This window comes from Acidobacteriota bacterium (assembly GCA_019347945.1).
Classification (GTDB): domain Bacteria; phylum Acidobacteriota; class Thermoanaerobaculia; order Gp7-AA8; family JAHWKK01; genus JAHWKK01.
This window is the reverse complement of sequence record JAHWKK010000014.1, coordinates 1-57671: the sequence shown is the minus strand read 5'-3', so window position 1 is coordinate 57671 and position 57671 is coordinate 1. Positions and strand designations below refer to the sequence as shown.

48 protein-coding genes and 1 pseudogene (1 of these 49 running past the window's edge) are annotated in these 57671 nt (G+C 62.1%); 38 read left to right on the top strand and 11 right to left on the bottom strand.

Features of this window, described 5'->3' with window-relative positions; translation table 11 throughout:
* The 9 genes from KY459_10470 to KY459_10430 all read left to right on the top strand — a co-directional run.
* Nucleotides 1–1140 carry the 3' portion of an efflux RND transporter periplasmic adaptor subunit gene (locus KY459_10470; protein MBW3565137.1) on the top strand. 93 nt of this gene lie to the left of the window's left edge, so the window shows 1140 of its 1233 coding nt (coding positions 94–1233); its start codon lies beyond the left edge, outside the window; the stop codon is at nucleotides 1138–1140.
* Complete coding sequence (locus KY459_10465) at nucleotides 1140–2396, top strand: HlyD family efflux transporter periplasmic adaptor subunit (GenBank protein ID MBW3565136.1); 1257 nt, start codon at nucleotides 1140–1142, stop codon at nucleotides 2394–2396. The genes KY459_10470 and KY459_10465 overlap by 1 nt, the downstream gene beginning before the upstream one ends.
* The gene (locus KY459_10460; protein MBW3565135.1) at nucleotides 2393–3628 is read left to right on the top strand and encodes an ABC transporter permease; all 1236 of its coding nucleotides are present in this window, start codon (nucleotides 2393–2395) and stop codon (nucleotides 3626–3628) included. Before KY459_10465 ends, KY459_10460 begins: the two co-directional genes overlap by 4 nt.
* 103 nt (nucleotides 3629–3731) lie before the next feature.
* Entirely contained in the window at nucleotides 3732–5372 is a 1641-nt protein-coding gene (locus tag KY459_10455; protein MBW3565134.1) for a hypothetical protein, read from the top strand.
* Nucleotides 5373–5498: 126 nt separating this feature from the next.
* Nucleotides 5499–6086 carry a DUF421 domain-containing protein gene (locus KY459_10450; protein MBW3565133.1) on the top strand — a complete coding sequence of 196 codons (588 nt, stop codon included), beginning with the start codon at nucleotides 5499–5501 and terminating at the stop codon, nucleotides 6084–6086.
* 100 nt (nucleotides 6087–6186) lie between these two features.
* On the top strand, nucleotides 6187–6648 hold the full coding sequence (locus KY459_10445; GenBank protein ID MBW3565132.1) for a hypothetical protein: 462 nt from the start codon (nucleotides 6187–6189) through the stop codon (nucleotides 6646–6648).
* Nucleotides 6649–6679: 31 nt separating this feature from the next.
* On the top strand, nucleotides 6680–7669 hold the full coding sequence (locus tag KY459_10440) for an ornithine cyclodeaminase family protein (GenBank protein MBW3565131.1): 990 nt from the start codon (nucleotides 6680–6682) through the stop codon (nucleotides 7667–7669).
* 22 nt (nucleotides 7670–7691) lie between these two features.
* The gene (locus tag KY459_10435; GenBank protein ID MBW3565130.1) at nucleotides 7692–8564 is read left to right on the top strand and encodes an alpha/beta hydrolase; all 873 of its coding nucleotides are present in this window, start codon (nucleotides 7692–7694) and stop codon (nucleotides 8562–8564) included.
* 6 nt (nucleotides 8565–8570) lie between these two features.
* Nucleotides 8571–9008 carry a hypothetical protein gene (locus KY459_10430; protein ID MBW3565129.1) on the top strand — a complete coding sequence of 146 codons (438 nt, stop codon included), beginning with the start codon at nucleotides 8571–8573 and terminating at the stop codon, nucleotides 9006–9008.
* 88 nt (nucleotides 9009–9096) lie between these two features.
* On the opposite strand, the gene KY459_10425 is transcribed toward KY459_10430, so the two are convergent.
* Both KY459_10425 and KY459_10420 read right to left on the bottom strand, forming a co-directional pair.
* Complete coding sequence (locus tag KY459_10425; protein ID MBW3565128.1) at nucleotides 9097–9474, bottom strand: hypothetical protein; 378 nt, start codon at nucleotides 9472–9474, stop codon at nucleotides 9097–9099.
* Between the two features lie 154 nt (nucleotides 9475–9628).
* Nucleotides 9629–10690, bottom strand: a complete 1062-nt coding sequence (locus tag KY459_10420; protein ID MBW3565127.1) for a glycosyltransferase family 2 protein — start codon at nucleotides 10688–10690, stop codon at nucleotides 9629–9631.
* Between the two features lie 149 nt (nucleotides 10691–10839).
* On the opposite strand from KY459_10420, the gene KY459_10415 reads away from it, so the two are divergent.
* From KY459_10415 to KY459_10370, 10 genes are read left to right on the top strand one after another with little or no spacing between them, the layout of a single operon-like run.
* Nucleotides 10840–11565 (top strand): sugar transferase, encoded by a 726-nt coding sequence (locus tag KY459_10415; GenBank protein ID MBW3565126.1) that lies wholly within the window; start codon nucleotides 10840–10842, stop codon nucleotides 11563–11565.
* A 57-nt stretch (nucleotides 11566–11622) separates the two neighbouring features.
* A complete protein-coding gene (locus tag KY459_10410; protein ID MBW3565125.1) occupies nucleotides 11623–12228 on the top strand; it encodes a hypothetical protein in 606 nt (201 codons plus the stop codon).
* A gap of 1 nt (nucleotide 12229) precedes the next feature.
* Nucleotides 12230–13699: an O-antigen ligase family protein gene (locus KY459_10405; protein MBW3565124.1), complete on the top strand. Its 1470-nt coding sequence runs from the start codon at nucleotides 12230–12232 to the stop codon at nucleotides 13697–13699.
* Nucleotides 13700–13701: 2 nt separating this feature from the next.
* Complete coding sequence (locus KY459_10400; GenBank protein ID MBW3565123.1) at nucleotides 13702–15924, top strand: glycosyltransferase; 2223 nt, start codon at nucleotides 13702–13704, stop codon at nucleotides 15922–15924.
* Complete coding sequence (locus KY459_10395; GenBank protein ID MBW3565122.1) at nucleotides 15921–17396, top strand: lipopolysaccharide biosynthesis protein; 1476 nt, start codon at nucleotides 15921–15923, stop codon at nucleotides 17394–17396. Before KY459_10400 ends, KY459_10395 begins: the two co-directional genes overlap by 4 nt.
* The gene (locus tag KY459_10390) at nucleotides 17393–18490 is read left to right on the top strand and encodes a phosphotransferase (protein ID MBW3565121.1); all 1098 of its coding nucleotides are present in this window, start codon (nucleotides 17393–17395) and stop codon (nucleotides 18488–18490) included. The genes KY459_10395 and KY459_10390 overlap by 4 nt, the downstream gene beginning before the upstream one ends.
* On the top strand, nucleotides 18415–19617 hold the full coding sequence (locus KY459_10385) for a glycosyltransferase family 4 protein (protein ID MBW3565120.1): 1203 nt from the start codon (nucleotides 18415–18417) through the stop codon (nucleotides 19615–19617). Before KY459_10390 ends, KY459_10385 begins: the two co-directional genes overlap by 76 nt.
* The gene (locus KY459_10380) at nucleotides 19614–20843 is read left to right on the top strand and encodes a glycosyltransferase family 4 protein (GenBank protein MBW3565119.1); all 1230 of its coding nucleotides are present in this window, start codon (nucleotides 19614–19616) and stop codon (nucleotides 20841–20843) included. Before KY459_10385 ends, KY459_10380 begins: the two co-directional genes overlap by 4 nt.
* On the top strand, nucleotides 20840–21994 hold the full coding sequence (locus KY459_10375) for a glycosyltransferase family 2 protein (protein ID MBW3565118.1): 1155 nt from the start codon (nucleotides 20840–20842) through the stop codon (nucleotides 21992–21994). The genes KY459_10380 and KY459_10375 overlap by 4 nt, the downstream gene beginning before the upstream one ends.
* 24 nt (nucleotides 21995–22018) lie before the next feature.
* Nucleotides 22019–22960, top strand: a complete 942-nt coding sequence (locus KY459_10370) for a DUF560 domain-containing protein (GenBank protein ID MBW3565117.1) — start codon at nucleotides 22019–22021, stop codon at nucleotides 22958–22960.
* A gap of 87 nt (nucleotides 22961–23047) precedes the next feature.
* Here the strand turns inward: KY459_10370 and KY459_10365 are convergent, their stop codons facing one another.
* Nucleotides 23048–23842 (bottom strand): DUF1028 domain-containing protein, encoded by a 795-nt coding sequence (locus tag KY459_10365; GenBank protein ID MBW3565116.1) that lies wholly within the window; start codon nucleotides 23840–23842, stop codon nucleotides 23048–23050.
* Between the two features lie 93 nt (nucleotides 23843–23935).
* On the opposite strand from KY459_10365, the gene KY459_10360 reads away from it, so the two are divergent.
* Nucleotides 23936–24373, top strand: coding sequence for an SRPBCC family protein (locus KY459_10360; GenBank protein MBW3565115.1), 438 nt, complete (start codon nucleotides 23936–23938; stop codon nucleotides 24371–24373).
* Nucleotides 24357–24692, top strand: coding sequence for a metalloregulator ArsR/SmtB family transcription factor (locus tag KY459_10355; protein MBW3565114.1), 336 nt, complete (start codon nucleotides 24357–24359; stop codon nucleotides 24690–24692). Before KY459_10360 ends, KY459_10355 begins: the two co-directional genes overlap by 17 nt.
* 381 nt (nucleotides 24693–25073) lie before the next feature.
* On the opposite strand, the gene KY459_10350 is transcribed toward KY459_10355, so the two are convergent.
* Nucleotides 25074–26315 carry an FAD-dependent oxidoreductase gene (locus KY459_10350; protein MBW3565113.1) on the bottom strand — a complete coding sequence of 414 codons (1242 nt, stop codon included), beginning with the start codon at nucleotides 26313–26315 and terminating at the stop codon, nucleotides 25074–25076.
* Between the two features lie 461 nt (nucleotides 26316–26776).
* On the opposite strand from KY459_10350, the pseudogene KY459_10345 reads away from it, so the two are divergent.
* The 3 genes and pseudogenes from KY459_10345 to KY459_10335 all read left to right on the top strand — a co-directional run bounded on the left by KY459_10345 (nucleotide 26777) and on the right by KY459_10335 (nucleotide 29041).
* A pseudogene (locus KY459_10345) lies at nucleotides 26777–26947 on the top strand (tetratricopeptide repeat-containing protein).
* The gene (locus KY459_10340) at nucleotides 26924–27883 is read left to right on the top strand and encodes a tetratricopeptide repeat protein (protein MBW3565112.1); all 960 of its coding nucleotides are present in this window, start codon (nucleotides 26924–26926) and stop codon (nucleotides 27881–27883) included. The pseudogene KY459_10345 and the gene KY459_10340 overlap by 24 nt, the downstream one beginning before the upstream one ends.
* A 450-nt stretch (nucleotides 27884–28333) precedes the next feature.
* Nucleotides 28334–29041, top strand: coding sequence for a sterol desaturase family protein (locus tag KY459_10335; protein MBW3565111.1), 708 nt, complete (start codon nucleotides 28334–28336; stop codon nucleotides 29039–29041).
* 572 nt (nucleotides 29042–29613) lie between these two features.
* Here KY459_10335 and KY459_10330 read toward each other — a convergent pair.
* Complete coding sequence (locus KY459_10330) at nucleotides 29614–30426, bottom strand: AraC family transcriptional regulator (protein MBW3565110.1); 813 nt, start codon at nucleotides 30424–30426, stop codon at nucleotides 29614–29616.
* An 82-nt stretch (nucleotides 30427–30508) separates the two neighbouring features.
* Here KY459_10330 and KY459_10325 point away from each other — a divergent pair, with 82 nt between their 5' ends.
* Both KY459_10325 and KY459_10320 read left to right on the top strand, forming a co-directional pair.
* Nucleotides 30509–31519 carry an alpha/beta hydrolase gene (locus tag KY459_10325; GenBank protein MBW3565109.1) on the top strand — a complete coding sequence of 337 codons (1011 nt, stop codon included), beginning with the start codon at nucleotides 30509–30511 and terminating at the stop codon, nucleotides 31517–31519.
* A 454-nt stretch (nucleotides 31520–31973) separates the two neighbouring features.
* On the top strand, nucleotides 31974–32348 hold the full coding sequence (locus KY459_10320) for a PH domain-containing protein (GenBank protein MBW3565108.1): 375 nt from the start codon (nucleotides 31974–31976) through the stop codon (nucleotides 32346–32348).
* 153 nt (nucleotides 32349–32501) lie between these two features.
* On the opposite strand, the gene KY459_10315 is transcribed toward KY459_10320, so the two are convergent.
* Nucleotides 32502–33275, bottom strand: coding sequence for a DUF3800 domain-containing protein (locus KY459_10315; protein ID MBW3565107.1), 774 nt, complete (start codon nucleotides 33273–33275; stop codon nucleotides 32502–32504).
* 185 nt (nucleotides 33276–33460) lie between these two features.
* Nucleotides 33461–34366: an NAD(+)/NADH kinase gene (locus tag KY459_10310; protein ID MBW3565106.1), complete on the bottom strand. Its 906-nt coding sequence runs from the start codon at nucleotides 34364–34366 to the stop codon at nucleotides 33461–33463.
* A gap of 60 nt (nucleotides 34367–34426) precedes the next feature.
* Between KY459_10310 and KY459_10305 the strand changes: the two genes are divergently transcribed.
* The 9 genes from KY459_10305 to KY459_10265 all read left to right on the top strand — a co-directional run bounded on the left by KY459_10305 (nucleotide 34427) and on the right by KY459_10265 (nucleotide 49515).
* The gene (locus KY459_10305; GenBank protein ID MBW3565105.1) at nucleotides 34427–37297 is read left to right on the top strand and encodes a hypothetical protein; all 2871 of its coding nucleotides are present in this window, start codon (nucleotides 34427–34429) and stop codon (nucleotides 37295–37297) included.
* 123 nt (nucleotides 37298–37420) lie between these two features.
* Nucleotides 37421–38824, top strand: coding sequence for a dihydrolipoyl dehydrogenase (lpdA, locus tag KY459_10300; protein ID MBW3565104.1), 1404 nt, complete (start codon nucleotides 37421–37423; stop codon nucleotides 38822–38824).
* Nucleotides 38825–38867: 43 nt separating this feature from the next.
* Nucleotides 38868–40334 (top strand): 2-oxoglutarate dehydrogenase, E2 component, dihydrolipoamide succinyltransferase, encoded by a 1467-nt coding sequence (gene sucB / locus KY459_10295; protein MBW3565103.1) that lies wholly within the window; start codon nucleotides 38868–38870, stop codon nucleotides 40332–40334.
* A complete protein-coding gene (locus KY459_10290) occupies nucleotides 40331–41014 on the top strand; it encodes a CPBP family intramembrane metalloprotease (protein MBW3565102.1) in 684 nt (227 codons plus the stop codon). The genes sucB and KY459_10290 overlap by 4 nt, the downstream gene beginning before the upstream one ends.
* Nucleotides 41001–42071, top strand: a complete 1071-nt coding sequence (gene lipB, locus KY459_10285; GenBank protein MBW3565101.1) for a lipoyl(octanoyl) transferase LipB — start codon at nucleotides 41001–41003, stop codon at nucleotides 42069–42071. Before KY459_10290 ends, lipB begins: the two co-directional genes overlap by 14 nt.
* Nucleotides 42072–42310: 239 nt before the next feature.
* Nucleotides 42311–42697, top strand: a complete 387-nt coding sequence (locus tag KY459_10280; protein MBW3565100.1) for a BlaI/MecI/CopY family transcriptional regulator — start codon at nucleotides 42311–42313, stop codon at nucleotides 42695–42697.
* Between the two features lie 2 nt (nucleotides 42698–42699).
* Entirely contained in the window at nucleotides 42700–46029 is a 3330-nt protein-coding gene (locus tag KY459_10275) for a tetratricopeptide repeat protein (GenBank protein ID MBW3565099.1), read from the top strand.
* A 133-nt stretch (nucleotides 46030–46162) separates the two neighbouring features.
* Nucleotides 46163–48811 carry a carbohydrate binding family 9 domain-containing protein gene (locus KY459_10270; GenBank protein ID MBW3565098.1) on the top strand — a complete coding sequence of 883 codons (2649 nt, stop codon included), beginning with the start codon at nucleotides 46163–46165 and terminating at the stop codon, nucleotides 48809–48811.
* A 323-nt stretch (nucleotides 48812–49134) separates the two neighbouring features.
* Nucleotides 49135–49515: a Gp37 family protein gene (locus KY459_10265; protein ID MBW3565097.1), complete on the top strand. Its 381-nt coding sequence runs from the start codon at nucleotides 49135–49137 to the stop codon at nucleotides 49513–49515.
* Nucleotides 49516–49518: 3 nt separating this feature from the next.
* On the opposite strand, the gene KY459_10260 is transcribed toward KY459_10265, so the two are convergent.
* From KY459_10260 to KY459_10245, 4 genes are all read right to left on the bottom strand, one after another.
* Nucleotides 49519–52479: a PD-(D/E)XK nuclease family protein gene (locus KY459_10260; GenBank protein MBW3565096.1), complete on the bottom strand. Its 2961-nt coding sequence runs from the start codon at nucleotides 52477–52479 to the stop codon at nucleotides 49519–49521.
* A 221-nt stretch (nucleotides 52480–52700) separates the two neighbouring features.
* A complete protein-coding gene (locus tag KY459_10255) occupies nucleotides 52701–53132 on the bottom strand; it encodes a hypothetical protein (GenBank protein MBW3565095.1) in 432 nt (143 codons plus the stop codon).
* Nucleotides 53129–54037, bottom strand: a complete 909-nt coding sequence (locus tag KY459_10250; protein MBW3565094.1) for a hypothetical protein — start codon at nucleotides 54035–54037, stop codon at nucleotides 53129–53131. Before KY459_10250 ends, KY459_10255 begins: the two co-directional genes overlap by 4 nt.
* A gap of 315 nt (nucleotides 54038–54352) precedes the next feature.
* Nucleotides 54353–54820: an LEA type 2 family protein gene (locus KY459_10245; GenBank protein MBW3565093.1), complete on the bottom strand. Its 468-nt coding sequence runs from the start codon at nucleotides 54818–54820 to the stop codon at nucleotides 54353–54355.
* A 75-nt stretch (nucleotides 54821–54895) separates the two neighbouring features.
* Here KY459_10245 and KY459_10240 point away from each other — a divergent pair, with 75 nt between their 5' ends.
* Genes KY459_10240 through KY459_10230 form a run of 3 tightly spaced genes read left to right on the top strand, consistent with a single transcriptional unit; the run spans nucleotide 54896 to nucleotide 57352 of the window.
* A complete protein-coding gene (locus KY459_10240; GenBank protein MBW3565092.1) occupies nucleotides 54896–55597 on the top strand; it encodes a glycosyltransferase family 2 protein in 702 nt (233 codons plus the stop codon).
* 7 nt (nucleotides 55598–55604) lie between these two features.
* Nucleotides 55605–56609, top strand: a complete 1005-nt coding sequence (locus KY459_10235) for an alpha/beta fold hydrolase (protein MBW3565091.1) — start codon at nucleotides 55605–55607, stop codon at nucleotides 56607–56609.
* Entirely contained in the window at nucleotides 56606–57352 is a 747-nt protein-coding gene (locus KY459_10230) for a class I SAM-dependent methyltransferase (GenBank protein ID MBW3565090.1), read from the top strand. Before KY459_10235 ends, KY459_10230 begins: the two co-directional genes overlap by 4 nt.
* Nucleotides 57353–57671 lie beyond the last annotated feature (319 nt).

The following is a 57671-nucleotide window of genomic DNA, read 5'->3' as shown; positions in this document are numbered from 1 at the left end:
ATCGCCGCCCGCAACGCCGGCGAATGGGTCAGGGTGACGCGGGGCGATCTCGTGACCGGAGTCGAGATCACCGGCTCGCTGGTCTCGACGTCGTCGGTCACGATCGGGCCCCCGCCACTGACGAACTTCTGGGATTTCAAGATCGCAATGATGGCGCCCGAAGGGTCGGAGGTCACAAAGGGTCAGCCGATCCTCGCCTTCGATACGCAAAGGCTTCAGGACATGTTGCGCGACCGTCAGTCCCGGGCCGATTCGGCGCAGGCGGAGATCGACAAGACCACGGCGGATCTCAGACTTCGCAAGGAGGACAACGAGCTGAAGCTTGCCGAGGCGGAATCGCGAGCGAGAAAGGCGGAGCTGAAGCTCGAGGCACCCGACGAGCTCATCGGAGTCCGGGAGCGCGAACAATACCAGGTCGATTTCGCGATCGCGAAGAAGGAGATCGAGTACATCAGGACGAAAAACGCGGCGCTCGAAAGGGCCGCCATATCCCAGATCCGCTCTCTCGAGAGCAAGCGTGATCAGGATCTGGCCAGCGTCAGAGAGATTGAAGAGAACCTTCAGCGATTGACGATCCGCGCGCCGCGCGCGGGCACTGTCGTCTATCTCGCCGATCGCCGTAACGAGAAGAAGAAAGTCGGCGATCAGGTTTGGCGAATGGACAAGATCCTCGAGCTTCCCGACCTCGACTCGCTTCACGCCGAGGGAGAGATCGACGAGGCCGACAGCGGAAAGGTGGAGATCGGACAGCAGGTGCGGTTCCGCCTCGACGCCCATCCGGAAAACGAGATCATCGGCGTCGTCCGCAGTATCGGTAACGCGATCAGGGTCTCCGATGTCAGCCCGCTCAAGGTGCTCGACGTCGAGATCGAGCTCCCCGAGATCGACCGGGAGACGATGCGGCCCGGCATGCGGTTCCGCGGTCTGATCGAGCTGGGCCGCGCGGAGAACGTTCTGACCATCCCGGTGTCCGCGGTGACCATTCGCGAGGATGGTCCGGTCGTCACCCGGAGAACAATGTTATCGATCGAGGAGACCCCGGTCGAGATCGGCCGGTCGAACGACACCCGGGTCGAGATCATTTCGGGACTCTCGCTCAACGATGAAGTCCTCGTGGCCGGGGAATCGGAAGAGGATTGATGTCGAGAAGAAAGAACTGGATAGCGGCCGCTGCGGTTGCAATCGCGATCGCCGTCGTGATCCTCATCGGCGCCGCCGGAGCGCAACAGGACGAAGTCTCGACTCTCCGGGTCCAGAAGGGAAAGTTCATCAGGACGGTCACCGCGGAGGGGTATCTCAAGGCGAGTGCCTCCACACCGCTGGCTGCTCCGCGAGACGCTCCGGGGGGTCTGAAGATCGCGTGGCTCGAAAAGGATGGCTCCTACGTCCGGGAGGGCGACGTCATCGTGCGCTTCGATCCAACCGACTTCGAGAACGAGCTCGCAGCCGCCGGTGTCGACCGCCAGTCGATCGACAACCGCTTTTCAGCGGCACTCGAGAGCTCCGGCGCAACCAGCAGCAACCTTCGTCGTGACGCCTCCCAGGCACAGCGGGAGTACGACGCGGCTCAGAAGTTCGAAGTGACCGACGCAGACATCTTCTCCCGTCATGAGGTGATCGAATCGATGATCGACAGCGATCTCGCGCTCGAAAGGCGGGAGTACGCAGAAGACATGCTCGGCGTCCGCGGCTCGATCACGGAAGCGGAACGGGAGATGCTCCGAATCGAGCAGCGAACCGCGGACACGAAGCTCGATCGCGCAAGACGGGGCCTCGAAGCGCTCGAGATCATCGCGCCGCATCCCGGCATCGTCATCTTTCAGCGCGACTGGCGAGGTGAGCTCCCGACGGTCGGCTCCTCCGTCTTCCCGGGACGTCCGATCGCCGAGATCCCCGACATCGATTCGATGGAGGCCGAGATCTTCATCCTCGAAGCCGATGCCGGCGGCGTCTCCGTGGGGCAGACCGCGGAGGTGCGGATCGACTCGGTCCCGAACCGGACGTTCAGGGGCGAGGTCAAGCGCGTCGATTCAGTCGCTCGCCCCAGAGTGCGCGGCGTCCCCGTCCAGTACTTCGGAGTGATCGTGTCGTTCGCCGCGACCGAGCCCGAGGCGATGAAGCCCGGCGCCCGCGTCTCTGCGAAGATCACCATCGAAGAGCTCGACGACGTGGTCACCGTTCCCCGCCAGGCCGTCTGGGACCGGGATGGCCGGAGATTCGTCCACGTCGAACGCGGCGGGAAATTCGTCCCTGCCGAGATCCAGACCGGCGCCGCTTCTCTCGGCCGCGTGGTCGTCACCTCGGGACTCGACGAAGGCGATCTCGTCGTGCTCAGCGGAATCGAGGAGCGGGAGATCGAGGGAGATGAAGCAGCAGGTGACGGAGGAACGAGTTGAACTTTCTCGAATCGTTCCGCGAGTCGCTCGCCAACCTCAACCGCCACAAGCTCCGCACGATCCTCACGATGCTCGGAATGATCTTCGGCGTCGGCGCGGTCATCGCCATGCTTTCGATCGGCGCCGGTGGCGAGCGTGAAGCGCTCGAGATGATCAGCCGGCTCGGACTCGACAACGTGATCATCCGGGCGAAACAGATCGAACCCGAGATGAGGGACGAGATCCGGAAGAATTCGCTCGGCGTCTCGATGCGGGACGCCGAGGCCATCAGTCAGGCACTCGAAGAAGTCTCCGGCGTTCTGCCGAGAGTCGGTGTCGAGACCTGGCGAATCGGATCGGAAAACGGCCGGGCGCAGGGGAAGGTCTTCGGAGTCTCGTGGCGTCAGCCGGAGACTTCGACAGTCGACCTCGCCGCGGGACGCTTCATCGACCGGCGCGATGAAGAATCACACGCTCAGGTCGCCGTCGTCGGAGCGGAGATCGCACGCGACCTCTTCGGCGACGCCCCGCCCGTCGGAAAGCTCGTCAAGGTCAATGACATCTGGTTCCAGGTGATCGGCGTGCTCGCACCTCCCGCGGGAACGAGTGAAGAGATCGAAGGAGTCGCCATCGCCTCCCCCTCACGGGAGATTCTGATCCCGGCCTCGACCGCGCTTCGCAAATTCGCGCGCGATCCTCTCGAAGCGCCTGTCGACGAGATCATCGTCCGGCTCGAGCCGGGCTCGTCGGCGACTCGCGCCGCCGCCGCAATGCAGCCGCTCATTTCGCGGCTCCACGGAGGCGTCGACGATTTCGAGATCGTCGTCCCGGAGGCTCTGCTCGAGCAGAGCCGGAGCACCCAGCGGATCTTCAACATCGTCATGGGATCGATCGCAGGGATCTCGCTGCTGGTCGGCGGCATCGGGATCATGAACATCATGCTCGCGACCGTGCTCGAGCGGACGCGCGAGATCGGTGTGCGGCGCGCGATCGGCGCGACGCGGAAGGACATCCAGCGCCAGTTCGTCATCGAGTCCTTCTCGATCAGTCTGCTCGGCGGACTGACCGGAATCCTCGCCGGCATCATCATCGCGCAACTGGTCGCCGCCTCGGCCGGCTGGCCTACCGTGATCACTCCGGCCTCCATCCTTCTCTCGACCGGCGTCTCCATCTCGGTCGGTGTCATCTCCGGCATCTATCCGGCGAACCGGGCCGCGAAGCTCGACCCGATCGAAGCGCTCCGATACGAGTAACGGGAAACCGCCCCGCGGTACAGGCCCTCTCGACCCCGCCTCCGCGCCCCCCTTTGTAAACATCTTTCCGCCGTGCGCGTAATTGGTGGAAGGCACTCCACTCGTGCCAGCCGCGATGACCGACTATGCCGAAGGTGTTTCCGCCCTCTCCTCCTCCGAGCTCGCCGTATCGCCGCGTCCCTCGAGCGGCCTCGCGCGCATCCTGTCGCTCAAGCCGTTCGGCGACGAGCTGCTGACGCGAAGCGCGGATTTCTGGATCTTCTGTGCGCGACTGCTGATTCTCGCGATGGCAACGGCCGAGGGCCTCGCGTGGGGATACATGGGATGGCTGATCTCGGCAAGGCAACCATGGCTGACTGCCGCGGTGGCGGGAGCATTCATCTTCGTGCTGATCTGGATCGTCGACGTGAGTTTCATGACGCTCGACACCGCGAGAGGCCGCTACACGCGAGCTGACGAAGATCCGGCGATCGACCAGCGGCGCGAACGGCTGAAGCTCGCTGGAGGCGTGGCCGGAAGGATCGCCATCGTCACCGCATCTCTCCTCATTACGGCACCCTTTCTGGCGCAGGCCATCTTCGCGGGCGACGTCCGTGACGAGATGACGAGGCGCAACTCGGCGATGATTGCGTCGACGAGAGCCGGGCTCGACCAGACCCACGCCGCCCGCATCGCCGAGCTCCGCCGGAACGTGGCGACACTCGAACGAGAGCGCGTCGCCGAGGCAGCCGGCGTCGGTCCCTCGGGCCGCTACGGCCGCGGACCCGCTCTCGAAACCATCGAGCGCCAACTCGCAGAAACGCGCGAACAGCTCGCCGCCGCGGAGACTGCGCGAGCCGCCGCACTCGAACGGTTCGACGCTCTCTCCCCGGCCGAGCTCGGAAACCGTTACGGTATCCAACTCCTCTCCCCCGGGATCAACTCCAGCGGCATCGTACTCGAAGGGCTCCTCTCGAATCCGCAGTTCAACAGAGCCGAGATTGCGGTCCGCGCCTTTCTCGCCTTTCTCTTCCTGGGGCTCCTCATCCTCAAGCTCTTTCAGCCGAGAAGCGTCGCGGTCTACTACTCCGAAGAGCTGCACAGCCTCCACGACGAGTGGGAGCGCGGCCTTTTCGATGCTTACCTGCCCGCGGCCGAGCGCTCGGACAACGGCCGGCCGATCGATCCTCTCCGCTTCGAGGAATGGTGCCGCACCACGTGGCTCACGATCCGTCAGGAAGAAGATCGCCACCGGCGCATGACCTCCGAGGTGCGCGGTCACGAGGTGATGATCGACCAGTGGCGGCGGATCGAAACGATCACCCGAGACGAGATCGAACAGCTCGAAACGACGCGGTCGAGGACCGCGGCGACGATCGCGGAGCTCGAGCGAGAGCTGCGACATGCCACGCAATCAGCTCGCGATGCTTCCGGCGAGATGGAAGAGATCGAGCGACGGTCGAGGTCGCTGCAGGCAATCGTGACGGAGGGGAAAGCAGAGGGTCCGGCGTTCGAGCGTGCGATGGAAGCGCTCGCCGCACTCTCCGGCCGCAGGGACGCGGTGTCCGGAAATCTCCGCAATCAGGAGGACGTCGTCGCTTCCGCCAGCGGCAGACTCGGCGAGCTGCGGCTGGCGCTCTCACGGCTCGAAGAGCAGATCTCGGCGAGCGCACCGGTTCTGGAGGATGCTGGCCGCCGCATCCGGGACGCTCGGCTGGCCTGTGCCGAGACGGTCGGGAGGCAACGTCCGCCCGGGGACGCCTGAGCGACGTCGGAGGAGGTTTCGGCGCCCGGGTCTGACTGACTCCTCCAACCTCCAACCTCCAACCTCGAACCTCCAACCCAGAGTCCGGCACGACCCCGGCAAGCCCGGAATCTGAGGAGGAAGAGGATGTCCGAATTCAACTTCTGGAACTACCTGCTCGGAATCGACGATCCGGATCTCGACGCGACACAAATGATCCTGCGCGCCACGATCGTCTACGTCGCCACGATCGCCATGATCCGGATCGGAGAGCGCCGGGTGCTGGGCAAGAACACCGCGTTCGACGTAATTCTCGGCGTCGTGCTCGGATCGTCCCTGAGTCGCGCGATCAACGGCAACGCCAGCCTGATGCCGACAATCTTCGCCGGCTTCATGCTGATCGTGTTGCACTGGTCCTTCGCGTCACTGTCCTACCATCACCCATGGTTCGGACGGCTGGTCAAGGGGCGCCCGTTGAAACTCGTCTCGGACGGCGAGCGGATCGAAAAGAACTTCGCCAGGGCTCACATCACAGAACGCGACCTCGAGGAAGCGGCGCGACGGCGCGCGGGGTCCGATCCGGACGAGGCCGATGAAATTCGTCTCGAACGGAGCGGCGAGATCAGTTTCGTCTCGCACGAGCGTGATCAGACTCCGGATCAGAAGCCTCAGCCGAGGATCCTCGACATCGCGATCGCGGACGGTGTCCAGACGGTGCGCGTCGAACTGATGTAGCTCGTTACCTTTGGGGCCACTCGTTGGGAAGCGAGAACGGGCTTCCTCCATCCGCGTGGTCGCGTCGTTGCATCGGACCGAAGGTGCCACGGAGGCCGTCATGCGCATCTTTCTATCTTTTCTTTCCGGCTTTCTCGCGACGCTCCTGTTCCATCAGCCGGTTCTATGGCTCTTCAATCTCGCTGGGATCATCAGCCGCGCTCCGTACGCAATGGAGGGCACTCCCCCATTCGGTGTCCCGGCAGTCATCTCGCTCGCCTTCTGGGGTGGCATCTGGGGCATCCCGTTGTGGCTTCTGATCCGGCGATGGGCAGGAGGCAAATACTGGCTCGGGGCGCTTCTGTTCGGCGCGATCGCGCCGACTCTGGTGGCAGGACTCGTGGTCGCACCATTGAAAGGTTTGCCCGTTGCCGGCGGTGGAGATCCCTCGATCATTCTGATGGGCCTGGCCGTGAATGCCGCCTGGGGAGTCGGAACCGCCCTCTTTCTCTGGTTCCTGATCGGCAGGAATGCAGGCGCGGAGTCCAGCCGGACGAACCTAGATGCCTCGCATCGTCTCTGATCGTCCGACCCAGTGACTGTACAATCGAGACGTGACCCGCACGGTCATCCTCGGACACGACGACGTGATCGATCTCCTCCCGATGCGCGAATGCATCGGCGTCATGCGGGAGGCGTTCTCGGCCCTCGCCCGTGGGGAAGTCCACCAGCCGCTTCGCTCACTCGTCCGGTCATCGGATCCATCGGGCTTTCTCGGCCTGATGCCGGCGTTCCGCGGAGGCAATCGTTCATTCTGGGGCCTGAAGGAGGTCTGCGTCTTTCCCGGAAACCCCGCTCGGGGCCTCGACAGCCATCTCGGAGCCGTTCTGCTGCACGATGGATCGACCGGTGAGCTTCTCGCCATCGCGGAGGCTTCCGCGGTGACGTCGATTCGAACCGCGGCCGTGACCGCGCTGGCCACCGATCTGCTCGCGCGACGGGACGCTTCCGTCGTTGCGATCGCCGGCACCGGTGCTCAGGCTCGCGCGCACGCCCAGGCAATCCCGCTCATCCGGGAGGTGAGCGAGATTCGAGTGGCGGGGCGCACGCCTGAAGCGTCGGCGGCGTTCTGCCAGGAGATGCGCCGGCGGGTCGACTGCGCCCTCACGCCTGTCGGAACCGTCGAGGAGGCGGTGCGGGACGCCGACATCGTCGTGACGGCTACGAGCTCGAAAACACCCATCCTCAATCGTCCATGGGTTTCCGGAGGTGCTCATCTCAACCTGGTAGGGGCGAGCGTCCGAACCGCGAGAGAGGCCGACGGCGCGACGATCGCGGCCGGGCGGCTCTACGTCGACCGCCGCGAGTCGACCATCAACGAATCGGGAGACTACCTCTTCGCTCTCGAGGAAGCTGTGATCGACCAGAGCCACATTCAGGCGGAGATCGGCGAGGTCCTGCTCGATTCCAATCTCGGGCGTCGAACCCGAGACGAGATCACGATCTTCAAATCGCTCGGCCTCGCGATCGAGGATCTCGCCGCCACAGCCTGGCTGTATGAAAGGGCTAACGCTTCGGCCCGCGGCAACTGGGTCGACTTCTGAGCTGTACACTCTGCTCTTCCTGATGGCATCTGCAGAGTTCAACGGCACGCGACTCGAGTACCACGAGCTGGGGAGAGGTGAACCTGTCGTCCTCGTCCACGGCTCGGCCACCGATTATCGAACGTGGGATCTCCAGCGGGAGGCCTTCGCCGAACATCATCGCGTCATCGACTACAGCCGGCGTTTCCACTGGCCGAATCAGCCAATTGAAGAAGGGCGCGATTACTCGATGGCTGAACAGGTATCGGACCTCGAGGCGCTCCTCCGATCGCTCGATGCCGCTCCGGCCCACCTCGTCGGACATTCCTACGGAGCTTTTCTCTGCCTGCTTGTCGCCATGAATAAACCCTCGCTCATCCGTACCCTCGCGCTCGCCGAGCCGCCCGCGATCACGCTGTTCGTCAGCGCCGACCCGAAGCCGCTCGAAATTCTCCGGCTGCTGGTCACCCGGCCACGCACCGCGATCGCGATCATCAGATTCGGACTCACCGGGATCCTTCCTGCGAAGAACGCATTCAGGAAGGGTGACCTCGAAGGAGGAGTCCGCGCATTCGGCGATGCAACGTTCGGCCGCGGAGGGTACGATCGATTATCTGACGCCCAAAAAGCTCAGGTACGCGACAACCTCGGAAACGCAAAAGCAGAGCTCCTCGGTTCGGGTTTTCTGCCGCTCGATCCGGAAGCGCTGCGCACCGTGGCGAAACCGACGCTGCTCATCACGGGCGAGAACAGCGTCGCACTCTTTCATCGCGTCACGGACCGTCTGGAAGAGCTTCTGCCCCGGACCGAGCGGATCGAAGTCTCGGAGGCATCGCATGCGATGAACGAGGACAACGCCGCAGACTACAATGCCGCGGTGCTGTCGTTCATCGAAAAGCATGGCGGTAACGTCTGAGATCGCATGCAGGAACGGGCTGCAGAGATCGTATGGCGGCTTCGGCTGAACGCCGGGCCGCGAGCGGTATTCGATCTTCTCTCGACCGATGAGGGACGGGCATCGTTCTGGGCGGAGCGTACCGAGCAGCATGGCGACCGGCTGACCTTTCACTTTTCCAACGGAGAGGTTCTCGAGAGTCGGATCCTCGACTCGACGCGGCCCGACCGCTTCTCACTCACCTACTTCGATGAAAGCACTGTCGTTTTCGAGCTCCGCAGCACTGATTCGGGAGGAACGGACCTCATCTTTCGTGAGTCGAATCTCTCTCTCGACGGTCTTCACGAGAACCGGGCCGGCTGGGTATCGGTGCTGTTGAATCTGAAGGCGCAATCCGACCATTCGATCGATCTCCGAAATCACGATCCCCGCTGCACATGGTCGGACGGTTACGTCGACAACTGAGAGTGAAGAAGGATATGAGGATTTGAGGGTTCGAGCGTCAGTCGTCGTCACCCACCTCATATCCTTACATCTCACATCCTCACATCCTCTACTGACTGCCGGCCGCCACGAGGACGATCAGGCCGGTCACTGCCAGAACCAGCCACGCGAGGTGCAGCAGACGCGATATCGTGGCCGCAAGGGCGGCGGAAAGAAGAAACACTGCGGCCAGCACATAAAGCAGCGACGGCCGGGACGCTGCATCTTCCGCGACGAGCACGATGATCGCGGCGAGCCCCCACCATGCGATTGTCGTGATGTGCCAGGCGAACCGAAGCGTCCTGACCGTGAACTCCGGCCCGCCGAACAGATGGGGAAGATCGGCGCGACGAAAGAGCCGAACCAGAATGTACCGCTCACCGAGAATCGAGTGCGCCAGGCCGACGGCGAAGGTCAGAAGAGCAGCGATGTACAGCCAGATCCCCATTCGAATGGATTGAGAGTATCAGGATATGAGGATTTGAGGACTCGAGCGTCAGTCGGCGCTAGCCACTCATTTCATTAGATCCTCATCTCCTTCCCCTCCTCCTTTCATCTTCAAAATCCTCATATCCTCATCCTTAACATCCTCATATCCTCACTTATCCTGCTCCTGATCGCTGGAATGGCCGGTCCGAGCCCTGTTCGCCGCCGGAGCGGAAGTTGACCGAACGGGGGCTGATCCAGTTTCGGTCACTGATCACTCTTCGGTAATGGTTCTCGAGGTGCTTGTACATCGCGGCTCTCACCGCCACAGCATCCGGAGCGTCAGGCCAGATCCGCGCGAGCAGTGTGGCAAGCACGAGCGGAGGGAACCGCGAAAGAAAGAGGATGGCGTGATAGATCGCAGCGTGGAGGCCGTTCAGATGACGATGCGCGTAGAGGTGTTTCGAGATCACGACCTCGGATCGCGCCAGCGCCGAAATGTCGCGGTCCAGACGGCTCGATCCACCGTGCCGGTGCTCGAGCACGACCTCCCCGGAGTAGGCGACGACCAATCCGTGACTTCTGGCCCGGCGGCAGAGGTCGACATCCTCGGAGTACATCCAGTAATCCTCGCACCAGCCCCCGAGCTGCTCGAGATCGCTGCGCGAGATCATGAGAGCCGATCCCGAGACCCAGTCGACGATGAGCCGGCGTGCGCTCGTCCGCCGCGGATCGGGGAACGCTGCCGGCCGCAATAGCCGCAGAAGGAACCGGATGGGACTGAGAATTGTGAGAACCGTCGGAAACCGGCCGAAGACCCTTTGAGGTCGCCCACGCCGGTCGATCTGGCGCACGGTGAGAATCGAGAGCCCGGGCTCGGAGCGCTTGATGGCGACGATTCGGTGAACCGAATCCCCCGGGTCCAGAATGTCGGGATTGAGAAACAGAAGCTCGCTTCCACGCGCGACACGCGCGCCGACGTTGCACGCGTGAGCGTAACCATGGTTGCCGGAGTTCTCGATGAATCGGACCTCAGGGTACTTTGCGGCGAGTGCGGCCGTTCGCCCCGTACCGGAACCGTTGTCGACGACGATGATCTCCGCGAATGGCCGGTCCGAGTCGAGCACGTATCGGAGCGATGCGAGACAGTTCTCGAGATCGTCCGCGCTTCGATAGCTTACGATGATGACGCTGAGGTCAGCGTCGTTGTTCCGAGCTACTTCCTCGCGTGGCGCCATGTAGCTTTTCCGGCTGCAAGAAACCGACCTCGGGACGATCTGCGCAGAGAGACGGCGCGAGAGCCTTGCACGGCGATTGCTGGACTGACTCTGTTTGCCCGGGGCGCAGTGGCTGCGTCGCACCGGGATTGTCTACGACTCGAGTGTCCATGACCGACAAATCGAAAGAGGAGCGACCCCTCGGGATCCGTACAATCGGAAACGAGAGCGAACCTCTGGACGAGGGGGATGAAACCAGTTACGGCGTTTACTGGCACGATCTGAGAGCGCGGCGGCCATGGGGCGCGCACGCCAAGAGGCTGATCGACATCATCGCTTCCGTAATCCTGATCGTTTTTTCCGCGCCGCTTTTCATCATCCTGGCTCTTCTGATCCGGCTTACGTCTGAAGGCCCCGTCGTATTTCGACAGCGACGGATCGGTTTCCGCTGCATCGAGTTCGATATGTACAAGTTCCGGACAATGGTCGTCGGTGCCGAAGCGATGCAGGCCGAACTGGAATCCGAGCGCGATTCCCAGTTCTTCAAGATGGAATCAGACCCGCGCATCACTCCGATCGGCCGGCTGTTGCGGCGGACCAGCCTCGACGAGCTCCCCCAGCTTTTCAATGTCCTCGAGGGAACAATGAGCTTGGTGGGGCCGCGCCCCCTCCTCCTGTCGGACCTGAGCAGATTTCCCCTGAGGGGGCAGATGCGCCGGTTCTCGGTAAAGCCGGGGATCACGGGTCTGTGGCAGGTGAGCGGCCGAAGCCTCACTTCCGAGGAGGAGCGGATGAGACTCGACCGGGAGTACGTGAACCGCTGGAGCCTCTGGCTCGACGTCCGAATCCTCTTCCGCACGTTGTGGGTGGTACTGACAGGTCGAGGAGCGACCTAGACGGGCGCCGACAAAGCTTTCACGATGTACAGTGACGTGGAAACGAGGAGGCCGCTTTTGAAAAGAGAGATCGACTATCGCGGAGCCATCCGGCGCGGGTGGTGGCTCATCCTGCTCCTGATCGCGGTCACACTCGGGGCAACCGTCTGGTTCACCTCGCGGCAGCAGCCGGTTTACGAAACCTCGGCAATGCTCGTCGTTGCACCGAGCCCGGAGACGACCGAACCGGACGAAATCGTGCGGAGTCTCGATACGCTCGAAAGACGAACCGTCATCGCGACATTCGCCCGGATCTCGACGACACGAGAGGCGCGCGAGGCGCTCGCCGAAAGTCTCGGGCTGGAGTTGCGAGGAGTCAGGATCAATGGTTCAGTCGTTCCCAACACCAACATCATCCGAATCTCGGCCGAGGGACCGAGCGCCGAGGTCGCGGCGGCGGCGGCGAACGGAGCAGCCGAGCTGACCATGCGGGAAGCCGGCACTCTCTACCGTATCTACTCGCTTCATTCTCTCGAGACCGCCTCGGTGCCGCGAAGTCCCCGCTACCCGGATCCTCAGCGGAACCTGGTCGTCGGAGCAATCCTCGGGCTGGTTCTCGGGCTCGCTGCGGCACTGGCCCTCGATCGACTGAAGGGCTCCGGAAGGACTCCTGGAGAGTCCTGAAGTGCCTGCGCTCGATCATCAGGATCGAACAGAGCGACTGACGGGCGCGGCAGTCGCGATCATCGGATCGCTGGCGGCGCTCGCGATGACGGCTGCGATCCTCGGCAATCGGGAGCTGATGGCTTCGACGATCGGAAGGGCAGATCCGTTGCTCATCCTGATCGCCGTCGCGTTCGGCGGGCTTGCCGTTCGCTTTTCATCGCTCGGCCTCCCTCTTCTGGTTGCATTCGTCTATCTGAACCTTTCGCAGACTCTGGTTCGATTTCACGACTTTCCTTCTCTTCTCCAGATTCTGGTGGTGGGGCTGGTGTTCGCCGCATGGCTGAAGCGTGATACCGATGACGTATCGGAAGTGGCGAGGCAGCCGCTCACCACCTGTCTTCTCGCCTACCTTCTCCTGTTGCTGGTCACGACCAGCCTCGCTACCGATCAGGCGCTGGCGGACGAACGATTCGTCGAGATCGCTAAATCGTTCGTCATCTTCGCCCTCGCGACACTTCTGATGCGAAATCGTGATCGCATGATGCAGGGACTGATTGCATTCGCCGGCGCCGCCACTTTCCTGGGCATACTGACGATCATTCAGGTGCTGACCGGAGACTTCTCGAACGAGTTCGCTGGCCTCGCGCGGATCAAGCAGGCTCACATTTACGGCTCCGTTTTTCAGCCGCGGATCGCGGGACCCCTCGGTGATCCGAACTTCTTCGCGCAGATCCTCCTCCTCGTTCTTCCGATCGCCGTCCTGTTCGGCGCCAGAACCTCCAGCCGGGTTGCCCGCTTCATGTGGTTCTCGAGTGCAGTCGTGATTCTGATCGCGATCGGGCTCACCTATTCGCGGGGCGCGATGGTAGCTGTGGCCGCTATGGGCCTGATTATGCTGAAGGTGCTTCACATCCGCTGGCGCACCACTGTGATCGTCCTGAGTGCGCTCGGAGTAGCTCTCCTCTTCTTACCGGACAGCGTGACGAAACGCTTCCTGACGATCGAGCAGATTCTTCCGAGTCGCGACGCTCCGCTTCGCCTCGACAGCTCATTCGAGGAACGGAAGCTTTTCATGCGGGTGGCGTGGGTCATGTTCGGTGCGAATCCGATCATGGGAGTCGGTGCGGCCAACTACACCGCGCGGTACGACGACTATGTCGATCTGACCGCCTCTGCAGCGAGACAGTACGAGGATCAACCGGATCTCTACTACCCGCACAACATTTACCTCGAAGTTGCGGCAGAGACTGGACTCGTCGGACTCGTCATGCTCATCGCGATCCTGGTTGCGGCCTGGGGCGCTTCAGGCGATGCGATGCGCCCTGGACTCGATCCGCGGCTCAGGACCGCGGCCATGGCGTTCCGAATCGCGCTGATCGGCTATCTCGTCTCCGGGATATTTCTCCACTTCGCTTTTCCCCGCTATTTCTTTCTCTTGCTGGCGTTCGCTGCAACGCTGCAGCGCCTGAGTCGTCGAGCCGAGGCATGACGATGGAGTCCGCGGACGCTCCGCTGAAGAAATCGATGTGCGACACCGGGACGCCTCGCATCCGGCGACCGGTGGGCGTCCTCCTCTCGCGTTTTCCTCTGATCACCGAAACATTCATTCTCCGAGAGATCGATGAGCTCGAACGGCAGGGACAACCGGTCGTGCTCATTCCGATGATTCTCGAACATCCGGAAGTCGTCCACGAAGAAGCACGACGGTGGCTGGACCGCGTGGTCGGAGTCCCTTTCATTTCATCGAAGGTTCTCCGGTCGTTCCTCGCAGCGTGGATCCGCAAACCGGCTCCGATGTTCCGCCTCCTGTTCTGGATGACAGGGAAAGCGCTCTTTCGCCCGGGGGTCCTCTTCCGGTCGCTCGCCCTCTTTCCGAAGTCGGTTCACCTCGCTTCCCTCGTCACGGGGCGCGACATTCGCCACCTTCACGCTCATTTCGCAACACATCCGACGACCATGGCGTTCATCATCGCGACGTTGACGGACGTCTCGTTCAGCTTCACGGTTCATGCGCACGACATCTTCGTCGACAGAACACTTCTGCGGGAGAAGATCCGGAAAGCGAGCTTCATCCGGTCGATCTCCCGCTTCAACAAGACTTTCCTGGAGAACCTCTTCCCCAGGGCCAGCGCGGGAAAGATTCACGTGGTCCATGTGGGAATCGAGCCGGAGCGTTATCGCGGAGCCGAGTCAAAGGCCCAAAGCCTGGGAGCGGAACCACGGATCCTCTGCATTGCGGCCATGAAGCCGTACAAGGGAGTCGGTTTCCTGATCGAAGCTGCCGGCATCCTCCGGGCGGAGAATGTCGATTTCCGGCTGGAGATCATCGGAACCGGCCCGCTGATGAACGAGATGGCTCATGCGGTGAAGCAGCGCGAACTGGACGACCGGGTCATTCTTCTCGGCGCCCTTCCCCAACACGAGGTCACCGAGAAGATTCGTGAGGCCGACCTTTTCGTGCTACCCAGCGTCATTGCTGCTGACGGACAGATGGAGGGCATTCCGGTCGCGCTGATGGAAGCGATGGCCGCGGGTAAGCCCGTCGTCGCGACCTCCATATCGGGGATCCCCGAGCTCGTCGAACATGAAACGAGCGGCCTTCTCGTCGACCCCGCGAACTCCCGGCAGCTCGCGAACGCTTTACGCCGGCTGATCGCTGATCCCGAGCTACGTCGACGTCTTTCTGAAAAGGGGCGCGAGAAGGTCGTGGCCGAATTCGATCTCCGCGACGTCGTGAGCAGACTGATCCCGAAACTCGACAGCGTCAATCCACCCGTCGACGAGATCCGTTCCGTTCCGGACGTCGGAAGAAGCGTCTCATGGGGACTGCGGAGAGGGCTCGGCCGACACGATTCGCATGTCTTCGAGGCGATGGCAGGCGACGGCTCGGGCGTGGAGGAGATCATTCTGAAACGCCACGTCACTCGTCCCGGTGAATCGCGACCCGCCGAAGCGCGATTTCTTCACGAGCTGCGGGTCCTTCAGGATCTCGCTCGTCACTTCGAACCGATACAAGAGGATGACTTCCGTCCCGGGGTTCCGAAAGTCATCGGATCCCACGCTGCCTCGGTGACCCTCGCAATGGAGCGCGCCGGAGAACAGACGGTCGAGGACTCGATCAGAAGCGCCCGGCGTCGCGAGCCCGGCGCGGTCAATGCTCTCGGGAAGCAGATGGAAGCAGTCGGCCGGTGGCTCGCACATTTTCAGACTTTCGAGACGGCTGACGGAAACGCAGCGCTGGAACATCAGATACGAGAAGCGCGCGACCTGCTCGGTCGGGTCGGCAGAAGATCGCTTTCCAGGAGGCAGCAGTGGAGGCTCGAGGAGCGAATCGATTCGCTCGACACGCAGCTCACGAAAACCGGTCGAGTCGCAGTGTCGCATCATGGAGACTTCTGGCCAGGGAACGTCTTCTTTTCCGGGGATGCTGTCCGAGTCATCGATTTCGAGGGATACGGGTTTGCACTCCCGTCACGTGATGTCGTCTGGTTCCTGCTGCACACCGGACTCTATCTGGCGTTTCGGGCACCGCGGATGTACGAGATGTCCCGAAGCCGATTTCTCGAGGGATACCGGCATGCGATCGATCCGGGCGAGCTCGAGCTTTCACGCATCACCGCGGCCCTCCAGATGCTCGACAAGGATGACACCGCACTCTCATGGCTGCAGAGGCGAGCTCGCATGAGCTTTCTTCGAAGGGAGCTGATGCGTTGAGAACCGCCGTCACTCTCCGGGCGGCACTCTGGGCGTTTGCATCGACTGCCGGCACGAGGATCATCTCGCTGCTGAGTCTCGCGGTTCTCGCCAGACTCCTCGCTCCGACTGACTTCGGGCTGCTCGCATTCGCGCTGGTCTACATCACGTACGCCGAGACCATCGGCGATCTCGGGACCACGGTGGCGCTGATCTACTGGCCGGAGCGGCGCGATGACGCCGCGCAGGTCACCTTCGTGATCAACATCGTGATGGGAATGCTGTGGTGTGGCGGTACGATCGCCCTCGCCCCTCTCATTGCCGACTTTTTCAATAGTCCGGAGGCGGAAGCGATCATTCGCGTGCTCGCGCTGGCCTTTCTGGTGAAGTTCGCGGGCAATACGCACGACGCTCTCGCCCAGAAAGACCTTCGTTTCAAGGCTCGCATGATTCCCGAGCTCGGCCTCACGTCGACCAAAGCGGTGATCTCGATCGTCCTCGCGTTTGCAGGTCTGGGGGCCTGGAGTCTCGTCTGGGGACACCTCGCCGGGCTGACCGTGTGGACCATCGGAGCGTGGATGATCGTTCCATGGCGGCCGACGCTCGGCTTCCCTCGCGATCTTCTCCTCCCGATGCTGCGATACGGGAGGGGAATCATCGGGGTGAATGTCATCGCGGCAGTCGTTCATCACTCGGACCTCCTGATCGTGGGCCGGATGATCGGCGCCCGCGCCCTCGGTCTCTACCAGATCGCCTACAAAATCCCCGAGGCTTCGGTCAGCGTGATTCTGTGGGTCGCGAGCAAGGTGCTTTTCCCGGCGTTTTCGAAAATGCAGCACTCCGGTGAAGGACTGCGTCACGCCTATCTGAAAGCGTTGCGTTACGTGTCGTTCGTGACGGTTCCGATGGCGGCCGGACTATTCGTCTCCGCCGGGCCTCTCGTCACGGTCTTCTTTGGTGCGAAGTGGGCAGACGCTGTACCGCTCCTGCAGTGGCTCGCGATTTACGCCGGACTTCGATCGCTCGGAACTCATGCGGGCGACGTCCTGAAGGCTACGGGCCGGTCAGGCTTGCTCGCGGTTCTGGGTCTCGTCAAGGCCGCAATTCTGCTCCCTGCGCTGATTCTCGCGGGCTCTTCAGGAGTCGAAGAAGTCGCAATGACCATGGCACTGGTAACCGCAGGCACCGCGACGCTCAACCTCGTGGTGGTGAAGCGGCTGCTCGGGTTCCGATGGGAGGAGCTGCTCCGATCGCTGCGAACGTCTCTTGCCGGCGGTCTCGCGCTGGTCTCCACCGGCCTCCTGCTTCTTCGATTCATCGGGCAACCGAGCCCGGTCATCACCCTCCTCCTGCTCATCGTTCTGTGCGGCGCGGCATACGGGATCGTCACATGGCTCGTCGACAGATATCTCTTCACCGAGCTGATCGCGGCGCTTCCGCTGAAGCGAAACCGATCAACGGAGACCGATGTCCGCGAAGGGGAGCAGGGATGAGAGTCGTGGAGACCGGACGGATAGTCTTCCCCGCCGATGCGAAAGCTGCGAGGGAGTTCGCGAAGCGAAATCTGACGTCGATTCACTCTCGCGGACGTCGTCTTGCGGCGATCGGGGGCAACATCACGCTGAAGGGAGAGTCGAGGGAGATCGCTCATTCTTCGCCGCTCTCGCTGATCGCAGACGAGTCGGACATTCCGGATCTCGCCGATGCAACGCTTCCCCCTGAGGATACGGAATGGCTTCTTCTGCGCGACTACGAGGGAGGTGAACGTGCCCGGAGCACGATTTTCACATTCCGGGATGGTCGTCTGTCGAGCGTCGTGAAGCTCCGGAAGCGCTCCTCCGCTGGCGTTCCTCTCGCCAACGAAGCACGCGTGCTCGGGCGGCTGCAGAGCTCGGACGATGCTGTCGCGTCGAAGATTCCTCGAGTGGTCGAGTACGGCGAATCGGGCGAGCACGAGATCCTGGTACTCTCCCCGCTCGAAGGCCAGCCTCTCTGGATCTCCATGCAACGATCCCTGCGGCCGTTGCGGTCGCATCGGAAACATCTGGTCCGAGCTGGAGCGTGGCTCGGTCGGTTGCACCGCGAGACGGTCGGAACATCTCGAGGAACCCTTTCGGATGCGACGGAAGAGGCGATGGCGCTCGAGAAACCGCCCACCGAGCGGGGGGTCGTCGTTCACGGTGATCTCTGGGCCAGAAACCTTCTTTTTGGCAATGACGGCGAGCTCTCCGGGGTCGTCGACTGGGAGCGGGCCTCGCTCAGCGGTCCCCTCTGGCACGATCTCTTCACGCTGCCGCTGCTCTTCGCGATGAACGCCCCCTCATGGTTCCCGGAAAACCCGCTGGATCGATTCGAGAATGCGTTTGCTCGCGACTCGAGGGCTTCGTCGGTGGTCGGAACGTATCTGGAGGCGTACATCCGAGAGGCGGGTATCGACCGCGCACTGCTTCGGCCGATGTTCGAGGCATTTCTCGCGGGGGGAGAGAAAGATGCCGGAAAGGAGGAGCACGGATGGCGCAGCCAAATGCCATGGACGGCGATGCAGGCGCGGTTCCGCGCGGCGGTCCGTACCGTCTTCTCTGGCTGATCGATTCGCTGACGATGGGAGGAGCGGAGGCCCTCGTCCTTCCATTCGCGAGAGCTGCCCGGAAACGGGCAGTCGAGCTCACGATCTGTGCGCGTACGACGATCGGCGGGAATCCGCTCGAGCAGGAGCTGCGCTCGGCGTCGGTCAACGTCGTGAATCTCGACGCGCGGAACCTCCGCGACGCAGGGGCGATGCGACGTCTGTCGCGCCTCGTCCGCAATCTCCGGCCGGAGCTCATTCATGCGCATCTCGCCTATGCCGCGATCTGGGGATCGCTCATCGCTCGGCGCCATCGCGTCCCTTTCGTCGCCTCGCTGCACATCCCACCCTCCCACGCCGGCGGACTCCGCGAATCCATTCGGCAGCGTCTGATGGTCTTCCTCCTCAACCGGTTCTCCGCCAGAGTTGTCGTCGTTTCCCATGCCCTCGGCCACGAATGGGAGAGGAGCACGTCGCTCGACGGCTCGAAAATCGCCATCGTTCACAACGGCATCGATCTCGAGCCGGGCCCCATGGAAACTGACGGTTCGATCCGGCAGGAGCTCGGAATCGGGAGCCAGGCCTCGGTGATCGCGACCGTGGCGGTGCTGCGCCGCGACAAGGGGATCGACACTCTGCTTCGCGCGGCACGAGAGGTGCTCGATCGACGAGGCGATTGCATTCTGGTCGTCGTCGGAGACGGTCCGATGTCCGACGAGTGGAAGAGAATGGCAAACGATCTGGGGATTAGCCGATCGGTCCGCTGGACGGGGTTCCGCCGCGATGTCGCCGCAATTCTCGCCGAAGCGGATCTTTTCGTTCTGCCGACACTACGGGACGCGTTTCCGACGGTTCTCCTCGAAGCCTTCGCTGCCGGTGTGCCCGTCATCGCGAGTGAGGTCGGTGGGGTCCCGGAGATCGTCGAGGATGAACGGACCGGACTGCTCGTACCTCCGGGCGATGAGAAAGCTCTCGCTGACGCAATCGACCGAGCTCTCGGGGACTCATCATGGAGAGACCGGACCGCAGAGGCTGCCCGTACGAAAGTCGAACGGGATTTTTCAATCGATGCGTGGTTCAATCGACTCGAGAACCTCTACTCCGCCGTTCTTCGTGAATCGAGCGGAAGGCACGAGGGAGATCGATGAAAATCGTGGTGATCGAGCCTGCTGGGAAAGGGGGGATGATTCATTACTCCTGGCAGCTCTGCCGGGCGATGCACGAGCTGGGCGCATCGGTCACCCTCCTCACGGATCGCCACTACGAGCTCGAAGCCCTCGAGCACCCGTTCACCCTGAAGCGATCTCTCCATCTGTGGGATCCGAAACCCGCTCGGGAACGCCACTCACTGCTAGTCCGTCGTCTCCGGCGTGTCGTTCGTGCGGTGATCCATTATCGGGAGTGGCTGCGGATCTTTCTCATCATCCGCCGCCTTCGCCCCGACGTCGTTCAGCTCGGCGACATCCGGTTCGCAATGGATCTCCTGCCGGTCCGGATGCTCCGGAGGCAGGCGCCGTTGCTCGCGGACATCTGCCACAATATCAATCCCTTCTCCGGAGGCGCCGGCTCGACCGGAACGTTCGAGATCTCCCGTTTCGAGCGGTCGTTCTACTCCAGAACGTATCGGCAGTTCGACGCGATCTTCGTTCACTATGACGTCAACGCCGACGAGTTTTCCCGCACGTTTCCCGCGAGCGCCGAGAGCGTCGTACGAATCGTTCATGGCAATGAACGGATTTTTCACGACCTGGCCTCCCCCGAGTCGACCCCGGAACGCCTTCGGGAAGAGCTCGCACTCCACCCCACGCAGCGCGTCGTCCTCTTCTTCGGCACTCTTTCTCTATACAAAGGACTCGACCTTCTCCTCGAGGCATTCGCGAAGGTGAAGGCTCGAACGGAGGGTGCGATCCTCGTTCTCGCGGGTTATCCGACGGCGAGTTTCGATACCGATGCCTACCTCGAAGAGGCAAACCGGCGCGGATTGAAAGAGCATCTTCGAGTCGTCGCGCGGTACGTCGCGTCCGAGGATGTTCGAGCATGGATGGACCTGGCGGACGTTGCGGTCTTCCCCTATCGCTCCATCTATCAGAGCGGTGCGCTGCAACTCGCTCAGACGTTCGGCGTGCCGATCGTGGCGACACGCGTCGGTGCTATGCCCGAGGTCATCCGGGACGGGGAAACCGGCCTTCTGGTAGAACCGGACGAGCCGGATTCCTTGTCGGACGCGATCACGGCTCTGCTCAATGACGACGATCTGGCGCGAAGGCTCGGCTCGGCAGCGCGAAAGGAAGCGAAAGAACGGTTTTCCTGGTCGAACGTGGCACGAACGATCCTCCAGACTTACGAAGACCTGATGGAGCGGAGACGATCGTGATCGAGATCGTTCTGCTGACGCTCTTTTTCGGATCGGCCCTGGTCGTCGCCTACGTGTACGCCGGCTATCCCCTGTTGATCTTTCTGATGGCACGGCTGCGACCACATCCGGTGTCGCGTGTTGACGTCACTCCGTCGGTGACGATCATCATTCCGGTATTCAACGAAGAGAATGTGGTCGAGCGGAAGATTCGGAACTGCCACGATCTGGACTATCCACGGGATCGCCTCGAAGTGCTGTTCGTCTCGGACGGCTCGACGGATTCGACCGAGGAGATCATCCGTCGTCATGATCAGAATGGTGTCCGACTTCTTTCGCTTCCTCGAAGCGGGAAGGCGGGTGCCCTGAACAGCGGTGTCGCGGCAGCAGAGAGCGAAATTATCATCTTCACCGACGCCAATGTCGAGCTGCGTCCCGATGCGGTGAGGTTGCTCGTGCGAGCGTTTGCGGACGATGCGGTCGGAGGCGTTTCGGGAAAGAAGAAATACATCGTCCGGTCGGGGACAGACACGACCGAGCAGGGAGAAAATCTCTACTGGCGCTGGGATCAGTGGCAGAAGGAGCTGGAGAGCACGATCGGAAGCATGTTTGCGGCCGACGGCAGTCTTTATGCCGTCAGGAAAAGCCTCTACGTACCGATTGCCGATCCGGCCCAGGCGGACGACATCGCCATCTCCACGCGAGTCGTTCTGCAGGGCTTCCGGCTCATCTTCGATCCCGAGGCGGTGGCATTGGAGGAGGCACCCGCCGAGGGTAGTAATGAATTTCGCCGCAAAATCCGGGTGACCAATCACAGCGTCCTGGCTCTGCTGAAGCTCGGGAGCGCGCTCTGGACGTCGGGCTTCTACTCGGTGGAGCTGCTCTCACACAAGCTGATTCGTCACTTCGTACCATTCTTTCTGGTGCTTCTATTGCTTTCCACCGCGATGTTGTCGATCGCGGGTCCCTGGTTTCTGGTCCTGTTGCTGTTCCAGATCACCTTCTATGGGCTCGCAATTGCGGGTGCGCTTCTCAGGAAGACTCGAGGTGGAGAATGGAAGGTTTTCTCGATTCCTTATTACTTCTGTCTCGTGAATGCAGCGGCGTTTCTCGGCGTCCTTTCGATCGCAAGAGGGAGACGCGTGCGAGAATGGTCGCCACGAGGCACCTGAACGATGTCTGAATCCGGAGGGCTCATGACAAACGGAAGAACCCGCCTGGCGGGATTGCTGACGCTGTCGTTGTCGGTTCCGCTTGCAGCGCAGGAGAGAGTCGACGATCCGAAAGAAGTACAGCCACCGCCGCCTGCAGAGCAGCGTCTCCAGGCGTGGGTCAAGGGGCAAGGACTGTTTTTCCAGAATTTCTTCCAGGCCACGGAAGGACGAGCAGAGGAAGACGTCCACGCGTTCTACGGCGAGGCCGGCGCGTCCTATCGACTGAGTCGCAGCCTGCCGGTGCGGGCATATGCGAGCGCCAACACGGTCCAGTACAACGACGACCTGCTCGACTCGGCGGATGGTTTCCGGATTGGAGCTCGCGGCGATGGCCGGCCACACGCTTTCGACGTCTATTTCGATCAGCAGATGGACCGTCCCACTTTCGACGTCGGGGATGTATTCGACCGGGCGGACGTCCGAACGTTCAGCGGGCAATACGGCTACCGCGTGACGCGCGACTGGGAGCTGAAGGCGGGCGGAGAGCTCCAGAACCAGGAATTCGATCTGACTCCCGTCCGAGACAATGACTACAGCGAGATCATGGGTGCCGTACGGTACCGCGGCTGGCGGCAGTTCTCGCCCGAGATCGGTTTCGCTGCCGGTGAACGCGACGTGGATGATCCGACCCTCTCGTATGACCAGAGCGAGGTATACCTTCAGATCCGTTCAGCCGTCTCTCCCCGTCTCTACGCGAGCGTTCGCCTCCGATTGCGGGAACGGGACTATTCGACGAGCGCCACAGCGAGCTCGAACTTTGGCCGCTCGGACGATCGCCAGCAGCTTTCCGGCTACGCCGATTACGAATTGCTCGATTACCTGACGCTGAATCTCTACGGATCGTTCGAGGACGTCGACTCGAATCTGGAGGGACGCGACTTCGATACGTCGATGCTGCTGGTCGGGCTCACGCTGCACTTCTGAGTCTTCAGGACACGTACGGACCGCTCGCTCATTTTCGGTCAACGCTCGAGGATCCGACAATCCTCGTCAAAATCTCCAGGTCCTGTTTCACCAGTTTTCGGCGCGCCATTTCGCCACTCGCTCCCTTTGCCGGGCAGCCATCTCGACAAGCCGACGCAGCTCGGTGAGGGGTTCTTCGTGATCGTCCACCTGAAGCCGGAGAACGACATCGTGGTTGAGCCAGACACCGCCGCCTTCATCGACGATCAGCATCGCCGCCGACTGCATTCCGCGCGTGTCGCCGCCAGCTGCCTGCCCCGCTTCGAGCGCCGCCATCAGACGAAGCGACAGGTGTCCTTCGGTCGATTCGAATGCCTCGACCATCTTCGCGACGACCTCTTCTCCGGCGAGAATGTTTCCCTGCGCGGTACAGAATCGTCCTCCGCGGCTGCCTGCCCATGCCGATGCCTTTGGCCCGGTATGGACGGCGTAGATCCCTTCGGCATCCATGATCGCGACCTGCCGCCCCTCTCTGCTCCAGTTCTTCGGTTGCGGGTCGGGATCGCTGGCCACGAGCGCTTCGATCGCCGCCTCCGGAGTGAGCCCGCTCTTCAGCAGCTCGATTCCTCGCGGGCCGTAGCTGACGTCGACGATCGCCTGGGTCGCAACGACGCCCCCCCCAGCCTCACCCCACAGCACCCCGTTGCCGACCGAGAAGACGCGCGACTGCACGGCGCCGCCGACCTCACCGGTAGCCGGATCGAACCCGAGGATCGAGTAGGTGGCGACGACCGGAGGCGAATCGGACGCCGCGTTCGTTTCATCCGCTCGAACCTCCGACGGTGCTGCGAGAAAAATCAGTGAAATCAGGATCGATCCGGTGACGGTGATGATGCTTTTCATGGCTCCCTCCGAATGCCGACATCGTAACAGGGCGGATCAACAAGCCGGCGGGAACGAGAAGTTGCCTGATATCCTGCAACCAGGAGGTTGCATATGAAGGACCGAATCGAAAAGGAAGTCTTCATCCGGGCGCCGCGATCTCGCGTCTGGCGGGCGGTCGTCGACAGAACCGAGTTCGGTACATGGTTCCGTGTCGACTTTCCTCCGGGCAGATTCACCGCCGGGGAAAACGTGAAGGGGCAGATCACGTATCCCGGCTACGAGCACCTCGTGATGGAGGTGGATGTGGTCGAGGTCACGCCGGAGGAACGATTGTCATTCCGCTGGCTGCCTGGCATTGACGACTCGATCGATACGCAGACGCTCGTGACATTCACGCTCGAGGACGCGCCGGGGGGGACACGCCTCACCCTCGTGGAATCCGGCTTCGATCAGTTGCCGCCGGACATCCGCGAGAAAACATACCGTGAGAACGAGGGCGGATGGGCTGAGCAGATGCAGAACATCGAGCGCCATGTCACAGCGACGTAGCGCCGCGGTCGCGCGCGCGGCTCCGCTGTTCGCAGCCCTCGGTGATCCCACCCGGCTCCACGTCGTCGCGCGCCTTTCGGCCGGAGGACCGATGTCGATCACTCAGCTGACCGAGGGAGCCGACGTGACCCGACAGGCGGTGACCAAGCATCTCCGAGTGCTGCGCATTGCCGGGCTAGTTCGCGACTTCAGGCGCGGGCGGGAGCGATGCTGGAAACTGGAGACGAGGCGTCTCGACGAGGCGCACCGCGTTCTCGATCTCATCTCCGAGAGATGGGACGAGGCCCTCGACCGGCTGCGCGCACTCGTGGAGAAATGAAGAGCACGTGACTCACCGTTGCCGCTCACTCGTCAGCTTCTTTCACGAACCTGCCCCCAGATCCTTCGCCGTCCTTCAAATGGCTTCTAATGAAACGACCACGAAATTGCGTGAACTTCGACCTTTTACAGCGCTTCGCTTGGCCCGATGTCCCACCCTGCAAGGTCCCTCGCTTGCCCACCGACCGCCCGCTCGGGACGACGCCGGTTTGAGTATGGGGTGCGGAGTTTTGCGGGCTCCGGTTTTCATTCCCGCTTCACCGGCGCAAGGCGCCGGTCAATTGCTCAGGATGACGAGTAGGTGGGTTTCGAGAGAGCAAATATTCGTCCATGATCATCGCTTCGCGCAAATACAACGTTCGTCATCCTGACCGTCCGTCCGCTAGCGCGACTCGAATTGTGTGGATGTTTTCTTCGTGTCGCGGAGCCGTTCTAGGCGAAACAGCTCAGGGACCGCCGTCGCCGACACGATCCGCTCCGCGGTGATCTCACCGACCGCCGGAGCGAGCTTGAATCCGTGACCCGAGCCTCCGCCGACGAGCCAGACGTTGCTCGCATCCGGATGACGGTCGATGATGAGATGGCCATCGGGGCTGTTTTCGTATTGGCAGACGCGCGATTCGACGAGCGGAGCATCCGCGAGCTCCGGGAATCGCTCGGCCAGCAGCCGTCGTGCACGCGCAATGCTCTCGGAGCTCGGCATCCGATCGGCGGAGGTCGGGTCGATCGGCTCCCCTCGCGTGTCGTCCGCCACCTTAAATCCGCGACCATCCACGTCGGGGACTCCGTAAATGATCCGCTCCCCGAAGTCGATCCAGATCGGCAGCTGACCCGGACCATATCGCGGAGAACCGCCGGGCACACCGAAGTAGTGGACCTCCTGCCGGGTCGGCCGGATCAGATCTCCGAGAACCGCCGGAAAGATCTTCCCGAGCCAGGGACCGCAAGCGAAAACGAAGACGTCGGCTTCGAGAGTGGATCCGTCCGACAGACGCACCGAGGTCATCGAGCTCGACGATGTCGAGTCCGGCTCGACCTCCGCCGTGCGGTAGGTGCCGCCACTCTTCACGAACAGATCGCGAACAGCGATACACCCTTCGCGTGCGAAGAGAGCCCCGGCCCGTCGCTCGAGCCAGATCGACTCGATCCCTTCGAACCGGATCTGCGGATATCGCCGGGTAGCCTCAGCGAGCGTCATCTCGTCGACAGGGAATCCGAGCTCCTCGACGATCGGAAGCGACGACCGAACGTAACCGTCGTCGCCTCGATGCATCCAGAGCGCTCCGGTCTCCACGTAGAGCCGTTCATCGACGGACCGTTCGAGCTCTTCCCATAGTTCATACGCTCGCTTCACCATTTCGACATAGATGCGATCCCGTCCGTAGATTGCGCGGATCACGCGGCTCTCGCCGCCCGAGCTCGAGCGGGGGTTCCCGGGACCCCATGCATCGACCAGCGTCACATGCGCGCCCATCCGGTGGAGGTGGAGTGCCGTCCATGAACCGAAAGAGCCGGCACCGATGACCACGATCCGGGGAGGCGGCTCGGCGAACAACCTCGAGCCGTCGAGACGCGCTACCAGCGGAACAGCAGAGAGATATCCGAGAAAGGTTCGTCTGTTCATCGCATGTCGTTCGCTCGAATCTATCGTTGGGTCTCAGGCTCCCTCACCGCTCGGAACATTATGGTGGAAAGGCGGAGATGGAAGCCGACCCGGGAGTGCAGTCGGCGATTTTCACCTGTCGAATCGTTCCGCTCAGCGTTTTCCATCGGTATCACCGTGATCCTCACTTCCCTCGTTTGCCGGTGATAGCATCCCTTGATGCGCGACCTTCTGGCTTGTCTGATCGTTGCGGTAACCCTCTGTTTGCCGGTGCCGGCGATCGCCCAGGCGGCCACGGAAGGCGAGGCGCTCATCAAACTGGCCGAGGAGAGGCGGGCGCGCGGGGAGTATGCCCTCGCGCTCGAGGCCGGTAGCGAGGCCCTTCGCCTCGCTCGCGCCACGGGGAACCGACAGCTCGCGGCGGACGCACACAACATCCTCGGGCTGATCGAGAACAGCCGGGACCAAAGCCGGCCGCCGCGCTGCGTCACGGGCTCGAGGAGCTGCGGATCTACGAAGAGCTGGGCGACCGCCATGGCCTGTCACAGAGCCTCAACAATGTCGGTAACAGCTACCGCCGCCTCGGTGAGTACGAGCAGGCTCTCGAGTATCACCGCCGCTCGCTCGCGATGAAGCTCGAGCTCGGCGACCGGGACGGCGCCGGGTTCTCGCACCACAACATCGGCGAGGTTCTCGCGGATCAGGGGAAGCATGAGGAGGCGCTCGAGTCGTTCATCCGGGCCGAAGCGGCGTGGCGGGCGGTCGACAACCGCCGTGCGCTTGCCGCAGCGCTCAAGTCTCAGGGGCAGGCGCTCGCATCGCTCGGCCGCCCCGACCAGTCAATCCGGAAGTTGAACGCCTCCCTGACTCTTCGCGACGATCCTCCGAACCCGCACGGCAAGGCGGAGACATTACTGATTCTCTGTCGTGTCCAGCTCCTCCTGGGACGTTCGGGAGAGGCCGTGGAGAATTGCAGCAGCGCGCTCTCGATCGCCGAAAGTCTCGACCAGACGACGATCATCGGCGACGCCCTCGCGGGGTTGGCCGCGGCCGAGGCCGCGAGCGGAAACGTACCCGCCGCGGGCAGTCTGCTCGAAAAGCAGCTGGCGCTGCAGCGACGCATGCGCGAACAGGAACGAGCGCGGCTCCGCTCGGAGATGCGCGCAACACTCGAGGCGCATGAGGCCGAACGTCATGCGGAGCGGCTGGAGCACGAGGCCGCTCTGCGAGAGGAAGCGCTCGGGCGACGCGCCGCTGAACGCAACATGGCGCTGATCGCGGCGGTGCTGCTGCTCGTCATCGCGGGGATCGCCATCAACCGCTTCCGCCTCAAGCGAGAGTCCGAGCAACGCTTTCGTCGCCAGGCCGAGGAGCTCTCGCTCGCTCTCGGGCAGGTGAAAACCCTGCGCGGCCTGCTGCCCCTATGCGCCTGGTGTCACAGGAAAGTACGCGACGATGAGGGAAACTGGACCCGGCTCGAGACTTTCGTTCAGCGGCACACCGACGCCGAAGTCACCCACTCGATCTGCCCCGAGTGCAAAGAGACAACCTTTCCGAAGAAGACCGGCGGAAAGGATGGAGATCAGTAGGTCGATCCGAGAGGGACGAGGACCGGAGGGACCGCCGCCGTCCACGCGGCCGGTTGACGCGTCGCTCCTGCGGCGCGCCGATGACCCTCGCTTCGCGCAAACGCAACATTCGTCATTCTGAGCCCGGCGCAGCGCGGGCGAAGAATCCGGACGGGGGATCGTGAGTCATCCTTGCATCAACTCGCCACGTTGATTCGCGCCGCAGCGTGAACGTTCGCAGGCACATCCCTGCGGCCCCTCCTCGAGCTCGGTCTCGGCGTTGAGATGACGGGACGACCTCTATAATTTGCAACCGTGCCAAGCCTCCCTTCATGGCTGACTCCGGTGATCGTGATCACGGCCTTTGCGCTATTTGCTCTCGCCGAAACCATCCGGGCGCTCAGGCCTCGAAAAGAGTCGCGCCTGCGGAGGACGGTGCGCAACCTTGCGACCGGGGGCGTGGCGGCCGCGATGGTCGTTCCGCTGCAAGCACTGATTCTGATCCCCGTCTCCATCTGGGTAGGCGACAACGAAGTCGGTTTTCTAGGTCTCGTCTCCTGGCCGTCGTGGGTCGAATTCGCAGTTGCTTTTCTCTTTCTCGATTACACGCTCTGGTGGTGGCATCGACTGAATCACATCGTCCCATTCCTCTGGCGGTTCCACCTGATCCACCATGTCGACCTCGATCTCGATTCCTCCACCGCGCTTCGATTTCACTTCGGTGAGCTCGGCCTCTCTGTTTTCGTCCGCGCACTGCAGATCACACTGATAGGAGCCGGCCCGGTCGCCGTCGCCGTCTGGCAGGCGGTGCTCTTCGTCTGCATCCTCTTTCATCACTCGAACCTTCGCCTTCCGGTCCGGCTCGAACGATGGATCGTGCCGGTCATCGTCACGCCTCGAATGCATGGAATCCATCACTCCAATTACAGGAATGAGACGGACAGCAACTGGTCGAGCATCTTCACGATCTGGGACTTTCTCCATCGAACACTCCTGCTCAATGTCCCGCACGATCAGATCGAGATCGGTGTCCCGGCTTATCGCGACGAAGAGTCGGTGTCATTCATGAAGCTTCAGTTGAACCCGTTCCGGAAGCAGCGCGACGACTGGAGAGACGCGTCGGAACGTCCCGCCATTCGGGAGCACGACCCGCAGGATCGCTGGACTCTCGCACCGTGAGGGTTTGAGGTTTGAGGTTGGAGGTTTGAGGTTTATCGGCAAATGATCGCGCGCAATTTCAACCTACGTCATTCTGCGCCCGGCTCGTGTTTGGCCGCTGACCGTAGGGGGGCAGCCCTTGATGCCGAGTAAGATCGTTTTGGTCTCGCCACCTCCGAACACTCGTCATCCTGTTCGCGAGGTCTTTCCCGTGCCCGCGCCCGCGCCCGTGCCCGGAAATGACATCCGTGGGTGCAGAAACAACCGCACTCGCGTACTCAAACCGACGTCATCCTGAGCGGGCGGTCGGGCGGGCAGGCGAAGGACCTCGCAGGTTGGGACATCAGCCCAAGCGAAGCGCTGCAAGAGGTCGAAGTCCAACAATTTCGTGGTCGTTTCATTAGAAGCCGCCGCAAGGACGGCGTAGATCTGGGGGTAGGTCGTGAGGCGACAAGACCAGCACCCTGCAGCGTTTGATCACGAGCCTCCGCCCAGATTCTTCGCCCGCGCTTCGCCGGGCTCAGAATGACGTGGGTTTACAAACTGAAAACTGACAACCGGCAACCGGCAACCGGCAACTGGCAACTGGCACCTCAGACTCCGAGCAGCCTCTGGCGGTATGCGCCTGGGGTCATCCCGATGAAACGTCGGAAAGTTCTCGTCATGTGGCTCTGATCCGCAAACCCCGCTTCGTGAGCGATCTCGACGAGAGACGCATCGGAAGCGAGTCGCGAACAGACGTGCTCGACGCGACGCTCCCGGATTCTGTCACCGACGGTGCAGCCGATCTGCTGATGAAACGTACGCGAGAGATGCGCGGGATGCGTCGCCAGCGCACCGGCGATCGTCGCGAGACTGATCGATTCGCTGAAGCGTTCACGGATGATCGCGTCGGCACGGATTGCGACCGTTCCGTCGGTTCGTGAAGGTTGCCGGGATCGGACGAGCAGCGCTCCCAGCTCGTGAATGACTCCCTCGACGATCATCTCCGACACGTCGTCTCCCTGCTGCAGCTCACGGCGGAGAATCGCACCGATTCTCGCGATCGCCGGACCTTCGACGACTCCGGAGTCGGCGAACGCGCGATGAGACGAGAGGCGAGGCGGAAGCTCGAGGACGAGGAGGTTCGCATCCTCGTAGAAACGATCCTCGTGTCGCTCCCCTGCCGGATGCATCGCGGCAAAACCGGCCGCGAGCTCGACCTTTCCGCTCTTCAGCAGCTCGGTGTAGCGACCCCGAAGAACGAGACTCACATAGGAGTGCTCGTGCTCGTGAACCGGGATCGTTTCACTCCGAACGTGCTCCTTCAGCAGTATCCGCGCCCCGGCGAGACTCTTTTCCGCAACGGTGATCCCGAAATAGGCCATCTTTCCTCCATGTACGTTGCCAATTCCGCTCTGTTTCATCAAAACCATTCCATCGATGCATCGCTCGTTCAAGATACCCCGCCCGGCTCGTGAGAGGATCGCTGTGTGGAGGAACCCATATATGAAGATCTCGTCGCTGATCCTGTTGCCGGTCATCTCGATCGCCTGTGCGTCCCAACCCCTCACGCCCGTTCCGGTCGTTTCCGATCCCGACGCGTTTCAGGAAGAGGACGTTCGTTTCCGCTCGGAAGGACTCGAGCTCGCGGGACTGCTTCTCTCTCCCGGCTCGGCCGGGCCATACCCGGCAGCGATGTTCATCCAGGGATCGGGTGACAGCGACCGCAACAACCTCTGGGCTCGCGGGATCGCAGAGGCGCTGGTGCGTCGCGGAATCGTCGTTCTCCTTCCAGACAAACGGGGCACGGGTGCCTCGGAGGGCGACTGGAGGGAAGCCGGCTTCGAGGACTACGCGCGGGATACGATCGCGGGCGTCGAATTTCTGCAGCGGAGGCGCGAGGTCGATCCCGGGCGGGTCGGCGTCATCGGCCTGAGCCAGGGCGGGCACGTCGCACCTCTGGCGGCCCACCTCTCGGACGAGATCGCGTTCGTCATCGACGTCTCCGGCTCGGCGACGACGCCGGTCGACCAGGTGAACCACGAGATGAGGAACACGTTCCGGCAGGCAGGACTCCCGCCGGAGGGGATCGAGGCCGGAATGGCGCTGCAATCGCTGGCGGAGCAGTACGTTCGGACCGGTGAGTGGGAACCGTATGCAGCGATGCTTTCGGCGCTGCGCGACACTCCTCTCGCACCGCTCGCCGCCGAATTTCCGCAGACCGAAGACTCGTGGGTGTGGGACTGGTGGCGCGGAATCGGTGACTACGATCCGATCGAATACTGGCGGAGTATCGAGCAGCCGGCGCTGGTCGTCTACGGGGAGGACGACGAGAGCGACAACGTGCCGGTGATGGAGAGTGTCCGCCGACTGCGCGAAGCAAACAGCGTGAGATCCGAACCGATCCGGATCGTGGTCTACGAGGGAAGCGGACACGCGATCTACGCCCCCGGCACGACGAATCTCCGCGACGAATTTCTCGATCTCCTCGGAGACTGGATTCACGAGCAGCGATGATCAGCCGGTCGTGTTCGATTCTGTCGCCCGCTGAAGCGGGCTCGACAATTGAGCGTGCCGCGTTCCTGTCCCCCGGCTGAAGCCGGGGGACAGGATCTGGCGCCGCCTTTCGGCGGCTCGTCACCGGCGTCCGATTCGAGCGCACCTGAAGCGATCAGCCGGTCGTGTTCGATTCTGTCGCCCGGTCCGCGGTCGCGCGATGTTCGAGTCTTCGCCAGCCCGCGGTCCGCGGGCGACAGAACGTCGACAGCCCTCAACAGACGTTGAATCTCGCGAGATCTCGACTTCGGATCAGCCCGCACCGCGCGGGCGAAAGAACTTAGCCCCCGGCTTCAGCCGGGGGGCTGGAGAGCCTTCGCAGAGAATGTCGAGCCCGCTTCAGCGGGCGACAGATTGCGTTCGACTCCGGGCGGCCGGGGAATTGCTTCGCATCGAATCCGAAGGGAGCGCAGAGATGGGATTGCTCAGCGGATTGATGGGGAACGCCTCCGAGGTCGACCCGGCGGAGGCGCAGCAGGAGTTCGAGCGGATTCTGGTGAAGGGGGAGAAGGTCAGGCGTGCCTTTCAGTTGATCCGGGACGGGTTCGTATTCACCGACAAGCGCCTGATCCTCATCGACAAGCAGGGGATGACCGGAAACAAGGTCGAGTACCAGTCGATCCCGTGGCCCAGCATCGTTCGGTTCGCGGTCGAAAGCTCGGGGACGTTCGACCTCGACGCGGAGCTGAAAATCTGGGTTCGGGGAGCGAGCGAGCCGATCCGGAGACAGTTCGACAAGAAGATCGACATCTACGACGTCCAGCAATTCCTCGCGAGCCACGTTCTCTGAGGTTTGTTTCAATAGGTGGTGCGGCGACTATCGGTGCGTAGCGCCGCTCATCAAGTCGAAAAGGAGCGTCGTAACGCCGAGCGACCTTCGAAGGTTACCTGCGAGCAAGCCACCCCTTTCTTCGTCGGGCTCAGGACGGGGCTTGCCTGTACCCTACGACTCAACCCGAAAAACCTTCATGAACTCTTCCATGTTTTCGGCTTCCATATAGCGACAGCGAATTGGATGCCTGCTTTCGAGCTTCTCGAGTTGCCAACGTTCTACGCCATCACGGTGCTTTCTGAAGGATTCATAGGCTACCAAGTCTGCTACCCGGAGCGGCGCGAAGTCTCGGCTCCGCTTATAGGAAAGCGTAGACCAATGACTGTGAGTCTCAGGGTGGCTTTGTTGCAAATGCGCTAATGCGGCCATCGCCCTGTTTTCGTGACATTCCATGTCGAAAACTAGGTCCACCCGGTCGCTTGAGTCTAGATTCACGAGCATCGAGGAAACCGTCTTTAGAGCAAAATTGAAGGCGACCATGTAGGGGTCGACCAAGGCTTTAGCGTGGCCCTTCAGTGGTTTGACGTTCTGTTCGAATGTCCGCTGATATTCTACCAGCCAATCATGTGGCGCTCCAGCGCAGAACGGGTAAACTTCATGCTTTAGAATCACTTTGATAAATAGACGCTGAAGGCGATGACGCTCATCCTGCCCCAAGCCCGAAAAATCAGCGTACCCCCCCTCTAGGGCAGCTGCGTGGAAAACGACGCCATCTTCCAGATTCAGCTTTTCGACTCTTTTCCAATCCTTAGAAAGTTTTTTCCATACGTTATTCCTTGCGATGCATCCTGCGATGATGTACGGCCTTGAATCAACTGGCTCGTTCGGTGGGCAATAGCTTTCGTCGAAATAAGCCGCTAGATCCAACGCCACTTCGAACCTCACTTTCATAAATTGATTTCACCGGCGCTCTAGCGATCAAGTAGCGATGAGGTTCGAGTGACCGTTGAGCGCTGCCACATGACCCCTACCCGGCTCTGTCTACGTGACCGAAGCTCACTGAAATCGTTTGCGCAACAGACTTCGAAAGTTAAAACGAAACCGAGAGATTCTACATGGTTGCAGGACCACTACTTCTCGTTGAGTACCTGCCTCGGAACTTTCACCTGGAGACCGCTCGGAACGACGCGGACGTCCAGCGGCGCTTTCAGTTTGTAGAGCTCGCCGTCTATACCGACTCTGAGTCTCCGCTTCGAAGGGACGTTGATCCGCAGCCCCGGCACATACATCTGTCGGAAGCCGTCGATATCGGAGGCGCGGCCGCGCAGATAGCGCGCCACGGCTCGGATCAGCTGCCACCTGCTGCCGTGCGGCAGCCAGTAGACGCCGAGCCTTCCCGACTCGAGCGTCTCACGCGGTGCAAGAATGCCCGCCTCGCTCAGATTGTACGAACTGACCGAGACGAAGAACATGTGACTGCTCACCACTTCGAGGTGCGGTGGAGACTCGAGCGTCATCGAAACGTGTGGCATCCGGCGCAACGTGCCGTTGACCGCGAGAGCGTACGCCATCCACTTCCCATGATTCGGGCGAAGGCGCTCGCGCTGCTTCATCACCTTCGGATAGATCCCGAGCGCGATGCTGTTCATGAAGAAAATCCGGTTGACCTCGCCGACGTCGACCTGCCGGACTTCGTCGCCAAACACGACGTCGAGGGCCTCTCTCCAGTCCTGCGGCATCTCGATGTCACGCGCGAAGTGATTGAAGGTGCCGAGCGGAAGTACACCGAGAACCGAGCTCGATCGCACGAGCGGCTGGGCCACCGTGTGGATCGTCCCGTCCCCGCCGGCAGCGACGAAGAGCCGCTGTCCTTCGTTCTGCCGGTTCCGGATGTCCGCCTGAACATCGACCTCCTCGTCGAGCTCCACCATATCGAGGCGCTCCTCACCTGCCCGCTTCTCGAGCTCCGCAAGTTCCTTTTCGAGTCCGGCGCCGGATGACCGGTTGAAGTAGATCGCACCCCTGGCGGCGGTCATTTCGGTGAACCCCGCCTCGCATCAAGAATATTGACGTTTTCACAGAGGGTTCTTCTCGTCGTGTTCAGATCAGCCATTCTCGGAATCGGCTCCATCCTCCTCTTTCCGATGCTCTCTCTGCCGCTGCTCGCGGCACCGGATCCGGCCTCCGATTGCACGTTGTGCAGCGGATCGGTCGACATCCCATCGACCGGCCTGCCGGTCCTGATTCATCTCGAGGAATCCGATCTTCCCGAGCCCGGCGACGCGATCCCCGCCGAAACGAGAGCAAATTCGGTGCTCGTATTTGATTTCGCACCTGATCCCGACTATCCGGCGGAACAGATCGAGACACGCATCAGGGATCTGGTCGCTTTTACGACGCGGCAGGGAGTCTTCGGCGGAACAGGGCTACGCCTGGAGTCGACCCCCGGGGCGTTCGAGGCTCTGCTGCTTCGAAGGCTCTCGGTGGCGATGCAGGGCGCCGGCGCGGCGCACAGATTCGTCGTCGAAACGGACACCATCGAGAAGCTCGACGCTCTCGTCTCGGAGGGAGCACTCCCCTACTTCGATTCGATCATCGTTCCTGCAGAGCTCGCCGGGGCCGCGCACGACTGGATCGAGCGCAATGACCCCGCCAAAGAGCTCGAGGTCACGACTCTTCCATCGAGCCCGAATCCTCTGTACGACATCGCGATCGCGTTCTCCCGCGGCGCACGCCGGGCGTGGTCGCTTTCGAGCGACGAGACTCTGGTGAGCGCGCTTCGCGAGCTCAATTCGGCTCTGAGCGGCGACATGATCGCCTCTCCATCGTCTCCGGTCTCGTTTCTGGACGAGCGCGGAACCGTCGTGGAAATCCCGGTCGTGACCTTCATCCGCGGAGAGGACCTTTCGACCGTCGTCGTCCCGCGGGGACGGGAGACGGGCGCGGCAATCATGTCGGCGAGCGCCGACGACCTCTCGTCGCCTCGTATACTCTCGGCTTCCGGTACGACGCCATCGTCCGATTCCGCAACCGAGCGGGGACGAACCTACGTCGGAATCGCCCGGCCGAATCTCCCGCATGCGGTCATCTGGAATCGGACGATCGCTGAGGACCCCTCTGTGACTCGCGAAGCGATCGAGGTCGCGACGCGAAGAGAGATTCCGGTCGAAGAGATCATCAGGAACCACCAGGCATACTGGGATTATCAGATCGCGAATCAGCCGCGATGGATCGCGACCAATCAGACCAGCCTCAGATTTCCGATCGGAGCCACCGGCGATCTGGTGGAAGCCACGATCAACGGTCCCTACTTCTTCGACGCTCCGCGGACCGCCGACTGGGTATGGGAGAGCCTCTTCATCAATGGGGTGCGCTGGAAGTACGGCAGGGTCCCCGAGCTTCCGCTGGTCCAGCCGGAAAAGGTCACCGAGCTTCCGCTCGAGCTCAACCTCGGGCGGGATTACCGCTACCGGCTCGTCCGGGAGACGACGCTCGCCGGATACGACGTCTGGGAGATCCAGTTCGAGCCCCCGATCAGCGCCCCCGAGGAGCTTCCCCTCTACAAGGGGCGCGTGTGGATCGACATGAAGTCGTTTGCACGGATCGCAATTTCGATGATCCAGCTCAATCTCGGGGAGGGAGAAGTCCTCTCGAACGAGGAGCGTCTCACCTACGCCCCCTTCGATCGAACGACCGAAGAGCCGCTTTCGGCAGAAGAGGTCGCCGAGCGGGAGCCGGAGGAGACCATCTGGCTGCTCGATCGCGTGAATGCGCAGCAGACCCTTTCAGCGGCCGGAGCCGCGATCCCCGTTCAGCGGGAGACCCTTTTTGTTTCGCGCGACATCGGACCGGACGACTTCGAGGCGCGGCTCGCGGCAGCGAACGACTCGGACTTCCGGATGATCCGGGAGACCGACGCCGGGCTTCGGTATCTCGAGCGAACCTCGAGCGGCGAGCGCGTCGTCAAGGAAGGTGTCGATTCGTCGCGATTCTTTCTGGTCGGAGGGCTTCAGCACGATGAAGGGCTCGAGTACGGGGTTCTTCCGCTCGCCGGGATCAACTACTTCGACTTCAACCTCTTCGATCGAGGCCTTCAGACTAACATCTTTTTTGCCGGCGTCTTCACCGCTGCGAACCTGACGAACCCCTCGATCTTCGGCACGCGCGCAAATGCTTCGGCCGATTTCTTCGGCCTCGCGATCCCGTTCAAGACCGCGTCGTACAGAGACGGCGTCGAGATCGAGGAGGAAGCGGTCGAAGCCCTTCCGGTCGGACTCACGTTCCGCGTCGGACATCCGTTCGCGGGATTCGGAAAGGTCGACCTCTCGGTCGGGATGACCTCGGTCTCCTTCGGAGAGGCGGACTCGACGGCCGATGATTTCATCATCCCGACCGACACGATCGTCATCAGCCCGCAGCTGAGCGTCCGCTACGATCGCTGGGGCTATTCGCTACGGACCTTCGCGGAGTACAACACGCGGACCGAGTGGGAACCGTGGGGAAATCCCGACGAGTACTCCGACGATCAGAAATCGTTCTTCAAGTACGGGATCGGCGCGGCGAAGACGATTCATCTCCCGAATTTTCAGAGGATCGGATTCGGCGCCGAGTACGTCGACGGTACAGACCTCGACCGCTTCTCGAAGTATGAGCTCGGCTTCTTCGGATCGAACCGCGTGCGCGGATTCTCGTCCGGGTCGATCAAGGCGGAGAGCGCGATCTTCTCGCACTTCTCCTACGGCTTCGTCATCTCCGACCAGCTCAGGCTGGAGGCGTTTTACGATCACGCGATGCTCGACGACACCGCCGCCGGCTGGGACGGCGAGGCATTTCAGGGCGTCGGCGTCGGCGGACAGACGCTCGGTCCGTGGGGAACGATTCTCCGCCTCGACGTCGGAAGAAGCCTCGGCTCGAACGCGCAGGACGGAATCGTCGCCAGCATCGTCTTCCTGAAGATCCTCGACTAGAAGAACCCGGGCAAGTCGGGCTCGTGGACATGTCGGACATGCCGGAGGCTCGACCCGAGCAGGCGGGAGGCTTTTCCCCGCTCCCGATATAATCCCTCATCAACGAACCTCGGAGGTGTCTTTTTGGCAGAACAACAGTACGACGTCGTGATCATCGGGAGCGGGCCGGGAGGCTATGTGGCGGGTATCCGGGCAGGACAGCTCGGCCTCAGGGTCGCGGTCGTCGAGAAGGATCCATTCCTCGGAGGGACCTGTCTCCATCGCGGCTGCATCCCTACCAAGTCGCTCCTCGAAAACGCCTACGTCTACAAGAAAGTCGCTCATTCGAAGGACTTTGGAATCACCGTCGGCGACGTCACGCTCGACTTTTCGAAGGTGCAGGAGCGAAAACAGGGAGTCGTCGACGCGAACGAGAAAGGAATCCAGTTCCTCTTCAAGAAGAACAAGGTCGAGTCGATCCAGGGCTTCGGAAGCCTCGCCGGACCAGGCCAGGTGCGCGTGAAGGCGGAAGACGGCTCGACGCGCGACCTGAAAACGAAAAACGTGATCCTCGCCATGGGATCGGTACCCCGCGATCTCCCTCACATCAAAGCGGACGGAAAGAAGATCATCAACTCCGATCACATTCTTCAGATCGACCGGGTTCCCGAATCGATGCTCGTCATCGGTGCCGGGGCGGTCGGCTGCGAGTTCGCATCGATCTTCAAGGACTTCGGAACGAAGGTGACCGTCGTCGAGGTGCTCCCCCGGCTGCTGCCGATCGAGGACGCCGACATCTCGAAGGAATTCACCCGCCTTTTCAAGAAGAAGGGGATCGAGGTGATGACGGGCGTCAAGGTCGAAAGCTGTGAGCCGACCGAAAAGGGGGTGAAGTCGAAGATCTCGACCGAGAAGGGCGACACGAAGGAGATCGAGACCGAGATCGTCCTGTCGGCCGTCGGACGGCGAGGCGTCCTCGAAGGCGTCGGCGTCGAGGAAGCGGGGGTCAAAGTCGATCGGGGAATGGTCCAGGTCAACGAGTTGATGCAGACGGCCGCGAAAGGGATCTATGCAATCGGAGACATCGTGCCGACACCCGCTCTCGCCCACTGCGCCTCGGCCGAAGGGATTCTCGCGGTCGAGCACATCGCCGGTCTCGAGGTTCGACCGATCAACTACGATCTCGTTCCAAACGCGACCTACAGCGACCCGGAGGTCGCATCGGTCGGGCTGACCGAGGAGAAGGCGAAGGAGCGGGGCTACGACGTGAAGATCGGCAAGTTCCCCTTCTCCGCAAACTCGAAGGCGAAGATCGTCGGCGAGTCGGGCGGCCTGATCAAGTACGTCTCCGAATCGAAATACGACGAGCTGCTCGGAGTTCACATCGTCGGCCCCAAAGCGACCGAGCTGATCGCGGAGGCCTGCGCAGCGCTGGCCCTCGAAGCTACGAGCGAATCGATCGCCCGCACCATTCATGCACATCCGACGCTCTCGGAAGCGATGATGGAAGCTGCCGAAGACGTCGCCGGCCACTCCATTCACCAGTGAGAGACCGTTTCAGAATCTTTTCGGAAAGAGCAGGGAAAGCGAAATGCCAACAGACGTCCTGATGCCCCAGATGGGGGAATCGATTGCCGAAGGTACCGTGAGCCAGTGGCTCAAGAAGGTCGGCGACAAGGTCGAGCGCGACGAGCCACTACTCGAGATCTCGACCGACAAGGTCGACGCGGAGATCCCCTCTCCATCGGCCGGAACGCTGGTCGAGATCCTCGCGCAGGAAGGGGAGACCGTCGAGGTCAACAGCGTCGTCGCCCGGATCGCCGCCGAGGGGGAAGACGCCTCCGCGGCAGCAGCGCCGGCTCCGGAACAGAAAAAACCGGAGGAGAAAAAAGAGGAGAAGAAAGAGGAGAAGAAGGAGGAGAAGAAGGAGGAGAAGAAAGAAGAGAAGAAAGCGGAGCCGCCAGAACCGTCCAGGGAAGCTCCGAAGCAGCCGAAGGAGGCTCCCGCTGCCGAATCCCAGGCCCCGGTCGAGGATCGCCAGGGCGCGCCCACACCGAAAGGCGGTACCACCGGTGAGGACGCTTCGCTCGAAGAACGTCGCAGGACCAGGTCGTCTCCGCTCGTGCGGAAGATCGCCGCGGAGAACGAGGTCGACATTTCGGCCATCGACGGGACCGGGGTTTCCGGCCGCGTGACCAAGGACGACATTCTCGGCTATATCGAGTCCGGCAAACCGGCGGCAGAAGCTCCCGCAGCGCCGAGCCAGCCGGCCGCTCCCGCGCCACAACGGCCCCAGGCGGAGGCGCCGGCTGAGGCCCCTTCCGAGCCCGCACAAACTCCCTCCGTATTCGCGCCGGGTGAGAGCATTCACATCGAGCCGCTCTCCCAGATGCGTAGGAAGATCGCGCATCACATGGTCCAGTCGAAACAGACTTCCGCTCATGTGACAACGGTGTTCGAGATCGATTTCACGCGGATCGACAAATTGCGACGCAGTTACAAGGAAGAGTATGAGGAACGCGGCGCCAAACTCACCTACCTCCCGTTCATCATTCAGGCGGTGATCACCGCGCTTCGCGAGTTTCCGGTACTGAACGCATCGATGGATGATGAGAAGGTCTACTATCACCGGGACCTCAACATCGGAGTGGCGGTCGCGCTCGACTGGGGTCTGATCGTTCCTGTTCTCAAACGGGCGGACGAGAAAAATCTTCTCGGACTCGCGCGCGCGGTCAACGATCTCGGGGACCGGGCGCGGGCGAAGAAGCTCAACCCCGACGACGTGCAGGGCGGGACCTTCACCATCACGAACCCCGGCGTTTACGGCGGACTGTTCGGCACACCGATCATCAATCAGCCCCAGGTCGCCATCCTCGGAGTCGGAGGGGTGAAGAAGCGCCCGATGGTCGTCGAGTCGCCAGCCGGAGACGCGATCGCGATCCGGTCGATGTGCATTCTCGCACTCACCTTCGACCATCGTCTGATCGACGGTGCCGTTGCCGATCAGTTCATGGCGCGGGTCAGGGAGATCATCGAAGCCGGAAACTACTCGATGTGACAGTCGACGTCGCCACGCCGATCTTCCTGACGGTTCTGGTCTTCGTCGTTCCGGCGCTCGCCTGGATGAGCCGGAAGGTTCTCGACGACGACGCGATCGCGATTCCGCGAAGCGCCTTCTACATCGAAGCGATCGTCCTCCAGATCGCTCTTCTCGCTCTCGCCGTCTGGATGATGTACGAGCGTGACATTGCGATACCGCTCGGAGGAGACGTCACGTTCATCGCGGTCGGCCTGATGCTCGGCGCGCTGATCTTCGCGCTCGCCGTGATGTTTGCAGGATGGCGGTTCACCTCGGACAGCCGCCGCAGACGCCTGCTGAAAATCGCGCCGCGGACGCCTCAGGAACGTTCGCTCTGGATCGTCGTTTCGATCTGCGCGGCGATTTGTGAAGAGATCATCTTCCGAGGGGCTCTGTTCGAACTGTTCCGAGGAGTGGCAGGAGGGAGCTGGTGGCCGGCTGCCATCGCGGCCGCGATCGTCTTCGGTCTCGCCCATCTCGCCCAGGGCGTGACGAGCGCCCTTCTCGTCATGATCTTCGGGCTCGCTCTGCAGGCGCTCGTCGCTGTGACCGGCGGGCTCCTCGTCGTCATGATTCTCCATTTTCTCTACGACCTCGTCGTCGGCCTCGTCGTGGGGCGAATTCCGAAGCCCGAAAGCCCGATCAATGGAAACCTGTGAGCTCCGGCGGCTCCATCTCGTCACCTATGAGAACGGGATGGGAATGCAGCAGCGCCTCGCTGAACTGAGACAGCGTCGCGAGATTCCCGACCAGCTGCTGCTGCTCGAGCATCCCCCGGTGGTCACGATCGGACGTACCGGAAAACGCGAGCACCTCCTCGCCGACGAGCAGACCCTGGCCGAGCGAGGAATTCGGTTCTACGAGACGACACGCGGGGGCGACATCACCTACCATGGCCCCGGCCAGATCGTCGGCTACCCGATCCTTCACCTGGGCGAAGGTCGCCGCGATGTCAGAAAGTACGTCGAACGGCTCGAGGAAGTTCTCATTCGCACCGCCGCCGATTACGGGATTACCGCCGGGCGGGACGAGGTCAACCACGGCGTGTGGGTGGGCCGCGAAAAGATCGCCGCACTCGGGGTTCGGATCGCGAAATGGACGACCTCGCACGGATTTGCGCTCAATGTTTCGACGAGGCTCGCCGATTTCGAGCTGATCACCCCGTGCGGGGTCGAAGGGCGCGGGGTGAGCTCGCTCGAGCGTCTGACTGGCCGGAAACTGCCGCTCGACGAGGTCCGCGACAGCGTCGTCGGGCACTTCGGAGATGTCTTCGAGCGGAAGATCGTCGAGAGGGACCACGACATCGAGATCGTCAAGGTCGTCGTCACGCGGAACGACGCGGTGCTCCTTCTGCAGCGGAAAAATGATCGAGGAGGCTTCTGGCAACCCGTCACCGGGCGGATCGAGCCGGGAGAATCTTCGCTGGACGCCGCCGCGCGCGAGCTTCGCGAGGAGACCGGACTCGACCCCTCCGGTCTCCGCGAGCATCCGCTCCGACAGTCCTTCGTGATCGATCCGGAGTATCTCGGGTCTTCAGCCATCAGCTTCGCCGACGAACGGACGTTCCACCTCGAGCATCGGGGAAATGAAGTCGTCCGACTCGGGCCCGAGCACCAGCGGTACGAATGGGTGTCGCGGGAGCGCGTGCCGGATCGGATCCGGTGGTCCGACGACCGGGAAGCGATCGAGGCCATCGGGAATCGGGGTCGGGTCTGAACATGGAACTTAACTCCGTAAGTGCGTTGCTTTTCGCCTGATTCGGGAGTTAAGTTCCATGTTCAGACCCGACCCCGAAACTTCAAGGGAGAGGTTTTAAAGCTCCGAATCCAGTCCGGACCCGCCCCTGAAACATCAACAGTCACCAGGACGTAACACTCTCGAGGGTTGACTTTCCCGAGTTTGATGCTAAATTTTCTGCATATGCTAAGTTTTTAGCATCGTGAAAGGAACAGTTGATGGCCCCGAGACGTGCAGAGTTTTCAAAGAGAGAAAAAGAGATCATGGACGTGATCTACCGGCGCGGGACGGCGACCGCCGCCGAAGTCCACGAGGAAATGGCCGAACCACCGTCGTACTCCGCGGTGAGGGCCACGCTCCGGATCCTCGAGGAAAAGGGACACCTTCGACACGAAGACGATGGGGTGCGATACGTCTACGCTCCAACGATGACGCGAAGCCGCGCGTCGAAGAACGCGCTGGAACATCTCGTCTCGACCTTCTTCGACGATTCCGCCGAGAAGGTGGTCGCAGCCCTTCTCGACTCGCGGAAGCGCGACCTGAGTGACGAAGATCTGGAAAAACTCGAGGCGATGATCGCCGAGGCCCGCAGGGAAGGACGCTGATCATGACCACTGCAATCGATCTATTCATCAAGGCGACGTTGATTCTGGCACTCGGTCATCTGGCCGTCCTCGCTCTGCGAAGTTACTCGGCGAGCACGAAGCACCTGATCGCGGCCACGGCTCTCGCAGCGCTGCTGATCCTCCCGATTCTGAGCCGGACGATGCCGACTCGTACGATCGAGGTTCTTCCTCCGCCGGTCGAAGACGCCACGGAAGAAACCGCCACTCTGCCCGCCCTGCTCGAAGCGACAGCCGATCCGGAAGCGGGGCCGAGAGTCGGTTCGGAATCCGTCCGAACGGACGAGATCCTCGTCCAGGAAGGTGCGTCTGAAGAGTTCGTGACCGGCTGGACGACCTCGGAGTATCTCGAGCGGTCCGGTACGAGCGACGTTCAGGAAGCTGGCGTCGTTTCGCCGACGACTGCGACCCAGCCTTCCGCACCCGTGCGAGGAATGTCGCTCAGCGAGCTCGCCCGCGATTTCGCCGGCTCGATCGCCTGGTGGCCGATTCTCCGCTGGGTCTGGCTGATCGGCGCGCTGTTCGTCCTCGTCCGATTCATCACAGGAATCCTCCGGATCTCCTGGATTGCTTCGAACGCGACCCGGGCAGATCGATCGGCTCAGGAGATCGCGTCGATGCTCTCCCGGGAGATGAAGACGCCGCGCCAGCCGGAAGTGCGGCTGAGCGACGGAGTCGATGTACCACTCGTCTGGGGATTCGCCAATCCGGTCATCCTTCTTCCTCAGAGCAGCAGAGTTTGGGATACCGACCGACTGAGAACCGTTCTGACGCACGAGATGGCCCACGTGGCGCGCCACGACTGTACGACGCTGCTCGTCGGGCAACTCACGACGATCCTCTACTGGTTCCATCCACTGAGCTGGACGCTCGAGCAGACGGCACGGCGGCTCGCCGAGCGCGCCTGCGATGACGTCGTCGTCAGCAAGGGGGAAGCGGCTTCCGATTACGCGAGCCACATCCTCGAGATTGCCCGACAGCTTCCCGAGCGCGACCGCTACTCGAGCGTGGCGCTGGCGATGTCGCGGCGCTCGGAGATCGAGGGTCGCCTGCTTGCGATTCTCGAGCCTCTGGCGGAGAGAACGGGGATGACATTCAGAAAGCTCGTCGCCGTCAGCTCGGTTGCACTCGTCGCAGTCGCGACGCTCGCCGCATTCAGACTGGGGGCGGCTCCCGCCCCGGATGAGGACCTCGCGGCGGCTCAGATGGCCACATCCGGCACTCCAGGAGTCACGATCGACGTCGAGGCAGAGCCGCTGATCACCGAGGAAGAAAGCTCCGAGGCGTGGGCATGGTCGGACTTCGATCCCGACTTCTTCGACTTCGTCGAGAAATTCGCCTCGGATCAGAACTACAACGTAAACACCAACTCGAACTACAACTACAACATCAACGTCGACAACAACGGCAATGTCACCGGGAGGACTTACTCCGGAAGGAAGAGCAAGGAGGAAGGAGAAGAGGCGTGGGATCGCGCCTGGGAGCTCCACAACGAAGAAGAGTGGGCCGAGGCGGCCGCCCTTTTCGCCAAGGCAGCGCGGCTCGGATACCGCCCAGGAACCTCGGAGTACAACGCGGCGTGCGGATACGCCCGGCTCCGTAACGCTGACCAGGCACTGGTTCACCTCGAGGCTTCTCTCCGCGCCGGATTCGACGAGATCAGCTATTTCTTCCAGGACGACGACCTCGACCCGATTCGCTCGAACCCGAAGTTCCAGGCTTTTCTCGAACGAGTCGAGTCGGCGGCTGTCGAAGGAAAACGCGCGAAGGCGATGTCCCACTCGGCCAGGGTCATGGCGGAGTACGAGAGCCTCAGAAAGACATCCTCGGGTGACGTCGACGACTGGAACGACCTCGGGTATCAGCTGCTGAAGCTTCGCCGCCTCGACGCCGGTGTCGATGCCCTTCAGAGGGCCCACCAGTTGAGCAACGGGCAGTCGACCCGTGCGATGTACAACCTCGCCTGCGCGTACGCCCTCTCCGGCAGAGAGTCGACGGCGATCGACTGGCTCGAGCGTGCGGTCTCCGGCGGGCTCGACCGTGTCCATCTCATCGAGAAAGATGCCGACCTCGATTCGCTCCGCGATAATCCGCGCTTTCGCGATCTGCTCGCGCGGGCCAGGCGGCTCTCGATGGATCGCTTCCATTTCGACAACGACCATCAGAAGACGGCCCGCTACCGCGAAGCAATCGACGAGTACCGGAAGTATGTCGAGGAGAACCCGGAGAGCGGTCGCGGATGGTCCAACCTCGGCTTCGCCTATCACTACACCGGCAATTACGACCAGGCGATCGCCGCTTTCAGCCGCGCGCTCCAGCTCGGTTATCAGACCGCATACAGCGCCTACAACATCGCCTGCGGACACGCCCGGCTCGGCCACACCGATCTCGCCTTCCAGTGGCTCGATCGCGCGGAGAGCTACGGTATGGACGTCGGTCACAGGCTCGAGAGCGACGAGGATCTTCGGTCGCTCAGATCGGACCCTCGCTATCGAGAAGTGATCCGGAGCTCGAAGTCGAGGCAGAAGAGCTCGCATTGCGACGACTGCGCAGAGCTCGCCCCGCTACCACCGCTACCGCCGGAGTCTCCTGAGGCGTGGCAGATCACATCCGCAGGCCCCGTAAGCGCCTCGGCTTCGGCGGGGGGCACAACGCAGACAATGGTGGGTGTCCCCCTGCCACCGGTTGCCCCGCTAGCTCCCGGAGCACCCTATGGCTATCCGGGGAAAACCTCGTTCATCCTGCTCGACGGCGACTCGATGACGATCCAGAACACCGACGACGCCAACATCTCCGGGTCGTGGAACAGTGACGACGACCGGCTGGTCATTTCGAAAGACGACAGGAAGTGGGTCGTCAGAGGCGAGGAAACAGTCTTCGCAATGGAACACCAGGGCAACCTCTGGATGATCACCGACGAGGATCTCGTGGACCGTGCAATGGAGATTCTCGAGCCGGTATCCGAGCTCGCTCACGAGCAGCGTGAGCTCGGTCGCGAGCAATCCGCGATCAGTCGTGAACAGGCCCGGATCGTCAGGCAACAGGCGCGACTCGCAGATCAGCAGTCGAGAATCTCCCAGCGAGCGGCGCAATACTCGAGCGAACAGCTGAACGCCGAGATCAGAAGACTGGCCGATGAGTTGGAACGGCTCGCCCTCGAACAGGGCAGGCTCGGAGAGAAACACGGAAAGATCGGCTCATTGCAGAGCGAGATCAGCGGGCGTCAGGCGGAGGAAGCGCGGCAAGCCGACGAGAAGCTCCGGTCGCTTCTCGAGTACGCCATCGCGCAGCGAAAGGCCAGGCGTCTGGACTAGGAAGCCCCCGTTCCAAAATTGCCGTTCTCTTCGTCTCGTCTGTTCCAGGTGTGTCACAACAAGCCGCAATCACCACGAGCAAAGCAACCAGACGGCCGAAAATCCGTCGAGGAAATCAGGAGGATCGACACCGATGAAGCGCATGACCAAACCCGGATTGATTCTGGCCATAGCCTCATCGTTCGTTGCCGCGCCATTACTGGCGAGCACCGAGCGCCCGACGTTCACCGCGGTTCGCGCGGAGACCTCCCCCGTCATCGACGGCCGGATCGACGAACCGATCTGGGAAAAGGCCCAGCCGATCGAAGGATTCACACAACGCGAACCGGAGGAAGGAGAACCGGCGACCGAGAAGACCACCGTCCGGATCGCCTACGATGACGCCGCTCTCTACGTCGCGGCGAGACTCGAGGACTCCGGGCCCGTCACCACCCGGCTCGGACGGCGCGACAATTCTCTGAACTCCGACTGGTTCCGCTTCTATGTCGATCCGCACCATGACCGCCGGACCGGATTCGGATTTTGGGTCAATCCGTCGAACGTCAGAATCGACATGGTTCTCTTCAATGACGGCTGGGACGACTGGAACTGGGACGGCGTCTGGGACTCCGCGACGCAGATCGACGAGGGCGGATGGTCGCTGGAGATGCGCATCCCCTACTCCCAGCTTCGATTCTCCGATCGCCAGGAGCATGTCTGGGGGATCAACTTCGGAAGGTTCGTCGAGCGAAAGAACGAGGACTCGCGGCTGATCCACATTCCGAGGACCGAGACCGGCTTCGTATCGCGCTTCGCTGATCTCGAGGGGATCCGGAACATCGAGCCTCCCCGATCGTTCGAGGTCACCCCCTACGTCGTCGGCCGCGCCGGTTTTCTCAATACCGTATCCGGAGACGACCCGTTTCGTTCCGACACCGAGACCGATGGCACCGCGGGCGTGGACTTCAAGTACGGGCTCACTTCGAACCTCACGCTGACCGGCTCGATCAATCCCGACTTCGGGCAGGTCGAGGTCGACCCCGCCCAGGTGAACCTGTCGCAGTTCGAGCTCTTCTTCCCGGAGAAGCGGCCGTTCTTCATCGAAGGCTCGAGTCTCTTCAATTTCGGTCAGGGCGGTTCCAATCACAACTTCGGATTCAGCTTCAACACGCCTCAGTACTTCTACTCGCGTCGCATCGGCCGCTCGCCGCAAGCCGTCTTCTCACAGGCTCACGATTTCCATGATGCCCCGGGCGAGTCGACGATCCTCGGAGCGATCAAGCTCACCGGCAAGTTCGGAGACGGCTGGTCGATCGGCGTCCTGGATGCCTACACTCAGGAGGAGACGGCGAATTTCGATCTCCGCGGCGATCGTTTTTCGAGCGTCGTCGAGCCCGCGACCAACTACTTCGTCCTACGGCCCGCAAAGGAATTCGACGGAGGAATGTCACGGATCGGCGGTCTTTTCACGGCGGTCAACCGTGATCTTCCCTCCGAGCTCGGTTGGATGAAATCTTCTGCTTACAGCGGAGGTATCGACGGCTTCAAGTTCTTCGGAGAGAAGGACTGGATCTGGGAGTGGTCGTTCGGCGGAAGTCACGTCGAGGGGAGCCCCGAGTCGATTCGACTCGTTCAGAGCTCCTCGGCGCGATACTACGACCGTCCCGACGCCGGACATGTCGACTTCGATCCGGACCGCACCAGCCTGAGCGGCTGGACCGCCAGTCAGATGGCGGCGAAACAAACCGGAAACTGGAAGTTCAACCTGAAGGCTCACGCCTACTCCCCCGGGTTCGATACCAACGACATCGGGTTCCTCACGCGGACCGATCTGATCAGCTCTCACGCCGTGGTGCTGTACAACAACCCGGAACCCGGGAAGCTCACGCGCGACAGGAACTGGTGGATCGGAAAGTACAACAGCTGGAACTTCGATGGCGACGAGCTCAAGAACGGATTCTACGGAAACTTCCAGACCCGATTTCACAACTACTCGTATGTCGGGTTCGGGGGTGGATACGATTTCGCCGTCGATGACGACCGGGCCACTCGCGGGGGCCCGGTGGTGACCGATCCGACCGGAATGAGCATCAACGTCTCTTACGGCGGCGATCGCCGGAAACCGATCAACTGGGAAATCTACGGCGAAACCTATCGCGGCGGCGAGGGTTCCAACGGCTATTCCCTCGGAGCCTGGCTTCGCTTCAAACCCGCTTCGAACGTCCAGCTCACCTTCCAGCCATCCTATTCGGACTCGCACAGCTGGCTTCAGTACGTCACGGCGGTGGATGACACGCTGGCGATCGAGACCTTTGGGCAGCGTTATGTCTTCGCCGAGATCGATCGGAAGAGTCTCGAGCTCGAGACCCGGCTCGACTGGACCTTCTCCCCGAACCTCTCGCTTCAGATGTTTCTCCAGCCATTCATCGCCTCCGGAGACTACCTCGACTTCAAGGAGCTCGAGCGCCCGCGGTCGCTCGACTACATGGTCTACGGCACCGACGGGGGGACAATCGCCTTCGATCCGGTGAGTGGCGTCTATACCGTTGATCCCGATGCGGATGGATCCGCCTCTCCCTTCTCGTTCGCGAATCCCGACTTCAATTTCCGAAGCCTCCGCGGAAACGCGATCGTTCGATGGGAGTTCAGACCTGGTTCGGCAGTCTATCTGGTCTGGAACGAGAACCGCGCGAACGCCGTCAATCACGGCCGCTTCCGTCCGGGTGACGATCTCGAAGGACTCATCGATGCTCCGTCCGACGACGTCTTCATGATCAAGTTCAGTTACTGGCTGGCCCTCTGATCGAGGGAGCCGGACGGGTCGGGTAAGCCGGACGAAGTCGGGTCCCGGATCGATAAACTTTCTTTTTTCTCGCTCCCCGCGAAAAACCTGATAGACCACTAAAACGATCAATTCGTTAGCTAAAATACGCGTTTCGTATCAAATCTTAGCGTCCTCCTGTCAGCTGTACTCCATTTTGATGCGGATTTTGTTCACCTTCTCTGCGGTTTATTAGTATCTATCTGGCGGTCAATGGATTGACAATTTCCGTGCCGTTTATCTTTAATGGTGTCCGGATCAGCGGCTTCGCTGCTCCGGGCGAGATGGGGAGGAGGAAACACGCGATGTCTTTCGAAAAATGGGTTCCTAATTCAGAATTCAAGCGACAGCCTGCCTCCGCGACGATCGTGCAGTCACGCCTGATCCGACTCGCCTCGCCCGTGGCCGCGATGCTGAATCTCAGAGGCAAATCGGGCGCTCAGCTCTTCTACGACAAGAAGCGGAAGGTCATCGGCATCCGCCCGGTGGATCGGAAGGACGCCGAATCGGCAAAGGTCCGGCAGTCGGAGAAGTCCACCTCGATCCACGTGCCGAACTTTTTCGCCGACTACGACATCGACGTGCCCGGAATCCGCCGCTTCAAATGCTGGTGGGACGATGCCGAGAACATGGCGATCATCGACATTTCCAAGCCGAGCCGTCGCGGGCGCCCCGTCGGCAGCTGACGCTCACTCCACCCCACGCGCTCTGAGCCAGGCCTCGATTCCGGAATCCGGATCGGGGCTTTTGATTTTTTCCTCGACCTGTCCGGCAAAGGTCCTCGCTTCATCGGAGAAGCACGCTGCTCGGAAGTCGCAGAACCGGCAATCCTCATCGATGTCCCCGGAGTGAACGAACGATCCGTGGCGGGCAACGTCGAGCAGATCGGAGAGAAGATCATCGACGCGGCTGTCACGCGCGTGCACGCTTTTCATGAACTTCCGTCCGAGCCCCTTTCGCGTGGGGAAATAGTAGCCGGCCTCCCGAACGGTTCCCGCGACCCCTCCCCTTCGGAGAAGCTCGTCGACGGCTCTCGCGTAGAGGACGTGCTGAAGCTGCCGGCCTCCGCGAGTCCACGAGATGTCGTCGAACGCGTACGCCGAGCCGGTCTTGTAGTCGAGGACGGCAAATTCGCCGGGTCCGATCTGATCGATCCGATCGATCTGACCGCGGAGGTTGAAGGATCTCCCCTTGACTTCGATGACCACCGGATCGGGTGACTCGAGCCGGCCGGGCTCTCCCGCGATCTCCCGACCGAAGGCCACCTCGAATGCGAACGGAGTGAGCTCCGGTGGGGCCTGAGCCTCCACCTCGAGAAGCACCTCGCATGCTCGAAGCACATCCTCCCGCTCGAGCTCGTACGTTTCAACGTTCGGCGGCGGAATCCGACGACGCCACTCCGCCAGACCCTTTTCCGCGATCTCCCTGGCCCGCACCCGGTCGCGCTCCGGCGAGAGTTTCCCCTCCGCTCCCGCCATCAGCTCCCGGAAGATCTCGTGGAGCATCAGACCTCGCTCGCGAGGGTCGAGCCAGCGCGTCCCATCGCGGACGACCTCTTCGACGGGATGAACGCCGAGCACGTAGCGGAGAAAGTAAGAGAACGGGCATGTGGCCAGCCGTTCGATCCGCGATGACGACATCACCTCGCCGGTTTCACGGGGATCGAGCTCCCCCTCCGGGACGTCGAGCTTCCCGTCCCAGGAGGTCAGTTCGCTGCTCGCTCTCGCCACTCGCGCGCGCTCGCGAGCTTCGATCAGAGGTCTGGCTTCGCCGAGCGACTTCGCCAGCCATCTGGCGGGTAAAGGTGCCGACCGATTCCACTCGCCGAGCCACCATTCGGTTTCGCTCAGAGGGGCTTCGCCCGCCGCCGGAACGAACCCTGTCGGCTCGCCCGCCTCGCAGTCGAGCTCTTCGCGCGTCGCGCCGGGCTTCGATCGCGACTCGCGAAACAGATCGAGAACGAAGCCGGCGGCCAGATCGGGCTGTCCTCCGAGAACGTCCTCGGGCGACCAGGAGACGTGGAGATCGCCTTCGAATCGATTCAGCAGTTCCACCATCTCGCGTTCCCGTCGCTCGGGCCGGCTGCCACGAAGCTCGAGCGGACTCCGGGTCGTCCTTCGATTGAGCGATGAGCGCTCGTCGTCGAGGAGAATCGGATCCTGAGCGCCGGAGCCCGGGAAGATCGAATCGGCCGCTCCGACGATACAGAGCGACGGGCGCCCGGTCAGTCCTCCGGTCGCGACGCTGCTGACATGAGGAAGGCCGGGCATTGCGGAAGAAGCGCCCACCCGAACATCCGCGAGGACGCCTTCGAGGCGCAGGCAGGCCTCGGAGAGGCTGATCGAGTCGTCGCTCGGCAGCCCGGTGAGCTCATCGAGAACCAGCAGGATTGCCTCACGAGCCGCTCCATCTCTCTCGGACGCCACTCGGAGTCTCGTCCGCGCGAAGGCGGCGGTGAGCCGCGCGAGCGCGCTGGTCGAGAAGCGGTCGTCGATTCCGGCGTCCGGTGTATGCGCGATCATCCCGTCGAGCACCACCTCTCGAACGGCGCGGGCAGCATCCCGCTCCGCTTCGGTCCTCCGCCCATTCCGCGACGCCCGATACTCGGCCCTCCGGACGAGCGCATTCAGCTGAGGGGCGTAGCGGTCGCGACCCCAGCCGATCCCCGCATCGCGGATCATTCGGGCGGCCCGGCGATAACCGACTCCGCTCCCGAGCTCGATGACTCCCGTTGCGACGAGCCGTCGCAGCCAGACGGCATCCCAATCCCGCCGGACCCATTCGAGAAATCCGGAGACGGCCCGCCCGGGTCTGCTGTAAATCACCGGAAGCCCGGTCTCGAACGTCGCCGTCAGATCGAATTCGGCGAAAACTTCGTGCGCGATCGCCGAATGTCGAACCGGATCAGTAAGTACGATCTCGATCTGATCGAGCGGCCGCCCCTCCGCGGCGTGACGTCTGAGGATGGAGCGAAGTTCGTGATCGATCCCGAGGCCTCGCGAGAAGCTCACCGACGACGCCGACACCCCTTCGCGAACGGCGAGGTGCTCGACTCGGGGAAGCGAATCGAGGAGCTCCCGATCGAGCCCGCGAGCCCCCTCGAGCGCAGCCACCAGAACGAAAAAAGGCACCCCGGGGTCCTTCTCCTTCAGCGCCGCGACCGCCTCGAGAAGGAGGTCCGCACGATCCCCCAGCCGGTGCCGACGCAGAATCTCCGAGTACCGCGCCAGCACCTCGGCGATCTCGGTGGGCTTGGCGCCGGATCCGGCCTTCTTCATCCTGCTGGCGGTCACGCCTCCCCGGCGCAGATCGGCGAGCGTCGCATCCATCGCACGGTGGAAACCCGGCTGGGCGCGAAGAGCTCCGAAATAGCCATCCGGTGGCAGGACTTCGAGACACGCCTGCTCGACGAGCGCGAGCCTCTGAGCCCGTGAGGCGAGTGCGATTCTCTTCCTCGCGAGTCGCCCGCCCGCGATCGACGCCGCGAGCGAATCGATCGTATGAACATGAAGATTGATCCAGCTCGAACCGGATCGCGCGAGCGCATCAGTGATGTGCCTGCCCGCGGCGAACGATGGCGTGACCAAAGCCTTCTCATCCGCCGGAAAGCGACGACATGCATCGGCGAGCTGCTCGAGAATCTCTTTCAATCCTGCAACGATAGCAGGAGTCAGAAGCCAGGAGTCAGGAGTCAGGAGTCAGGAATCAGGAGCCAGGTACCCAGGAATCAGGATTCGGGCTTGAAAAAGCAGGGATCGCCGATAGTTGTGTCCGCTTGCTATCTGAAAATGAATCACTTCGCGTCCGGCATCCCGAGCCCCGAGAAACAGCGATCCTAGATCCTGAATCCTGGCTCCTGACTCCTGCCTCGTCACCGACCGATTCGAAACTGGGTGATTCTGCGGAAGCTACCCATATCCGAGTGAAAGATCATGAGCGTCCGAAGCATCGTCGGCTCGTCCGCCGTACCGATACCCCCGGGAGAGGTGACGATCACCGGGACATTGATCGTCCGCGTCTCGCCGGATTCGAGGCTGAGCCCGACGTTGGGAGCTCGCTGCCGGATTCCGTACGGCGCTCCGAAGGTCTGGATCTCGAGCCGCACGAGCTGAATCGGGACGGATGCACGGTTGGTGATCTCCACTTCGATCGTCGAGTGGAAGGTGCCTCCGCGATCGATGAGATAGCCGATCCCGGCGTCCGGACTGATCCGGATCTCCGGAGGCGCGTCGACCGGCAGATCCCCGGTCGTACCGCACCCCAACAGTGCTGCCATCGTCATCACCGCGGCGATCCTCTTCATGCGGGTCTCTCCAGCGCTTCCCGATCCCACCCTGCGTGGCTCGCGGCTGCTTCATAGGTCGAGATCAGAAAACTCATCAGGGTCGATTCCGGGTCATCGGCCGATTGGACGACGTCGTACGGAAGGACGAACTCACCGAGGTCCTTCGACCAGAATGCCCCCTCGGGGTGCACGCGGGCATCGCTGAATCCCGCCGGCTCCGGATAGGCATACGAATAGTAGATCGCATCCGAGCCTTCGCCGCCAGGCCAGAACTCGGCGCTGGAGACCTCGTGCGAGTAGGCCTCGCGAGTGATTCGGTCGGGTACTCCTTCGGCTCCTGGATGATCCGGCGCCCGCCGGCCCGAGAACCTCGTGACGGCGTGATCGAAGCTCCCCCAGAAGAAATGGACCGGACTCGCCTTGCCGATGAATCCGGAACGGAACCGTGTGAAGACGCGGTCCGTCGCCGTGAGAACGCGCCAGAACTTCGTCGCCCACTCCGGATCGTAGGAGGCGTGGATCTCGTCATTCTCGAACGGAATCGGGTCCGGGATTTCCGAGGGCGTCGTGTAAATCTCGACCGCGACACCCGCCTGGGCGAGCGTATCCATCATTTTCCGGTAGAACGCCGCGACCGTCATCGGTTCGAGCCGAAAGGAGTGATCCACGCCTCCGCTCGTCCGGACGAATGCACGATGATCGAGCAGATCGAGCTCGATCTCGAAGGTCTCCTTCCCGTCGGGAATCGTGCTCGTGGTCAATCCGCGAGGGCTCAAATACAGCGGAACCTGCCACCAGTGATTGATCAGCGGCGCCTTCTCCAGCCGTATCTTGCCGACGACCTGGGTCCAGAGATGCAGCGTGTCCCGCGTTGTTCGCCAGGCATCGACGGGGAGAGCTGGCCATGCGGATCGTGGGGGCATGAGAACGTGTCTGGAGCTGCGTCGGGCCATTGTACGCCGGGACAGAGACGGGTCAGGTCAGAGTCTGGGGTTGTTGCCCAAACCGGGGAGAGACGGGGATAGAGACGATAGCGGGGAAAAGGACACCCCCAGATCCTTCGCCGTCCTTCGGCGGCTCCTAATGAAACCACCATGAAATTGCTGGACTTCGACCCTTTGCAGCGCTTCGCTTGGTCTGATGTCCCAACCTGCGAGGTCCTTCGCCTGCCCGCCCGACCGCCCGCTCAGGATGACGTCGTTTTGAGTATGCGAGTGCGGTTGCCCGACGCAGTGCCCTCAGTCGTAAATCCGGAAGGGGAAGCCGACCCTTCCGAGGGGGGTCCGATAGTAGGCCTTTCCTCGCAGCTCGTAGTTGGCGCGCTCGCCCTGGACGATGTCGGCGATCTCGCGAAACAAAGTCCGGATCGAATCGTAGTCGACTCTGGTGGTGAGCTGGACCTGGCCAATCGCGTTCGCTGGGACCCGGACCTGCTCGTTGCTCACGCCGCGAACCACCATGTTGTTGTTGACGTAGAGGTCGAAATCGATCTGGTCGAGGTTCAGCGCAACCGAGTTCGGGTTGTCGACCGCGATCGTGAAGTCGAAATCGATCGAGGAGTTGGACAGCGGGAAGGCCATCGCCACCCGGGGGGTCACCCGCTGGATCGAATAGTCGGGATTCTCGATGTTGAGCAACGACTGGCAGGAAAGAAGCGAGAGCGACAGTACGGCTACGGAAAAAATCGAGAGTGTGGCGCGTTTCATGGAAGCACATTGCTGCAATTCCAGTTCCCGGGTAAGCTTCCTCCGCCCGGAGCAGAACCGGTACCGAGGTGGAGCTTGAAAGCTACGGCAATCATTGCTGCTTACAACGAAGAAAACACCATTCAGGGAGTCATCGACGCCCTCCGGCAAAGCCCCCGTATTGGCGAGGTCATCGTGGTCAGCGACGGCTCGAGTGATCGTACGGTCCAGATCTCGAGAGCCGCCGGAGTCCGAACCCTCGCCCTGTCGAGCAACTGCGGGAAGGGTTACGCCATGCGGCTCGGCGTGCAGCACGCGAAAAACGACATTCTCTTCTTCGTCGACGGCGACATGCTGAACCTCACCGAGGAGCATATCGGCTCGCTCATCGACCCGGTGCTCGACGGCCGGTGTCACATGAATGTGGGAATCCGCCATCGAGGCCCGATCTCGAACTTTCTCCACGTCCGGGCGGGTATCGGGCCGATCCTCTCCGGCATCCGCGTCATGCACCGCGATCTGTTCGAGACGGTTCCCCTGCAGTTCATGTCACGCTTCAAGATCGAAACGGCGCTCAACTACTTCTGCCGCCTGGGGGGCTACGTCCAGCGCAACACGATCATCCGGGGACTCGGGCACGTGATCAAGGAGAACAAGCGTGGATTCTCCACCGGACTGGCTGCGAGATGGGCGATGAGCTACGAAGTGACGCTGCTTCTCCTCGATCTCTACCTGTTCGGAAGCTGGAAGCTGACGGAGTTCGTCGATCAGCCCGTCCCCGATTACGAGATTCACTGACGACTCGATGCAGGGCCAGGACTTTCAGTCCGCCACACTGCTCCGCAATCCCCACCTCCAGACGGTCTGGGGAAGGCTGACGCGTCCGCGCCGGCTCGTCGATACCCACCGGGAAGTCTTTCAGACCCCCGATGACGACGATCTCATCGTCGATCATCTCCACTCGACAGGGCCGGTCCATTTCGTTCTCTTTCACGGGCTCGAGGGAAGCTCCAACTCCGTCTACATCCAGGGGCTCCTCCGGCGAATCGCGGATATGGGCTTCGGTGCCTCGGCGGTCAACTTCCGGTCGTGCGCCCGCGACCCGAACAGCGTTCTCCGCGCGATTCCGAACCGTCAGCTTCGTCTCTACCACTCGGGCGAGACCTCCGACATCGGCTTCATCCTTCGCGCTCTTCACGATCGCCTTCCCGACGTCCCGATGGTCGCGTTCGGCGGGTCTCTCGGTGGCAATGCGCTGCTGAAATGGCTCGGAGAAAACCCCGAACAGGAGATCATCCGCGCCGCCTCGGTCGTTTCAGTGCCGTACGATCTCCGTGCGGGAGCCCTCTGGCTCGAGCGTGGCGCAGGTCCGCTCTACGTACGTGGCTTCGTCCGTTCGCTCAAAGCGAAGGCGCGTGAGAAGGTCAGCCGTTTCGGCGAACGAGCTGCCGTGATCGACCTCGAGCGGCTCGAAAGGGCACGGACGTTCCGGGAGATCGACGACTCCGCCACAGCACCGATCCACGGGTTCGAGAACGCCGAGCACTACTGGGACGAGTGCAGCTCGGTCCGCTTCGTCCGCGCGATCCGGACCCCCGTTCTGGCGATCAGCTCCAGAGACGATCCTTTCCTCCCCCACGACGTGATCGATGACGTCCGGCGCGAGGCGTACCCCTCGCTCGATCTCCGCGTGACCGATCGGGGGGGTCATCTCGGGTTCGTCGGCGGGCGTATCATGAGACCCGATTTCTGGGCCGAGCGGCTCGTCGTCGAATGGCTCGCGACCCGGGCGATGGAAAAGCGCCAATGAACGAGCTGTGGCAGATGGATCCGACCTCACGATTCGACGGGCTCGCCCACGACTATCAGAAGTTTCGCCCCGGCTACCCCGATGAACTCTTCGATCGACTGTTGCGCGACGAGCCGCGAACGGCGGCCGACCTCGGTGCAGGAACGGGAATCTCGGCGTGCGCGATGGCGGACCGGGGGGTGCGCGTGATGGCGGTGGAACCGAATGCGGCGATGCGCCATGCCGCTCAGCCTCATCCCAGCGTGATGTGGGTCGAGGGGACGGCCGAAGTGACCGGAATCGAAGAAGGATCGATGGAGCTCGTGACGGCGTTCCAGGCCTTCCACTGGTTCGATCCGGAACCAGCCATTCGCGAGATGATCCGCATTCTTCAGCCGGGCCGGCGGATCGCGGCGATCTGGAACGAGCGGGACGAGCGGGACGAATTCACCCGGGCTTACGGCGAGCTCGTCCGGAGAATCTCCAATCATCATCCCGCCGAGGCGCGGGTCGAAGCCGCGGCGGCCATGGAGAAGGATCGGCGCCTGTCCAATTACGAACAGACGATTTTCGAATCCGCGCAGCCGATGGACCTCGAGCATCTGCTCGGCCGGACCCGCAGCATCTCCTATCTCCCGAAGACCGGCCCTCTCGCGGCCACACTGCGTGAGGAGCTCGAAACGCTCTTCGAGACGTGGAATCACGACGGTCTCGTGAGGCTGGTCTATCGAACTTCGCTCCACGAGGCGACCTCCCCTTTCTGAACGTACTCGGCGTCGCAACGATCACCGCTCACCGACGGTCATGAGGGAACGAGGACATGGTTTAGGGTAAACCGAGCGGGTTGTTGCCCAAACCCGGGGTAGAGATGATGGCGGAGAAAAGTCCGCCCCTTGTCATCCTGAGCAATTGACCGGCGCGTTGCGCCGGTGAAGCGGGAATGAAAACCGGAGCCCGCAAAACTCTGCACCCCATACTCAAACCGACGTCGTCCCGAGCGGGCGGTCGGGTGGGCAAGCGAGGGACCTTGCAGGGTGGGACATCAGGCCAAGCGAAGCGCTGCAAGTGGGTCGAAGTCCAACA

What these genes read in the sequence shown, in the direction of transcription:
- lipB (MBW3565101.1), top strand. Translation starts at nt 41,001, where the DNA reads ATGGAAACCTGTGAGCTCCGGCGGCTCCATCTCGTCACCTATGAGAAC.
- KY459_10340 (MBW3565112.1), top strand. Translation starts at nt 26,924, where the DNA reads ATGAAGCTCGAGCTCGGCGACCGGGACGGCGCCGGGTTCTCGCACCAC.
- KY459_10270 (MBW3565098.1), top strand. Translation starts at nt 46,163, where the DNA reads ATGAAGCGCATGACCAAACCCGGATTGATTCTGGCCATAGCCTCATCG.
- KY459_10310 (MBW3565106.1), bottom strand. Translation starts at nt 34,366, where the DNA reads ATGACCGCCGCCAGGGGTGCGATCTACTTCAACCGGTCATCCGGCGCC.
- KY459_10355 (MBW3565114.1), top strand. Translation starts at nt 24,357, where the DNA reads ATGTCACAGCGACGTAGCGCCGCGGTCGCGCGCGCGGCTCCGCTGTTC.
- KY459_10235 (MBW3565091.1), top strand. Translation starts at nt 55,605, where the DNA reads ATGCAGGGCCAGGACTTTCAGTCCGCCACACTGCTCCGCAATCCCCAC.
- KY459_10425 (MBW3565128.1), bottom strand. Translation starts at nt 9,474, where the DNA reads ATGGGGATCTGGCTGTACATCGCTGCTCTTCTGACCTTCGCCGTCGGC.
- KY459_10255 (MBW3565095.1), bottom strand. Translation starts at nt 53,132, where the DNA reads ATGAAGAGGATCGCCGCGGTGATGACGATGGCAGCACTGTTGGGGTGC.
- KY459_10265 (MBW3565097.1), top strand. Translation starts at nt 49,135, where the DNA reads ATGTCTTTCGAAAAATGGGTTCCTAATTCAGAATTCAAGCGACAGCCT.
- KY459_10445 (MBW3565132.1), top strand. Translation starts at nt 6,187, where the DNA reads ATGCGCATCTTTCTATCTTTTCTTTCCGGCTTTCTCGCGACGCTCCTG.
- KY459_10335 (MBW3565111.1), top strand. Translation starts at nt 28,334, where the DNA reads ATGGTCGTTCCGCTGCAAGCACTGATTCTGATCCCCGTCTCCATCTGG.
- KY459_10450 (MBW3565133.1), top strand. Translation starts at nt 5,499, where the DNA reads ATGTCCGAATTCAACTTCTGGAACTACCTGCTCGGAATCGACGATCCG.
- KY459_10465 (MBW3565136.1), top strand. Translation starts at nt 1,140, where the DNA reads ATGTCGAGAAGAAAGAACTGGATAGCGGCCGCTGCGGTTGCAATCGCG.
- KY459_10370 (MBW3565117.1), top strand. Translation starts at nt 22,019, where the DNA reads ATGACAAACGGAAGAACCCGCCTGGCGGGATTGCTGACGCTGTCGTTG.
- sucB (MBW3565103.1), top strand. Translation starts at nt 38,868, where the DNA reads ATGCCAACAGACGTCCTGATGCCCCAGATGGGGGAATCGATTGCCGAA.
- KY459_10390 (MBW3565121.1), top strand. Translation starts at nt 17,393, where the DNA reads ATGAGAGTCGTGGAGACCGGACGGATAGTCTTCCCCGCCGATGCGAAA.
- KY459_10420 (MBW3565127.1), bottom strand. Translation starts at nt 10,690, where the DNA reads ATGGCGCCACGCGAGGAAGTAGCTCGGAACAACGACGCTGACCTCAGC.
- KY459_10330 (MBW3565110.1), bottom strand. Translation starts at nt 30,426, where the DNA reads ATGAAACAGAGCGGAATTGGCAACGTACATGGAGGAAAGATGGCCTAT.
- KY459_10365 (MBW3565116.1), bottom strand. Translation starts at nt 23,842, where the DNA reads ATGAAAAGCATCATCACCGTCACCGGATCGATCCTGATTTCACTGATT.
- KY459_10280 (MBW3565100.1), top strand. Translation starts at nt 42,311, where the DNA reads ATGGCCCCGAGACGTGCAGAGTTTTCAAAGAGAGAAAAAGAGATCATG.
- KY459_10250 (MBW3565094.1), bottom strand. Translation starts at nt 54,037, where the DNA reads ATGCCCCCACGATCCGCATGGCCAGCTCTCCCCGTCGATGCCTGGCGA.
- KY459_10360 (MBW3565115.1), top strand. Translation starts at nt 23,936, where the DNA reads ATGAAGGACCGAATCGAAAAGGAAGTCTTCATCCGGGCGCCGCGATCT.
- KY459_10325 (MBW3565109.1), top strand. Translation starts at nt 30,509, where the DNA reads ATGAAGATCTCGTCGCTGATCCTGTTGCCGGTCATCTCGATCGCCTGT.
- KY459_10415 (MBW3565126.1), top strand. Translation starts at nt 10,840, where the DNA reads ATGACCGACAAATCGAAAGAGGAGCGACCCCTCGGGATCCGTACAATC.
- KY459_10435 (MBW3565130.1), top strand. Translation starts at nt 7,692, where the DNA reads ATGGCATCTGCAGAGTTCAACGGCACGCGACTCGAGTACCACGAGCTG.
- KY459_10245 (MBW3565093.1), bottom strand. Translation starts at nt 54,820, where the DNA reads ATGAAACGCGCCACACTCTCGATTTTTTCCGTAGCCGTACTGTCGCTC.
- KY459_10400 (MBW3565123.1), top strand. Translation starts at nt 13,702, where the DNA reads ATGGAGTCCGCGGACGCTCCGCTGAAGAAATCGATGTGCGACACCGGG.
- KY459_10385 (MBW3565120.1), top strand. Translation starts at nt 18,415, where the DNA reads ATGGCGCAGCCAAATGCCATGGACGGCGATGCAGGCGCGGTTCCGCGC.
- KY459_10275 (MBW3565099.1), top strand. Translation starts at nt 42,700, where the DNA reads ATGACCACTGCAATCGATCTATTCATCAAGGCGACGTTGATTCTGGCA.
- KY459_10350 (MBW3565113.1), bottom strand. Translation starts at nt 26,315, where the DNA reads ATGAACAGACGAACCTTTCTCGGATATCTCTCTGCTGTTCCGCTGGTA.
- KY459_10430 (MBW3565129.1), top strand. Translation starts at nt 8,571, where the DNA reads ATGCAGGAACGGGCTGCAGAGATCGTATGGCGGCTTCGGCTGAACGCC.
- KY459_10320 (MBW3565108.1), top strand. Translation starts at nt 31,974, where the DNA reads ATGGGATTGCTCAGCGGATTGATGGGGAACGCCTCCGAGGTCGACCCG.
- KY459_10380 (MBW3565119.1), top strand. Translation starts at nt 19,614, where the DNA reads ATGAAAATCGTGGTGATCGAGCCTGCTGGGAAAGGGGGGATGATTCAT.
- KY459_10230 (MBW3565090.1), top strand. Translation starts at nt 56,606, where the DNA reads ATGAACGAGCTGTGGCAGATGGATCCGACCTCACGATTCGACGGGCTC.